This window comes from Mesorhizobium sp. WSM4830 (assembly GCF_055811495.1).
The window spans coordinates 1-56,189 of record NZ_JBVVQI010000014.1 but is presented as its reverse complement, the minus strand read 5'-3'; the positions used below and the strand labels follow the sequence as shown (position 1 = coordinate 56,189).

The 56,189-nt window shown below is 63.4% G+C and carries 50 protein-coding genes and 1 tRNA gene; 24 read left to right on the top strand and 27 right to left on the bottom strand.

Annotated features, from left to right (window positions below):
• Positions 1-56 precede the first annotated feature (56 nt).
• Positions 57-1,109 carry a threonine aldolase family protein gene (locus AC0L2Y_RS18780; protein WP_473558553.1) on the bottom strand — a complete coding sequence of 351 codons (1,053 nt, stop codon included), beginning with the start codon at positions 1,107-1,109 and terminating at the stop codon, positions 57-59.
• A gap of 475 nt (positions 1,110-1,584) precedes the next feature.
• Between AC0L2Y_RS18780 and gltB the strand changes: the two genes are divergently transcribed.
• Both gltB and AC0L2Y_RS18770 read left to right on the top strand, forming a co-directional pair.
• Complete coding sequence (gltB, locus tag AC0L2Y_RS18775) at positions 1,585-6,315, top strand: glutamate synthase large subunit (RefSeq protein ID WP_473558550.1); 4,731 nt, start codon at positions 1,585-1,587, stop codon at positions 6,313-6,315.
• Positions 6,316-6,457: 142 nt separating this feature from the next.
• Positions 6,458-7,912 (top strand): glutamate synthase subunit beta, encoded by a 1,455-nt coding sequence (locus tag AC0L2Y_RS18770; protein WP_473558548.1) that lies wholly within the window; start codon positions 6,458-6,460, stop codon positions 7,910-7,912.
• Positions 7,913-7,934: 22 nt separating this feature from the next.
• Here the strand turns inward: AC0L2Y_RS18770 and AC0L2Y_RS18765 are convergent, their stop codons facing one another.
• Positions 7,935-9,182, bottom strand: a complete 1,248-nt coding sequence (locus AC0L2Y_RS18765; RefSeq protein ID WP_352975093.1) for an SGNH/GDSL hydrolase family protein — start codon at positions 9,180-9,182, stop codon at positions 7,935-7,937.
• Between the two features lie 26 nt (positions 9,183-9,208).
• Positions 9,209-10,435, bottom strand: coding sequence for a lytic murein transglycosylase (locus AC0L2Y_RS18760; RefSeq protein WP_473558545.1), 1,227 nt, complete (start codon positions 10,433-10,435; stop codon positions 9,209-9,211).
• A gap of 207 nt (positions 10,436-10,642) precedes the next feature.
• On the opposite strand from AC0L2Y_RS18760, the gene galU reads away from it, so the two are divergent.
• Positions 10,643-11,548: a UTP--glucose-1-phosphate uridylyltransferase GalU gene (gene galU / locus AC0L2Y_RS18755; protein WP_473558543.1), complete on the top strand. Its 906-nt coding sequence runs from the start codon at positions 10,643-10,645 to the stop codon at positions 11,546-11,548.
• A 12-nt stretch (positions 11,549-11,560) separates the two neighbouring features.
• On the opposite strand, the gene AC0L2Y_RS18750 is transcribed toward galU, so the two are convergent.
• Positions 11,561-13,327 (bottom strand): outer membrane beta-barrel protein, encoded by a 1,767-nt coding sequence (locus AC0L2Y_RS18750; RefSeq protein ID WP_473558540.1) that lies wholly within the window; start codon positions 13,325-13,327, stop codon positions 11,561-11,563.
• A gap of 150 nt (positions 13,328-13,477) precedes the next feature.
• Here AC0L2Y_RS18750 and AC0L2Y_RS18745 point away from each other — a divergent pair, with 150 nt between their 5' ends.
• Positions 13,478-14,479 (top strand): KpsF/GutQ family sugar-phosphate isomerase, encoded by a 1,002-nt coding sequence (locus tag AC0L2Y_RS18745; protein WP_352489108.1) that lies wholly within the window; start codon positions 13,478-13,480, stop codon positions 14,477-14,479.
• A 110-nt stretch (positions 14,480-14,589) separates the two neighbouring features.
• Here AC0L2Y_RS18745 and AC0L2Y_RS18740 read toward each other — a convergent pair whose 3' ends face one another.
• From AC0L2Y_RS18740 to AC0L2Y_RS18705, 8 genes are all read right to left on the bottom strand, one after another.
• A complete protein-coding gene (locus AC0L2Y_RS18740; RefSeq protein ID WP_352488744.1) occupies positions 14,590-15,054 on the bottom strand; it encodes an NfeD family protein in 465 nt (154 codons plus the stop codon).
• Positions 15,055-15,064: 10 nt separating this feature from the next.
• Entirely contained in the window at positions 15,065-16,015 is a 951-nt protein-coding gene (locus tag AC0L2Y_RS18735; RefSeq protein ID WP_473558538.1) for an SPFH domain-containing protein, read from the bottom strand.
• A 130-nt stretch (positions 16,016-16,145) separates the two neighbouring features.
• A complete protein-coding gene (gene hemH / locus AC0L2Y_RS18730) occupies positions 16,146-17,210 on the bottom strand; it encodes a ferrochelatase (protein ID WP_473558535.1) in 1,065 nt (354 codons plus the stop codon).
• Positions 17,211-17,360: 150 nt separating this feature from the next.
• Positions 17,361-19,472, bottom strand: coding sequence for a 5'-nucleotidase C-terminal domain-containing protein (locus AC0L2Y_RS18725; protein WP_473558533.1), 2,112 nt, complete (start codon positions 19,470-19,472; stop codon positions 17,361-17,363).
• Positions 19,473-19,662: 190 nt separating this feature from the next.
• Positions 19,663-20,037: an outer membrane lipoprotein Omp10 gene (gene omp10 / locus AC0L2Y_RS18720; RefSeq protein WP_352489110.1), complete on the bottom strand. Its 375-nt coding sequence runs from the start codon at positions 20,035-20,037 to the stop codon at positions 19,663-19,665.
• Positions 20,038-20,224: 187 nt separating this feature from the next.
• The gene (locus tag AC0L2Y_RS18715) at positions 20,225-21,670 is read right to left on the bottom strand and encodes a homospermidine synthase (protein WP_473558530.1); all 1,446 of its coding nucleotides are present in this window, start codon (positions 21,668-21,670) and stop codon (positions 20,225-20,227) included.
• A 122-nt stretch (positions 21,671-21,792) separates the two neighbouring features.
• Positions 21,793-23,031 (bottom strand): hypothetical protein, encoded by a 1,239-nt coding sequence (locus tag AC0L2Y_RS18710; protein ID WP_473558528.1) that lies wholly within the window; start codon positions 23,029-23,031, stop codon positions 21,793-21,795.
• 157 nt (positions 23,032-23,188) lie between these two features.
• Positions 23,189-24,238, bottom strand: coding sequence for a LacI family DNA-binding transcriptional regulator (locus AC0L2Y_RS18705; protein WP_473558525.1), 1,050 nt, complete (start codon positions 24,236-24,238; stop codon positions 23,189-23,191).
• Positions 24,239-24,428: 190 nt separating this feature from the next.
• On the opposite strand from AC0L2Y_RS18705, the gene AC0L2Y_RS18700 reads away from it, so the two are divergent.
• Together AC0L2Y_RS18700 and AC0L2Y_RS18695 are read left to right on the top strand one after the other, a co-directional pair.
• On the top strand, positions 24,429-24,755 hold the full coding sequence (locus AC0L2Y_RS18700; protein ID WP_473558523.1) for a MoaF-related domain-containing protein: 327 nt from the start codon (positions 24,429-24,431) through the stop codon (positions 24,753-24,755).
• A 14-nt stretch (positions 24,756-24,769) separates the two neighbouring features.
• Positions 24,770-25,213 (top strand): hypothetical protein, encoded by a 444-nt coding sequence (locus AC0L2Y_RS18695; RefSeq protein ID WP_473558520.1) that lies wholly within the window; start codon positions 24,770-24,772, stop codon positions 25,211-25,213.
• A gap of 106 nt (positions 25,214-25,319) precedes the next feature.
• Here AC0L2Y_RS18695 and AC0L2Y_RS18690 read toward each other — a convergent pair whose 3' ends face one another.
• The 6 genes from AC0L2Y_RS18690 to AC0L2Y_RS18665 all read right to left on the bottom strand — a co-directional run bounded on the left by AC0L2Y_RS18690 (position 25,320) and on the right by AC0L2Y_RS18665 (position 31,554).
• Entirely contained in the window at positions 25,320-26,258 is a 939-nt protein-coding gene (locus AC0L2Y_RS18690) for a heme-dependent oxidative N-demethylase family protein (protein ID WP_473558518.1), read from the bottom strand.
• Positions 26,255-26,542 (bottom strand): YciI family protein, encoded by a 288-nt coding sequence (locus AC0L2Y_RS18685; protein ID WP_473558516.1) that lies wholly within the window; start codon positions 26,540-26,542, stop codon positions 26,255-26,257. Before AC0L2Y_RS18685 ends, AC0L2Y_RS18690 begins: the two co-directional genes overlap by 4 nt.
• Before the next feature lie 17 nt (positions 26,543-26,559).
• Positions 26,560-27,222: an aminotransferase class IV family protein gene (locus AC0L2Y_RS18680; RefSeq protein ID WP_473558513.1), complete on the bottom strand. Its 663-nt coding sequence runs from the start codon at positions 27,220-27,222 to the stop codon at positions 26,560-26,562.
• Positions 27,171-28,322, bottom strand: coding sequence for an aminodeoxychorismate synthase component I (locus AC0L2Y_RS18675; RefSeq protein ID WP_473558512.1), 1,152 nt, complete (start codon positions 28,320-28,322; stop codon positions 27,171-27,173). The genes AC0L2Y_RS18680 and AC0L2Y_RS18675 overlap by 52 nt, the downstream gene beginning before the upstream one ends.
• Positions 28,323-28,479: 157 nt before the next feature.
• The gene (locus AC0L2Y_RS18670) at positions 28,480-29,310 is read right to left on the bottom strand and encodes a proton-conducting membrane transporter (protein ID WP_473558510.1); all 831 of its coding nucleotides are present in this window, start codon (positions 29,308-29,310) and stop codon (positions 28,480-28,482) included.
• Between the two features lie 408 nt (positions 29,311-29,718).
• Positions 29,719-31,554, bottom strand: a complete 1,836-nt coding sequence (locus AC0L2Y_RS18665) for a M3 family oligoendopeptidase (protein WP_473558507.1) — start codon at positions 31,552-31,554, stop codon at positions 29,719-29,721.
• 152 nt (positions 31,555-31,706) lie between these two features.
• On the opposite strand from AC0L2Y_RS18665, the gene AC0L2Y_RS18660 reads away from it, so the two are divergent.
• From AC0L2Y_RS18660 to AC0L2Y_RS18650, 3 genes are all read left to right on the top strand, one after another.
• Positions 31,707-33,284, top strand: a complete 1,578-nt coding sequence (locus tag AC0L2Y_RS18660) for a sigma-54-dependent transcriptional regulator (RefSeq protein WP_352488757.1) — start codon at positions 31,707-31,709, stop codon at positions 33,282-33,284.
• Between the two features lie 360 nt (positions 33,285-33,644).
• Positions 33,645-35,513: a peptidoglycan L,D-endopeptidase MepK gene (gene mepK / locus AC0L2Y_RS18655; protein ID WP_473558506.1), complete on the top strand. Its 1,869-nt coding sequence runs from the start codon at positions 33,645-33,647 to the stop codon at positions 35,511-35,513.
• A gap of 75 nt (positions 35,514-35,588) precedes the next feature.
• A tRNA-Gln gene (locus AC0L2Y_RS18650) sits at positions 35,589-35,662 on the top strand.
• A gap of 58 nt (positions 35,663-35,720) precedes the next feature.
• Here AC0L2Y_RS18650 and AC0L2Y_RS18645 read toward each other — a convergent pair.
• Positions 35,721-36,359: a 2-dehydro-3-deoxy-phosphogluconate aldolase gene (locus AC0L2Y_RS18645; protein ID WP_352564904.1), complete on the bottom strand. Its 639-nt coding sequence runs from the start codon at positions 36,357-36,359 to the stop codon at positions 35,721-35,723.
• A gap of 171 nt (positions 36,360-36,530) precedes the next feature.
• Between AC0L2Y_RS18645 and trhO the strand changes: the two genes are divergently transcribed.
• A complete protein-coding gene (trhO, locus tag AC0L2Y_RS18640) occupies positions 36,531-37,451 on the top strand; it encodes an oxygen-dependent tRNA uridine(34) hydroxylase TrhO (protein ID WP_473558503.1) in 921 nt (306 codons plus the stop codon).
• Between the two features lie 22 nt (positions 37,452-37,473).
• Here the strand turns inward: trhO and AC0L2Y_RS18635 are convergent, their stop codons facing one another.
• Positions 37,474-37,833, bottom strand: a complete 360-nt coding sequence (locus tag AC0L2Y_RS18635; protein ID WP_352564908.1) for a YybH family protein — start codon at positions 37,831-37,833, stop codon at positions 37,474-37,476.
• 277 nt (positions 37,834-38,110) lie between these two features.
• Between AC0L2Y_RS18635 and AC0L2Y_RS18630 the strand changes: the two genes are divergently transcribed.
• Together AC0L2Y_RS18630 and AC0L2Y_RS18625 are read left to right on the top strand one after the other, a co-directional pair.
• Positions 38,111-38,863, top strand: coding sequence for a tellurite resistance TerB family protein (locus AC0L2Y_RS18630; RefSeq protein WP_352564910.1), 753 nt, complete (start codon positions 38,111-38,113; stop codon positions 38,861-38,863).
• Positions 38,864-39,075: 212 nt separating this feature from the next.
• Positions 39,076-39,831, top strand: a complete 756-nt coding sequence (locus tag AC0L2Y_RS18625) for an SDR family oxidoreductase (protein ID WP_352665487.1) — start codon at positions 39,076-39,078, stop codon at positions 39,829-39,831.
• Positions 39,832-39,854: 23 nt separating this feature from the next.
• Here AC0L2Y_RS18625 and AC0L2Y_RS18620 read toward each other — a convergent pair whose 3' ends face one another.
• Both AC0L2Y_RS18620 and AC0L2Y_RS18615 read right to left on the bottom strand, forming a co-directional pair.
• On the bottom strand, positions 39,855-40,235 hold the full coding sequence (locus AC0L2Y_RS18620; protein ID WP_352564914.1) for a YciI family protein: 381 nt from the start codon (positions 40,233-40,235) through the stop codon (positions 39,855-39,857).
• A gap of 22 nt (positions 40,236-40,257) precedes the next feature.
• Entirely contained in the window at positions 40,258-41,442 is a 1,185-nt protein-coding gene (locus tag AC0L2Y_RS18615; RefSeq protein WP_473558499.1) for a pyridoxal phosphate-dependent aminotransferase, read from the bottom strand.
• Between the two features lie 83 nt (positions 41,443-41,525).
• Between AC0L2Y_RS18615 and AC0L2Y_RS18610 the strand changes: the two genes are divergently transcribed.
• The 4 genes from AC0L2Y_RS18610 (at position 41,526) to denD (ending at position 44,558) form a co-directional block, all read left to right on the top strand.
• On the top strand, positions 41,526-42,212 hold the full coding sequence (locus AC0L2Y_RS18610; RefSeq protein WP_473558497.1) for a GNAT family N-acetyltransferase: 687 nt from the start codon (positions 41,526-41,528) through the stop codon (positions 42,210-42,212).
• A 114-nt stretch (positions 42,213-42,326) separates the two neighbouring features.
• Complete coding sequence (locus AC0L2Y_RS18605) at positions 42,327-43,310, top strand: cation diffusion facilitator family transporter (protein WP_473558494.1); 984 nt, start codon at positions 42,327-42,329, stop codon at positions 43,308-43,310.
• Between the two features lie 62 nt (positions 43,311-43,372).
• A complete protein-coding gene (locus tag AC0L2Y_RS18600; RefSeq protein WP_473558493.1) occupies positions 43,373-43,579 on the top strand; it encodes a hypothetical protein in 207 nt (68 codons plus the stop codon).
• A 1-nt stretch (position 43,580) separates the two neighbouring features.
• A complete protein-coding gene (gene denD / locus AC0L2Y_RS18595) occupies positions 43,581-44,558 on the top strand; it encodes a D-erythronate dehydrogenase (protein WP_473558490.1) in 978 nt (325 codons plus the stop codon).
• A 25-nt stretch (positions 44,559-44,583) separates the two neighbouring features.
• Here denD and AC0L2Y_RS18590 read toward each other — a convergent pair whose 3' ends face one another.
• From AC0L2Y_RS18590 to AC0L2Y_RS18575, 4 genes are all read right to left on the bottom strand, one after another.
• Entirely contained in the window at positions 44,584-45,753 is a 1,170-nt protein-coding gene (locus AC0L2Y_RS18590) for a nickel/cobalt transporter (RefSeq protein ID WP_352565158.1), read from the bottom strand.
• Entirely contained in the window at positions 45,750-46,418 is a 669-nt protein-coding gene (locus tag AC0L2Y_RS18585; protein WP_352564924.1) for a DUF1007 family protein, read from the bottom strand. The genes AC0L2Y_RS18590 and AC0L2Y_RS18585 overlap by 4 nt, the downstream gene beginning before the upstream one ends.
• Positions 46,419-46,504: 86 nt before the next feature.
• The gene (locus AC0L2Y_RS18580) at positions 46,505-47,404 is read right to left on the bottom strand and encodes a LysR family transcriptional regulator (protein WP_352709214.1); all 900 of its coding nucleotides are present in this window, start codon (positions 47,402-47,404) and stop codon (positions 46,505-46,507) included.
• 1 nt (position 47,405) lies between these two features.
• Positions 47,406-48,605, bottom strand: coding sequence for an amidase (locus AC0L2Y_RS18575; RefSeq protein ID WP_473558487.1), 1,200 nt, complete (start codon positions 48,603-48,605; stop codon positions 47,406-47,408).
• A 564-nt stretch (positions 48,606-49,169) separates the two neighbouring features.
• Between AC0L2Y_RS18575 and odc2 the strand changes: the two genes are divergently transcribed.
• Both odc2 and AC0L2Y_RS18565 read left to right on the top strand, forming a co-directional pair.
• Positions 49,170-50,303 (top strand): ornithine/lysine decarboxylase, encoded by a 1,134-nt coding sequence (odc2, locus tag AC0L2Y_RS18570; protein WP_473558485.1) that lies wholly within the window; start codon positions 49,170-49,172, stop codon positions 50,301-50,303.
• A 94-nt stretch (positions 50,304-50,397) separates the two neighbouring features.
• A complete protein-coding gene (locus AC0L2Y_RS18565; protein ID WP_473558484.1) occupies positions 50,398-51,000 on the top strand; it encodes a GNAT family N-acetyltransferase in 603 nt (200 codons plus the stop codon).
• 53 nt (positions 51,001-51,053) lie between these two features.
• Here the strand turns inward: AC0L2Y_RS18565 and AC0L2Y_RS18560 are convergent, their stop codons facing one another.
• Positions 51,054-51,338, bottom strand: a complete 285-nt coding sequence (locus AC0L2Y_RS18560; protein ID WP_352448193.1) for an SCP2 sterol-binding domain-containing protein — start codon at positions 51,336-51,338, stop codon at positions 51,054-51,056.
• 293 nt (positions 51,339-51,631) lie between these two features.
• On the opposite strand from AC0L2Y_RS18560, the gene AC0L2Y_RS18555 reads away from it, so the two are divergent.
• The 6 genes from AC0L2Y_RS18555 (at position 51,632) to AC0L2Y_RS18530 (ending at position 56,035) form a co-directional block, all read left to right on the top strand.
• Positions 51,632-53,413, top strand: coding sequence for a chloride channel protein (locus tag AC0L2Y_RS18555; RefSeq protein ID WP_473558481.1), 1,782 nt, complete (start codon positions 51,632-51,634; stop codon positions 53,411-53,413).
• A gap of 380 nt (positions 53,414-53,793) precedes the next feature.
• Positions 53,794-54,081, top strand: coding sequence for a hypothetical protein (locus tag AC0L2Y_RS18550; protein ID WP_473558479.1), 288 nt, complete (start codon positions 53,794-53,796; stop codon positions 54,079-54,081).
• A 188-nt stretch (positions 54,082-54,269) separates the two neighbouring features.
• Positions 54,270-54,929, top strand: a complete 660-nt coding sequence (locus tag AC0L2Y_RS18545) for a L,D-transpeptidase (protein WP_352488778.1) — start codon at positions 54,270-54,272, stop codon at positions 54,927-54,929.
• Positions 54,930-54,939: 10 nt separating this feature from the next.
• Positions 54,940-55,452 carry an OmpA family protein gene (locus AC0L2Y_RS18540; RefSeq protein ID WP_473558477.1) on the top strand — a complete coding sequence of 171 codons (513 nt, stop codon included), beginning with the start codon at positions 54,940-54,942 and terminating at the stop codon, positions 55,450-55,452.
• Between the two features lie 36 nt (positions 55,453-55,488).
• A complete protein-coding gene (locus AC0L2Y_RS18535) occupies positions 55,489-55,614 on the top strand; it encodes a TetR family transcriptional regulator (protein ID WP_473558475.1) in 126 nt (41 codons plus the stop codon).
• A 1-nt stretch (position 55,615) separates the two neighbouring features.
• Positions 55,616-56,035, top strand: coding sequence for a DOPA 4,5-dioxygenase family protein (locus tag AC0L2Y_RS18530; RefSeq protein ID WP_473558472.1), 420 nt, complete (start codon positions 55,616-55,618; stop codon positions 56,033-56,035).
• The last annotated feature ends 154 nt before the right edge of the window (positions 56,036-56,189 follow it).

Here is a 56,189-nt window from a genome sequence, read left to right as displayed (position 1 = left end):
GGGAAGAAAGGGCGGTGCAGCAATGCGCCGCTCTTTTTGCTGGTGGGTAAGGCTTGCTATCCGGCGAGCAGGTAGCCGAAACGGTCGACCTCGTCGGGCGTGGTCGCGAAGCTGGTGACGAAGCGATAGAGCGCTTCGTCCTCGCCGATGTGGCCGTCATAGCCGAGCGGCCTGTGCCAGTCATGGAAGGCCGCGCCTGCCGCTTGCATGCTTTCGGCCTCGGCCTTTTTCATGACCGCGAAGACCTCGTTCGCCTGCGGCAGCCAAGCCAGCCGGGCCGAAGGGGAATCTTCGATCGCCGCGGCAAGCCGAGCCGCCATCGCATTGGCGTGCCGTGCCGTGTCGAGCCATAGCCCACCCCTGAAATAAGCATCGAATTGTGCGGCGATGAAGCGCGATTTCGAGAACAGCTGGGCCGCGCGCTTGCGCAAAAACGCCAATTCCTTGGCTCGCTCGAGGTCGAACAGCACGATCGCCTCGGCGCACCAGCAGCCATTCTTGGTGCCGCCGAAGGAGAGGATGTCGACGCCGTGCTTCCAGGTCATTTCGGCCGGCGTCGTTTCCAGCGCGACGAGCGCATTGGCAAAGCGAGCCCCGTCCATGTGCAGCGGCAGTCCATGCTGCTTTGCGATCGCCGAAATCCTGGCGATTTCGTTCAGCGAGTAGACGGTGCCGACTTCGGTCGACTGGGTGATCGAAACGGCAACCGGCCGCCCGGAATGGACGTTTTCGGGTGCGAAACGGTCCACAGCCCGTTCCAGATTGCCGGCATCGATCTTGCCGAGTGCGCCTTCGACTGTATAGAGCCGCGAACCGCCGGTAAAATATTCCGGTGCACCGCATTCATCCTCGATGACGTGCGATTCGCGATGGCAGAAGGAAATGCCGCCTGGCTTGTTATAGGTAGTCAGCGACAGCGAATTGGCGGCGGTGCCGGTGGCCACGAAAAACACCGCGACCTCGCATTCGAAGATTTCATTGAAGCGCTGGTAAACGGCCTTGTCGAGGGCGCCGTCGCCATAGGCGGTGGAGAAGCCGTCGGCATGGGCCGACAGGCCGGCAGCGATACGGGGATGGGCGCCTGCCCAATTGTCGGAAGCGAAAATCATGCGTCTGCCTATGCTGGGGAAATCGGTGCGAGCTTGGCCGCTTTCGCATGCCGGCCGCAAGGGGCAGATACCGAAAATCCGCTAAAGCCAGCGAAAGGCATGAGCGTACATGCAGCGACTGAAGGTTACGCTGGCACCGAATTCCGCGCAATTTTCTGTCGCGAAAGCTTCAAGAATTTTGTGAATCGGTCTTGTGTGCATCCAAAATTTCTGTCATAAAAATTTAGGACAGTAGTGCTGTCTTATTTTGTCGCACAAAACTGGCCGCATTGGCATATGATTGCGCCTCTGCGGCATTGCCGCGAGCGACAGCTAGACAGCCTGGCTCCGGCCTGTACGAATACCATATGCGAACGATGCGGAAAGCCGCACGGTCGGCAAGAATTTCGCAAGACGTGCCGCAAGATTGAAAGGGAAGCCACGCGCTTCCCGACGGAAACCAGCGCCCGAAGGGGACGGAACGGAGGACAGGACGATGACGGATATGACGCCATCTGCGACGAAGGCCGCGCAGACGAAAGCGGCAGCCGTCAAAAATCCGTCCCTGACCAATATTGGGCGAACCAGCACCGGCTATGCCGCGCACGGCCTCTACGATCCGCGCAACGAGCATGATGCCTGCGGCGTCGGCTTCATCGTCAACATGAAGGGCGTGAAGTCGCATCAGATCGTCGAGGACGGCCTTGCCGTGCTCGAAAACCTGACGCATCGCGGCGCCGTCGGCGCGGATCCGCTGATGGGCGACGGCGCCGGCGTGCTGGTGCAATTGCCGGACCGCTTCTTCCGCGAGGAGATGGCCAAGCAAGGGGTCGAACTGCCGAAGCCCGGCCACTATGCCGTCGGCCATGTGTTCATGCCGCGCGACCCGGAGCTGCAGGCGCATATCGAAGGCATCATCGCTGAGGTGGCGCAGCTCGAAGGCCAGCCGCTGCTTGGCTTTCGCGACGTGCCGGTCGATAATTCGTCGCTCTCAAAGGCGCCTGACATCGCCGCTTCCGAGCCAGTGCACCGGCAGGTGTTCCTGGGCCGCGGCGCCGAGATCGAGAACGACGACGATTACGAGCGGCGGCTCTACATCCTGCGCAAGGTCATTTCCGGCCGTATCCACGAGGAGACCAAAGGCGTCGACAACGGCTTCTATGTCGTCTCGATGTCGTCGCGGACCATCGTCTACAAGGGCATGTTCCTGGCCTATCAGGTCGGCGCCTACTACAAGGACCTCACCGACCCGCGTTTCGAGACGGCGCTGATCCTGGTCCACCAGCGCTTCTCGACCAACACGTTCCCGTCGTGGAAGCTGGCGCATCCCTACCGCATGGTCGCCCATAATGGCGAGATCAACACGCTGCGCGGCAACGTCAACTGGATGGCGGCACGGCAGGCCTCGGTCGATTCCGAACTGTTCGGCAACGACATCTCGAAGCTGTGGCCGATCTCCTACGAAGGGCAGTCGGACACCGCCTGCTTCGACAATGCGCTCGAATTCCTGACGCAGGGCGGCTATTCGCTCGCCCACGCCATGATGATGCTGATCCCGGAAGCCTGGGCCGGCAACAAGCTGATGGGTCAGGACCGCAAGGCCTTCTACGAGTATCACGCAGCCCTGATGGAGCCGTGGGACGGGCCGGCGGCGGTTGCCTTCACCGACGGCCGCCAGATCGGTGCCACGCTCGACCGCAACGGGCTGCGGCCGGCGCGCTACATCGTCACCGACGACGACCGCGTCATCATGGCCTCGGAAGCCGGCGTGCTGCCGGTGCCGGAGGAAAGGATCGTCAAGAAGTGGCGGCTGCAGCCCGGCCGCATGCTGCTGATCGACCTGGACAAGGGCCGCATCGTTTCCGACGAGGAGATCAAGTCCGAGATCGCGACCAGGCACCCCTACAAGAGCTGGCTCGCCAACACCCAGCTCATCCTCGAGGACCTGAACCCGGTCGAGCCGCGCGCCCTGCGCAGGGATGTCTCACTGCTCGACCGCCAGCAGGCGTTCGGCTACACCCAGGAGGACACCAAGCTGTTGATGTCGCCGATGGCGACCACCGGCCAGGAAGCGGTCGGCTCGATGGGTACCGATACGCCGATTTCGGCAATGTCGGACAGATCGAAGCTGCTCTACACCTATTTCAAGCAGAACTTCGCACAGGTCACCAACCCGCCGATCGACCCGATTCGCGAGGAACTGGTGATGAGCCTGGTGTCCTTCATCGGGCCGCGGCCCAATATCTTCGATCTTGTCGGCAACTCGCGCCGCAAGCGGCTCGAAGTGCGCCAGCCGATCCTGACCAATGGCGATCTGGAGAAGCTGCGCTCCGTCGGCCACACCGAAGACCGTTTCGACACCAAGACGATCGACATCACCTACGGTTCGAATGAAGGCGCGGCCGGCATGCAGGGCGCCATCGACCGGCTGTGCGAGCGCGCCGAGGCGGCGGTCGCCGGCGGCTACAACATCATCATCCTGTCGGACCGTCAGCTCGGCCCGGATCGCATCGCCATTCCGGCGCTGCTGGCAACGGCGGCCGTGCATCATCATTTGATCCGCAAGGGATTGCGCACCTCGGTTGGGCTCGTCGTCGAATCCGGCGAGCCGCGCGAGGTGCATCATTTCTGCTGTCTCGCCGGCTACGGCGCCGAGGCGATCAATCCCTATCTCGCTTTCGACACGCTGCTCGATATGCATAAGCGCGGCGAATTGCCGGCGGAGGTCGATGCCTACGAAGTCGTCTCCCGCTACATCAAGTCGATCGGCAAGGGCATCCTCAAGGTGATGTCCAAGATGGGCATCTCCACCTACCAGTCCTATTGCGGCGCGCAGATATTCGACGCCATTGGGCTGAAGTCGGACTTCGTGCAGAAGTACTTCACCGGCACAGCGACGCTGATCGAAGGCGTCGGGCTGGACGAGATCGCCGCCGAAACAGTCAGCCGCCACACCGACGGCTTCGGCAACGACCCGGTGCTGCGGAACAGCCTCGAGGTCGGCGGCGAATACATGTTCCGCATGCGCGGCGAGGCCCATATCTGGTCGCCCGACGCAGTGGCGACCTTGCAACACGCCGTGCGCCAGGGCTCGTGGGAGACGTTCAAGGACTATTCCGCCCAGATCGACAGCGAGACGGCGCAGGCGCAGACCATTCGCGGCCTGTTCAAGATCAAGCTGGCGCAAGAGACCGGGCGCAAGAAGGTCAAGCTCGACGATGTGATGCCGGCGGCCGATATCGTCAAGCGCTTCTCGACCGGGGCGATGTCCTTCGGCTCGATCTCAAGGGAAGCGCACACGACGCTGGCGCGCGCCATGAACGCCATCGGCGGCAAGTCGAACACCGGCGAGGGCGGCGAAGAGGCCGATCGCTATCTGCCACTGCCGGGCGGCGGCAAGAACCCCGAACGCTCGGCAATCAAGCAGGTCGCCTCGGGACGCTTTGGCGTCACGGCGGAATATCTGGTCAATTCCGACATGATGCAGATCAAGGTCGCGCAAGGGGCGAAGCCGGGCGAGGGCGGCCAGCTGCCGGGCCACAAGGTCGATGCGACCATAGCCAAGGTCAGGCATTCGACGCCGGGCGTCGGCCTGATCTCGCCGCCGCCGCATCACGACATCTATTCGATCGAGGATCTGGCGCAGCTCATCTACGACCTGAAGAACGTCAATCCGGCGGCCGACGTATCGGTCAAGCTGGTCTCGGAAGTCGGCGTCGGCACGGTTGCGGCCGGCGTCGCCAAAGCGCGTGCCGACCACATCACCATATCAGGTTATGACGGCGGCACTGGCGCTTCGCCGCTGACCTCGCTCAAGCATGCCGGCAGCCCGTGGGAAATGGGCCTTGCCGAGACGCACCAGACGCTGGTGCTCAACGGCCTCAGGTCGCGCGTCGCGCTGCAGGTCGATGGCGGCCTGCGCACCGGGCGTGACGTCATCATCGGCGCACTGCTCGGCGCCGACGAGTTCGGCTTCTCGACCGCGCCGCTGATCGCGGCCGGCTGCATCATGATGCGCAAGTGCCATCTCAACACCTGCCCGGTCGGCGTCGCGACGCAGGACCCGGTGCTGCGCAAGCGCTTCAAGGGCACGCCCGAGCACGTCATCAACTTCTTCTTCTATGTGGCGGAAGAGGTGCGGGCGCTGCTTGCCGAGATGGGCTACACCCATCTCGACCAGATCATCGGCGACACCGACCTTCTGGAAAAGCGCGAGCTGATCCAGCACTGGAAGGCGCGCGGGCTCGACTTCAGCAAGATGTTCTACAAGCCGGATGCGCCGCACGAGGCGGTGCACTGGACCGAGCGGCAGAAGCATCCGATCGACGACGTGCTCGACCGCAAGCTGATCGAACTGGCAAAACCGGCGCTCGAAGCCAGGCAGCCGGTCAGCATCGAACTGCCGATCCGCAACGTCGACCGTTCGACCGGCGCCATGCTGTCGGGCGAGGTGGCAAAGCGCTTCAAGCACAAAGGCCTGCGCGAGGACACGATCTCGGTCAAGCTCACCGGCACGGCCGGCCAGTCCTTTGGCGCCTTCCTGGCGCGCGGCGTCTCGTTCGAACTGGTGGGCGCGGCCAACGACTATGTCGGCAAGGGCCTGTCGGGCGGCCGCATCGTCATCCGTCCGCCGGAGAACACGAAAATCGTTGCTGCCGAGTCCATTATTGTCGGCAACACCGTGCTCTACGGCGCAACCGAGGGCGAGGCCTATTTCTGCGGCGTTGCCGGCGAGCGTTTTGCCGTGCGCAATTCGGGTGTCGCCGCCGTCGTTGAAGGCGTCGGCGACCATGGTTGCGAATACATGACCGGCGGTATCGTCGTCGTCATCGGCCAGACCGGCCGCAACTTCGCCGCCGGCATGTCGGGCGGCGTCGCCTATGTGCTCGACGAGGCGGGCGATTTCGCCGAACGCTGCAACATGGCGATGGTCGAGCTGGAGCCGGTTCCGGAAGAGGACGACCTGATGGAAAAGCTGCTCCACCATGGCGGCGATCTCGACCACAAGGGCCGTGTCGACGTATCCGGCGATATGACCAGCCACGACGAGGAGCGGCTCTACCAACTGATCTCCAACCACGTCCACTACACGGGCTCGGTACGAGGTCGCGAAATCCTCGACGACTGGACAACTTTCCGGCCGAAATTCCGGAAGATCATGCCGGTCGAATACCGCCGCGCGCTGATCGAGATGGAACGGATGCGCATGAACGTGGCGGCGGAATAGATTGGAAATTGCCGGGAGGCCGTGCGTCCCGGCAACCATCCTCATCAGCAATCCTGACCTCGGACTGAAGGTTGCCACGGCTGCCTTATGAGGTTAACGGGTGCGTCGCCAGGCGTGCCTTCCGGACAGCAGGGACTGGACTATGGGCAAGGTAACAGGGTTTCTCGAGATCGACCGGCAGGTGCACAAGTACCAGCCGGCTTCCGACCGCATCCGGCATTTCCGCGAATTCACGCTGCCGATGTCGGACAAGGAGGTCGAGAAACAGGCCGCGCGGTGCATGGATTGCGGCATTCCGTATTGCCATGGACCGACCGGCTGCCCGATCCATAACCAGATCCCGGACTGGAACGACCTCGTCTACAATGGCGACTGGGAAAACGCGATCCGCAACCTGCATTCGACCAACAATTTTCCGGAATTCACCGGCCGCATCTGTCCGGCACCTTGCGAGGAAGCCTGCACGCTGAACCTCGAGGACATTCCGGTCGCCATCAAGACGATCGAGCAAGCGATTGCCGACAAGGCCTATGAAACCGGCCATATCCGGCCCTATCCGCCGGAACGGAAGACCGGCAAGCGCGTCGCGATCATCGGCTCGGGGCCGGCGGGAATGGCCGCTGCCCAGCAACTCGGCCGCGCCGGCCATGACGTTCACGTCTATGAGCGCGAGAGCCGGCCGGGCGGGCTGATGCGCTACGGCATCCCCGACTTCAAGATCGAGAAGCATTATATCGACCGGCGCATCGAGCAGATGCAGGGCGAAGGTGTCAGCTTCCATTGTGGCGTCAATGTCGGCGTCGACAAGCCGGTCGCCGAACTGCTCGCCGAATATGACGCGGTGCTCTATTGCGGCGGTTCCGAAACGCCGCGTCCGGCCAACATCCCGGGCGACGATCTCGACGGCGTGCACGACGCCATGCCGTATCTGGTTCAGCAGAACAAGCGTATCGGCGGCGAGCCGATCCAGTCGGTGGCATGGCCGTCGCGCCCGATCGTCGCCGGCGGCCAGCATGTCGTCGTTGTCGGCGGCGGCGACACTGCCTCCGACTGCGTCGGCACCGCCTTCCGCCAGGGCGCGGTGCGCGTCACCCAGCTCGACATCCGGCCGCAGCCGCCGGAAAAGGAAGACAAGCTGTCGGTCTGGCCCTACTGGGCGACCAAGATGCGCACCTCGTCCTCGCAGGCCGAAGGCGCCGAGCGCGAATTCCAGGTGGCGACGCTTGAATTCATCGGCGAGGACGGCCAGCTGACCGGGGTCAAATGCTGCGAGGTCGACGAAAAGCGCAAGCCGATCGCCGGCACCGAATTCGTCATCCGCGCCGATCTCGCGTTCATCGCCATCGGCTTTGCCGGGCCAGCCGCTCGCGGGCCGGTGTCGGAACTCGACGGGCAGATGAAGATCGTCACCGACAGCCGCCGTTCGAAGAATGTCGAGGCCAATGACCGGGACTACAGGACCACTGTCGAAAAGCTCTATGCGGCGGGCGACGTGCGGCGCGGCCAGTCGCTGGTCGTCTGGGCGATCCGCGAGGGCCGCCAGGCGGCGCGCGCCATCGACGAGGCGCTGATGGGATCGAGCGTGCTGCCGCGCTGAGCCGGTTCCGAAGAGGTTCTGTTTACTGCCGGATCGCCGTCGTCGTATCGGATGCAGCCGCCGTCGCCGGCTGTGTCTTGGGCGGCCACGAGAAATCGTCGGCGCGGCCCGGTGAGGCGTCGGGCGCCTTGCCCTCGACGACAAGCCTTTCGCCCGGCAAATGCTTGTCCGCTTTTGCCGGCGGGGCGGCGCCGAGAAGTTCCGAGCCGCCGTCCAGCGCCGGATCGCTGAGCAGCATCGGCACGGTGCGATCGACGGCTATAGGTGCGGCAGCAGGTGCCGGCGCCTCGACGGGAGCGCCGGCCGGGGCAGAAGCAGTCACCACGCTTCCCGGCGCGGCCAGCCCAAGGATCTTCATCAGCGGCTTTTCGGTATAGAAGGCGAGCTTGCGCTTGCCGGCCTTCGACATATTGATGCCGTCGTCGGAGCGCAGGCGCACCGATTGGCCGTTGATGTCCGGTCCGCTGGTGATGAAGGCGCCGTTCTCGTCGACGAACCCGTCCCAGACGTCGACGAATTCGCCGCCGTGGCTTTCGGCCGACGAGCGGAAGATGTCGTTGAAGGCCAGCATGTCGGAGGTCATTTTCGAGACCCGGATGGCCGGCATGCCAACCCACAGATACGGCACCTTGGTTGCTGCGATGGCCTTGCCGAACGCTTCGGTCCGGCGCTCGTATTCCTTGGTCCAGTTCTCGGATCGCGGCTGCTCGCGCACATCGCCGACGCGCATCTGCTGTCGGTCGTTGGATCCGAGCATGACGACGACGGCTGCCGGTTTTTCGGCAGCGATCAGCGACTTGACCTGTTCTGGCCAGTTGTAGACATCATCACGCACGAAGCCGGACGATCCGTTGGCACGGACGACGATCCTGACGCCGGTGTTCTCGGCAAAGGCGGCGTCGAGCCCCTCAGCCAGCCCAGACGCCATGAAATCGCCGACCACCAGAACGACGCGTGCATCCGGCGCCTTCTCGGCCACCGGGGTTGTCGGCTCGGCCGGCGGCGGCCGGCGAACTGACCGGGGCTTTCTCAGCTTGGCCCTGGGCTTTGTTCTCTGGAATTCTCTCTGGAATTCGGGCGGCGGCTGCTCAAACCGCTCGCTTCTGCGCGGAAACAACAGGTCGCGCAGCGACCAGCCACGACTTTCCGGCTCCTGCGCCATGGCCGAGGTATGAAAGGCACTGGCGGCGCCGACTGCCAGAACGGCGATCGCCAGAACCAGGATCGGCACGCGACGAACGATTAACCGGATGCGCGCAGCCGAAACCAATCACCCTCTCCATCCCGTAACCGGCTCTAGTTCTGCCTGAGCCATTTGAGCACTTCCTTGCTCGGATACCCGTCCTGGGTCAAGCCGGCCTTTGCCTGGAAGGCCATGATGGCGGTTTTCGATCCGTCACCGATCTTGCCGTCGAACTTGCCGTCGTAATAGCCGTGCTCGGAAAGTCGCTTCTGAAGCTCCTGCCTCTCCTCGAAGGAGAGCTTGGTAAACGGTCGTTTCCAGTCCTGCACAAGCCCGCCATAGCCGGCGATTTCGTCGGCAAGAAGGCCCACGGCGAGCGCATATTTGTCGGCATTGTTGTAACGCTTGATGACCGAGAAATTCTTGATCATCAGGAAGGCTGGCCCGCCGCGGCCGCCGGGCAGCTTCAACGTCGCCTTGTCCGCACCGTTCTTGAACGGCTTGCCGTTGGCACGGGTGACGCCCAGCGCCTGCCATTGCGACAGCGACTTCGAGCCCCCAGGCAGCTTCTTGCCGTCCGGAATGCTGACCTCATAACCCCAGGTCTTGCCTGCCTGCCAGCCGTTCTTCCGCAGCAAATTGGCGGCTGTCGCCAGTGCGTCGGGAATCGAATTCCAGATGTCGCGCTTGCCGTTGCCGTCCATATCGACCGCATAGGACTGGTAGCTGGTGGGGATGAACTGGGTATGGCCCATCGCGCCGGCCCATGAGCCGCTGAGATGGCTTTCGTCGATGTCGCCGGTCTGCAGGATCTTCAGCGCCGCGATCAACTGGGTGCGGGCAAATTTCGCGCGCTTCGGGTCGGCATAACCAAGGGTCGCCAGCGAGCGCACGACACTGCGCATGATATCATCGCGCTTGAGGGTTTCGCCGTAGTTCGATTCCATAGACCAGATGGCCAGCAGGATATAGCGGTCGACGCCGTATCTTGCCTCGATCCTGTCCAGCCAAGGCTTCCATTTCCTTGCCATCTGCTGGCCGACGGCGACCGACTGGTCATGGACGCGGTTGTCGAAATAATCCCAGGCGGGCGCGGTGAATTCGGGTTGGGTACGGGCCTTTTCCAGCACCACCGGGTCAGCATCGTTGATGCCCTTGAATGCCTGGTCGTAGACGGAGCCGGAAACGCCGCTCGCCACGGCGGTAGCACGGAAGCTGGCGACCCATTGGCGGAAGCCGGCATCGGCAAAAGCCGGTCCGCTGGGCATGAGCAAAGCAAGCGAGAGGCTGGCGGCCGTCAGGACGCTGGTGAAGCGCCTTGCGGCGTTGCGAACGGACATCTTTTCCTCCTTCTTCATCTCAGGAAGACTATTCATCGCCGAACCCGGTTAGCATTTGGTTTACCATAGGTGCCGTCCGGGGTGAAAAGATGCGTCAATGCTTTACCAGCTGAGATTTCTGACCCGCCGTTCAGTAATCCTCGATTTCGGCATGAAAATGTCTCGAATCGGGATTGCCGAAGAGGCATGCAAATGGATAATTGGCACATGAAGAGAGTTCGCAAGGCAGTGTTCCCGGTTGCCGGTCTCGGCACGCGCTTTCTCCCCGCCACCAAGGCCATTCCCAAGGAAATGCTGACGGTCGTCGACAGGCCGGTCATCCAGTATGTGGTCGATGAGGCGCGCGAAGCCGGGATCGAGCATTTCATCTTCGTGACCGGCCGCAACAAGGCGGTCATCGAGGATCACTTCGACGTCCAGTTCGAGCTCTACGACACGCTTGCGCAGCGCGGCAAGGACGACCAGCTCGCCCGCCTGCAGCGGCTGCAGCCGGCACCGGGGCAGACCAGCTTCACCCGCCAGCAGGTACCGCTCGGCCTTGGTCACGCCGTCTGGTGCGCGCGCGAGCTCGTCGGCGACGAGCCCTTTGCGTTGCTGTTGCCCGACATGATCATGCAGTCGGAAAAAAGCTGCATGAAGGACATGGTCGAGCTTTACGCCGAGACTGGCAACAACATCGTCGCCGTGCAGGAATGCGATCCGGCCGAGGCGCACAAATACGGCATTGTCGGCCGCGGCGAGGACGCACATCACGGTTTCCGCATCACCGGCATGGTGGAAAAGCCGAAGACCGGCACGGCGCCGTCGAACCTCTACATCAACGGGCGCTATATCCTGCAGCCGGAGATATTCAAGATACTCGAAGGTCAGGAAAAAGGCGCCGGCAACGAGATCCAGCTCACCGATGCAATGCTGAAGTTGCAGAAGCAGCAGCCCTTCTACGGCTACCACTACCGCGGGCGGACGTTCGACTGCGGCTCGCCCGAAGGCTTCGTCGAGGCCAACGTTGCCTTCGCACTGTGGCGCAGAGACATGAATGCCGGCATGGCCGGCGTCATTCGCACGCTTCTGGACGAACTCGCGCCGTCAGAACGCCGCGGCGTAGCCTCATAGTTTCAACACCGGCTAGCGCTGCAACTTCAAGCCGACGAAGATGCTGTTGGCCGTGTAGTCGCGCCCAACCAGGTTGCTGGTCAGTTTTTCAGTCCTGGCGCGGGTGGTGAGCCCGGTGTAGCGGTTCAGCCACCACGTCAGCCCAGCCTCGGCGCTCAGCGTCAAATCATGATCGTCGGAGCCGGTATAGTCGCGCCATTCAAGGCCGAGAGCGGCATTTCCGGTCAGGTTGGCGCGGATCTGCCGCTCGCCGGTGAGGCTGCCGGAATAGAGCATGGAGCCGCTTTCGCCCGCATTCGTCGTGTTCTCGGCGGTCGTCTGTGCGGTGAGCCCGATCGTGGTTTCGCGTTCCGGCGACCATTTGAGATCGGCATTGACCGTCGCGCCCGAAATCGCCGGCAGGCGGTCGTCGTCGATGGCCTCGCGCAGCCAGCCGACCGAGAACTCGCCGCTAAGCTTCTCGCGGAGATCGAACTCGACGCCGGCCCGTGCGCCAAGCCTGCTGGAGGAGCGCTGGAAGCCGTTTGGATCGACGCGCAAATCATAAGCGCGCCGGCCGATCTCGATTTCGGTGAACGGGGTGATGGCAGGCGAGATCTCGTAACCGGTGCGCAAAATGGCCGTGTAGAGCGTCGAGTCGCGGCCCTTCTGCGACAGCGATCCGCCTGACGAAAGCTTGGCGTCGCCAAAGATGTCGTGCTCGACCGCGCCGGTCAGCGCGAAGCGCATCTTGCCGGCATCCTTCTCGACGGCGAGACTTCCGTTCACTGTCTGCCGCACTGGCTGGCCAACGGCGCCGACGACTGCGTCCGGCGCCGAGGCCGATTCGGGCACGGCCTCATAGCCCAGCTTGGCGATGGCGCGCAGATCATTGTCGAGATCGATGTTGAGTGTGCCGTCGACGCGGCCTTGCGCCTCGTGAATGTCATAGCCGGACAAGGTTTCGCGGAAGATGCCATAGCCCTCAACCGTCGCCGAATTCTCCCGCCAATCGGAGACGGCGTTGAAGCGCAGCGTCGTTTCCGACAGCAATGCCGGCTTGCCGAGGCTGCTCGAATCGGCGTTTGTCGAAGACGTCAGGCCTTGCTCGAGCGTCGGCCGGATCACGAGGGAGCCGAGCTTGATGCCGGTGGCGGCGAACGGGTCGTCCTCGTTCTTTTTGTTCTGGCCTTCGATGGCTTCGATGCGCTCGGCGCCGGGGTCGAGCCTGAGCCTTTCGGCGGAATCGACGGTGACGGCACGGCGGTTGACCGTATCCTGCTCGTCTATGGTGGCGGTGTCGGTGTCATCGGTCGTCGCCGTCGCTGCAGTCGCGGTCCTCTTGCGCTTCTGGCTGTCCGCGGTCTCGTCTTCGGCATTGGCCGCGTTGGCGGCGCGTTGCGTTACGCTTGGCCGCCGTCGTGGGGGCGGAGCAGGGTTGTCGGGAAATGGGTCGCCGCTGGCCGCTGGTGGATCGAAAGTGCCGCCGGTTGTGGCCGCCTCGCCCGTGCCGTTGTCAGGCAACGCCCCTTGGCTGGCCGGACGATAGGTAGGCAGCGGCGTATTGTCGTTGGCGGTTGCAGCAGCCTGCGCGGCTTGGGTTCCGGCTATGCTCGATTGCCTGATCTTGTACTGCTGGTCGTCCAGGATTGTCGATTCCGCAACCTCGCCGCGCAGTTCGCTTTCCTGGGCGCAAAGCAGTGCCGGCCGCGACAACGCAAAGACACTGGTTGCCAGCAGCAAAGCGCAAACCGCCTTGCCCTTTCGTCCCATTTTGTTTTGAGGCTGAAACCCGGACATCGGCACCACTGCTTGCGCGGCGCACGCGCGCCATACTTACGAAACCGTAAATGGGGATGGTTAACGGAGCGTTGAGGGATGGCCCGTCAGGAGGTTCGGGACGGCAATTCCGTTGGACAGGCGCGCGCCGAAGCGCTAATCGCATCGTCCATGGACGTGAAATCCCCAGACAGGAAGCGGCACGATGGGCAGGCCGCGATTGCCTCGGCGCTGAGAACGGTGGCGACGGAGCAGGCCGGCGTCGCGGCACTGGCAGACGCTCTCGAAAACGGGCTGGCCGAGCCGTTCGCACGGGCCGTCGGCATGGTGTCGCAGATCGATGGCCGTGTCATCGTCACCGGGGTCGGCAAAAGCGGCCATATCGGCTCGAAGATCGCCGCGACGCTCGCCTCGACCGGCACGCCGGCCTTCTTCGTCCACCCTGCCGAAGCCAATCACGGCGACCTCGGCATGATCGCCAGGAATGACGCCATCGTCGCCCTTTCGTGGTCGGGCGAAAGCCTCGAGCTCAAGGGCATCATCGCCTATTCGAGGCGCTTCTCGATTCCGCTGGTCGCGGTCACTGCGGGTGAAAAATCGGCTCTGGCGCGCGCGGCCGACGTCGTGCTTCTGCTGCCGCGAGCACCGGAAGCCTGCCCGCACGGCCTTGCGCCGACGACCTCGACACTATTGCAAATGGTGATGGGCGATGCGCTGGCCATCGCGCTGCTCGAGGCACGCGGCTTCACCCCGGACCATTTCCGGACGTTCCATCCCGGCGGCCAGCTCGGGGCCAACCTGACCCAGATCCGCGAGATCATGCATGTCGGCGACAGGCTGCCGCTGGTGTCGTCCGGCACCGGCATGCGCGAAGCGATCCTCGAATTGTCGCGCAAGGGGTTTGGCTGCGTGGCGGTGACTGCCGCGGACGGCAAGCTGATCGGCATCATCACCGATGGCGACATCAGGCGCCATATCGGCAGCGATCTCCTGGCCATGAGCGTCGATCAGGTGATGACCAGAGAGCCGAAAATGGCCGCGCCCGACACGCTTGTTGCGACGGCGCTGCAGACGATCAACGACTCGGCCATCACCAGCCTGATGGTGGTCGAAGGCAGGCGGCCGATCGGGCTCGTCCATCTGCACGACCTGCTGCGCATCGGTGCTGCTTAGAGCGGTTCATCGTTTCACGGAAGCGCCGAACCGTTCTATCTCTTTGATTCTGCGCAATTCCGGACGGAAAACCGTTTCACACTTTTCCTGGAATTGCTCTAGCGGGTTTTCTAGACCGCCTCGACCGTCAACTCCAGATCGGTGTCGGCGGCGCCCGTCACCCGCACCTGCGTGCCAGCCGGCAGGTCAGGGCCGGAGACGCGCCACAATGTGTCGCCCAGCTTGATGCGGCCGCGGCCGTCCTTGATCGGCTCGGCAAGAGTCGCCGTCCGGCCGACCATCTGCGCGCCGCGCCGGTTGAGCAGAGGCTGGTCGGTCTCATCGTGGCGTCCGCCCACCAGCCGCTTGCCGACATAAGCCGAGACCAGCGACAGCGCGAGGAAGGCGAGGACCTGGACCTGCCAGGTCCAGAAACCGGCGTCCCAGATGAGAAGCGAAACGGCGCCGATCAACAGCGCGGCAATGCCGATCCACAGCATGAAAATACCCGGCGCGATGACCTCCATCACCAGCAGGACGAAGCCGAGGACCATCCAGCTCCACGGGCCGAGTTCGGAAACAATGCGGTCGAGCATGGCTGCGGCCTCAGGTTTCGCTCGGGCGAACCACCGGCGGGCGGGCGGCCTGTCGTGCGGCGCCGGCGGTGCCTTCGCTCCGGAAAACCTCCTTGGCGATTTCGCCAATGCCGCCGAGCGTGCCGATCAGCGATGAGGCCTCCACCGGCATCAGCACGAGCTTGCTGTTTGTCGCCGAGCCGATCTTGGTCAGCGCTTCGGTGTATTTCAGCGCGACGAAGTAGTTGAGCGCCTGCACGTCGCCCTTGGAGATCGCCTCCGACACCACCTGCGTGGCGCGTGCTTCAGCCTCGGCCGAGCGCTCGCGCGCCTCGGCGTCGCGGAAGGCGGCTTCCTTGCGGCCCTCGGCCTCCAGGATCTGCGATTGCTTGAGGCCTTCGGCGGCGAGGATCTGGGCGCGCTTATTGCGCTCGGCCATCATCTGGCGGCCCATCGATTCGACGAGATTGGCCGGCGGGTTGATGTCCTTGATCTCGACACGAGTGATCTTGAGGCCCCAGGGATGTGCCGCCTCGTCAACGACGCGCAGCAGGCGCTCGTTGATGGCGTCGCGGTTCGACAAAAGTTCGTCGAGGTCCATCGAGCCCATCACGGTGCGGATGTTTGTCATCGTGAGATTGAGAATAGCATTCTGCAGGCCGGAGACCTGGTAGGCGGCCTGCGCCGCGTTGAGCACCTGATAGAAGGCGATGCCATCGACGGCAACGGTGGCATTGTCGCGGGTGATGATCTCCTGCGTCGGAACGTCGAGCACCTGCTCCATCATGTTCATCTTGGCGCCGACACGGTCGACGAAAGGCACGATCAGGTTTAGGCCTGGGTTCAATGTCTTGGTGTAACGGCCAAAGCGCTCGACGGTATAATTATAGCCTTGCGGAATTGTCCGGATGCCCTTGAAAAGCACGAGCATGACAAGGGCGACAAGAACAAGAAGCGCGATATCAAAACCACTGAAACCCATTTGGCTCTCCCCTCAAAGGCCGGCCATGTTGGACATTCCACTCGGCCGACTTGACCAAACACTTAAGTGTGTTTCAGCAACGTGACAATCAGGTGATCACGGATTGCCGGTGCATGGACGGGTGATCTGTTCAGGCCCAGCCGGACAACTCGCGCCGCACCATCGCCTCGATCACCGCCATGCCCTCGGCACTGTCGTTGAGGCAAGGGATGTGTGCGAACTTTTGACCGCCGGCATGGTGGAAGGTCTCGGCCGCTTCCCTGCCGATCTCGTCCAGCGTCTCGATGCAGTCGACGGAAAATCCCGGATTGACGATGGCGATCGATTTCACGCCTTCGCGCCCTAGTCTTTCGACCGTCTTGTCGGTGTAGGGCTGCAGCCATTCCTGCGCGCCGAAGCGCGACTGGAAGGTGGCAATTAGCTTCTTTTCATCCCAACCGAGCTTTTCGCGCAGCAGCCGCGTCGTCTCGAGGCAATGGGCTTGGTAGGGGTCGCCCTTGTCGGAATAGGGTTTCGGAATGCCGTGATAGGAAGCGATGACAATTTCCGGTTCGAAGTCGAGGCTCGCCAGATGCTTTTCGATCGAACGGGCGAGCGCCTCGATATAGCCCGGCTCGTTATAATAGGGCGGCACGCTGCGAATGGCCGGGGCGCGGCGCATCTTCATCAGCGCGCGAAACACCTGGTCGTTGGCAGTCGCAGTCGTCGTCGCCGAATATTGCGGATAGAGCGGGAAAGACAGGATGCGGTCGCAGCCTTGCTCGACCAGTCTCCCGGCCACGCTCTCGGTCGAAGGATTGCCGTAGCGCATCGCCCAGTCGACAACGACATTGGGTAGGTCGCCGAGCGCGAGCCCGAGCTTCTCGGCCTGGGCGCGGGTGTAGGTGCGCAGCGGCGACTCGTTGCGCTCCCGGTTCCATATCCTGGCATAGTTGGCGCCCGACTTCTTCGGCCGGGTTGTGAGGACCACGCCGTAGAGGATCGGATACCAGATCGCCTTGTTGAGCTCGATGACGCGTGGATCGGACAGGAACTCCCGGAGGTAGCGCCACATCGGCTTGAAGCCGGTGCCGTCCGGGGTGCCGAGATTGATCAGCATGACACCGACCTTGCCGGTCCTGACCGGAGGGCGCCCCGCCGATGGCGAGGCGGTGGTCCTCTCGGCTTTGATTTCAGCAGGGCTGGCACGGGTCATGAGGTTCTCCAACACCGCGAACCAACGGTGCCGCGGCGAAAGTACCGATGCTGCGCTGGTTTTAAAATGCTGCTTCTGGCCGCAGCTAATCCCAGAAACGCAACACCCGCCCGGTTTGCCGGGCGGGTGCATTGCGTTCCTGCGGCCGGATTACTTCGAGGCCGCCGGGATAGTCAAGGTTGCGCCGACCGGCAGCCGGCGTGGCTCGTAGGCTTTGTTGGCATCGTAGATCATTTTCCATTTGGTGCCGTCGCCATAGGCCTTCACCGCGAGATCCCAATAGGTGTCGCCGGCGACGATTACATGGCTGCTTTCGGCTGGTGCCGGCGCAGCCGGCTCGGCAGGTTTTGCTGGTTCACTTGGGGTTGGCTGACTCGGGGCAGGCGCCGTCTCGGCCGGTTTGGCCGGTTCAGCCGGAGCAGGGGTCGCCGGAGCCGGTGTGGCCGGAGCCGCAGGTGCCGCCGGCTGGGCCGGCTCGGCGGGTGCGGGTGTTGCCGGCGCGGTTTCAGCCGGGACGGCCGGCGGCGTCTTGGAAATGTCGCCGGAGCCGGCCGGCATTTCGGGCATTGCCGGCTCAGCAGGCTTTGCCGGCGCGGCCTCAGCAGGTTTTGGCGGTTCGGCAGGCTTGGCAGGTTCTGCGGCTGGGGCTACGGTCGCGGCGATCTCGGTGATGCGGCCGTCGAGCTTCGGCGTATAGGGCCGGTGCGCACCGAGGTAATCGGCAACGACCTGTTCCAGCCCCGGGCCGTAATCATAGGCGTTCTTGGCTTTCTCTGCGAACACTTTGTAGCCGTCGCCGCCCTGGCGGACATAGTTGTTGGTGGCGACCAGGTAATCCTTGTCCGGCTTGATCGGCGTCCAGGCGCCGCCTTCCATGACCTCGACCGATTTGACGCGTCCATTAGGCGGCGCCGATTTGTCGAACGCATATTTCAGGCCGGCAACCTGCGGGAAGCGCCCGGCGCCGTCCTCGACCTGGCTGAGGCCGCTTTCGAGGCCGGCAACCAGATCCTTGCCGGAGATCTGGAAGGTCGCCAGCGTGTTCTGAAACGGCAGCACGGTGAGAACCTCGCCCATGGTGACGGTGCCCTGGTCGATCGAGGCGCGCAAGCCGCCACCATTCGAGATGACGATCTCGACACCCTGGCTCTTGACCCGGTCGAGGACGGCGTCGGAGACCAGATTGCCCATCTCGCATTCGCGGGCGCGGCAGTTTTCGCGACTGCCGTCGATCGCCTTGGTGGTCTCGGCGACTTCCTTGTTCTTCAATGCCTCGATCGGCGCGCCGAGTTCCTTGATGCGGGCAAGCACGGCGGGGTCGGGCGTGATCGATTTGTCGAGATGGATGGGATCGCCGCTTGCCTCCTTGACGACGCCGTTGTCGTCGAACACGACCTTGAACTCGCCGAGATATTTCGAATAGGACGCCGCCTGCACGACCGGCACTTTGTAGCCGTCCGGATTGTCGACCATCGTCGGATATGGGCCTTCCGCCTTGGGATCGGTGTTGGACAGCAGCGAATGGCTGTGGCCGCCGACCACCACGTCGACTCCCGGGATCTTGGCGATCACGTCGCGCTCGCGCTTGTAGCCGATATGGGTGACCGCAATGATTTTGTTGACGCCCTCTCCCTTCAGTTTCTCGACCTCCGCGGTGATCGACTTGACGTCGTCTTCAATGGCGATGTTCGGGCCGGGTGAGGCAAGCTCCGGCGTGTCGTTGGTGACCGCGCCGACGATGCCGATCTTCTGGCCGCCGACCTCGACCACGATCGACGGCTTGACGCGGTCGCCGAGCTTGGATTGCGCATTGGCCTTCACGTTGGCGCCGAGCACCGGAAACTGGATCATGTCGAGAAACGGCGCCAGCGCCGACTCGCCATCGTCGAACTCATGGTTGCCGAGAGCCTCGGCATCGAATTTCATCTGGTTGAGGAATTCGCCTTCGGTCTTGCCCTTGTAGGTCGTGTAAAAGAGCGAGCCCTGGAAATTGTCGCCGGCGCTGAGCAGCAGCACGTTCTGGCCTTCCAGCTTTTTGCGCTCCTGCGCGATCGCTGTGACCAGGCGGGCGGCGCCGCCGACGCATTCGCCCTTGGTCTCCTCCTCGGCTGAGCAGGTCGATTCGTACTTGTTGTTGCTCTCGATGCGGCTGTGCCAGTCATTGATGTGCAGGATGTTCAGCGTGTAGTCGGCAAAGGATGCTCCTGCCGACAGGCCAAGCGCCGATGCCGACAGCGCGGCGATGGCAGCGATCTTCTTCATTCTCGTCTCCCGGATAACTGGACCAGACGCGTTTAACGCTCTTGCTTGACTGGGATGTAACAGCCCTCTCGGGCCATGTTCACATCGCGTTTCAGTCGATGCAAGCGGAATTCGGCATCAGCTTTGCCGGCGCAAGAAGACGGCGGCTTGAAGCCGCCGCCCTTGTGCAAAGTCAATTCGGAATCGGACTTCAGGTGCGCCTGGTCAGCACAAAATTCTGCCCGCTCGCGCTGGTGCAATTGAGCTGGCTGGTGGAGACCATCAAGCAGTTGAAGCTGATCGGCGTCTGGCGGATCAGCGAAGTGCCATGGATCTCGACCGAGGTGCCGCCGGTCATGGTGTAGCTGCCATCGGCAAGCTTCTGGCCGGTGTCGGTTGCCACGGTCGCGAAGCTGCCGCCCTTGAAGGTCGACAAGCCTGTGCCCTGCGCGTCGATCCAGGAGCCTTCGACCCCTTTGGCGGTGATCACCGGCGGCTCGCCCGGGCCGGTGGTGGTGCAGGCCGCCAACGCGACCGTAGCGGCCGCTGCAATGCCAGCCGAAAACAGTCTTTGCGCAATCGTCATCATCAAGATCCTCTCCTCTCGCATCGGCCCGAAAATCGATCCGATTTTCGGAAAGCACGATGCGCGCATTCAAAGTGCTAGAGCGTACCTTGTGCGTCCAAATGGACGCACGTCGCTCTAGGCCGCCCCTCTTCAATCGCCCGATTTCCGGGCGATTGCAAGCTGGCGGAGTGTTGAGGTAACGCTGCTATCGAACGAGGATGTTGCGGAATTGCCACGGGTCTTTGGTGTCGAGGTCCTCGGGAAACAGACCAGGCCGATTGTCGAGCGGTGTCCAGTCCGTATAATAGCTCCTGACCGGCCCCAGATAGGGGTTCTGCACGTCGAGGCAGCGCTTGTAATCCATCTCGTCGGCTTCGACGATGCCGGCCTCCGGATTTTCCAGCGCCCAGACCATGCCGGCCAGCACCGCCGACGTGACCTGCATGCCGGTGGCGTTCTGATAGGGCGCCAGCTTGCGCGCCTCGGCCAGCGACAGCTGCGAGCCATACCAGTAGGCGTTCTTGGCGTGGCCGTAGAGCAGCACGCCGAGTTCGTCGATGCCATCGACCAGTTCGTTTTCGTCGAGCACGTGATGCACGGGCTGGGCGTTGCCGGCGGCACCGAACATCTCGTGCAGCGACAGCACGGCGTCGTTGCAGGGATGATAGGCGTAATGGCAGGTCGGCCGGTACTGCACCTTGCCCTTCTTGCTGTGCAACGTGAAGAAATCGGCAATCGAAATCGCCTCATTATGCGTCACCAGGAAGCCGTATTGCGGACCGGACGTCGGGCACCATGTGCGCACGCGCGTGTTGGCGCCGGGCTGCTCCAGAAAGATCGCGGCCTTCGAGCCGTTCTTGTGCTTTTTGGCGTTCTTCGGCATCCACGTCTCATGCGTGCCCCAACCGAGCTCGGCCGGCTGCAGGCCTTCCGAAATGAAGCCTTCGACCGACCAGGTGTTCCAAAACACGTTCATCGGCTTGGGTTTCTTGGTGCGCTGGGTGTCGCGCTCGGCGATATGGATGCCCTTGACGCCGGCCTTCTTCATCAGCCTGGCCCAGCCTTCGCGATCGTGCTGCGCGGGTTCCGCGAAGTCGAGGCCAAGATCTGTGGCGAGGTTGACCAGTGCCTGCTTGACGAACCACGAGACCATGCCGGGATTGGCGCCGCAGCATGAGATCGCCGTAGTGCCGCCCGGGTTCTTCGCGATTTCAGTACGCACGGTCTCGCGCAGCGCATAATTGGTGCGTGAGGCGTTGTCGGCCTTTTCGTCGAAATAAAAGCCGAGCCAGGGCTCGACCACCGTGTCGATATAGAGGACGCCAAGCTTGCGGCAGAGCTTCATCAACTCGAGCGAGGAAGTGTCGACCGACAGGTTGACGCAAAAGCCCTGGCCGCTGCCATTGGTCAAAAGCGGTGTCAGCAGCTTCTTGTAATTCTTTTTGGTCACCGCATCCTGCATGAAGGTGATGCCGCGCTCGTCGAGCAATTTGCGGTCGGTGTCGCGCGGGTCGATGACCGTCATGCGCGACTTGTCGAATTTGAAATGGCGCTCGATCAGCGGCAGCGTTCCCCGTCCGATCGAGCCGAAGCCGATCATCACCACAGGGCCGGTGATCTCACCGTAAACGGGCCAGTTTTCATTCGCCATTTATCGATTACTCCCTCAAAAAACGCTTCGGAACAGCGGCTTGGCCGCGGCGCGACAAACCATAGATCATTGTCACAATAAAGCGAAAAGCGGCCGGCCGGCCTCACGCCGCGCCATCCCGGCTACGGCTCGACCAGTCTCGCGAATTCAGGCTTGAAGAGGTCACGTGCCTCGGCGACTGGCAGTTCCAGCAGATCGTCGGCGCAGGCCTGGATGGCATGCGGCAGGGTCTGGAGCCCGAACACCAGAACCTGCTTGTCGCCCTCACGCCAGAGGCTGACCGCCAGATATTCGCCGATGAGATCGTCCATGCCGCATTCGGCTTCGTGATCGATGTCGGTCTGATCGGTCGGTTTCTTGCGCCGCTGCTTGACGAAGGAGGCCAGGGAAGGACCGGGCTTGCCATCCACCGTATCCGAGAAAATGTCCTGAAGGCCAAGCAGGACCCCGCGCCGCACATCCATGATGTAGGCGTCCGAATAGTTGGTCGGATGCGCTCCGCCGCAGAAGATGCTGCCGGACTCCCGCCAGCTCATCAGCCGCGGCGTCAGCGAGCTCACTTCGAATGTGCTGTCCTCATAGCCGCCGAGCGTGCCGTCGTTCACACCGTCAATCGGCCCGCCTTCGTTGAAACCGGCGTATTGCGCAGCCACGCAGCCGAGTGCGCCGATGTTTGCGCGCCAGTGCCTGTCCTGCAGCAGAGCATTCGCGGCCTCGATCGGAACGTTGCCGGACAATTCGACGATGCGCGGCGTGGCGAATTTGGTGCGGGGGTCGACGACATAGCGGTAGGTTGCGTCCGGCCAACCAGTGGTCTTGCCGATATCAAGCTGAGTGTCCATCCGCAGATAGTCATAGGGAGACGTTTCCATGGTGAGCGGCGTGTCATTGCCGAAGAACTTCATGAAGCTGAAATCGTAGAGATCGAGCGGGGTGCTGGGCTCATTCTCGCTCACTTGCCGACTTGCGACCCGTTCCAATCTGAGCGGCAGCGCCTTCTTTCCGTTCCAGCTGCCTTCAAGGGTCTTGCCGTTACTGGATAAGGCCAGGCGCCACACAGCGGCGATCGGCGCGGCCTTTCCGTCATCGCAATTATCGGCGCCGCATGCCTCCTCCTCGGCCAGTTCGAACTTGCTGCTCTTCCGCGACCTGGCTTGCAGCGGGATGTCGACGCCCTTCGAGCGGTAGAAGTAGCGGCCGGCCAGCGGGCCGTCGGCGGCCGCGGGGTCGCCGGTGAATTCGACGACGATATCGCTTTTTCCAAGCTTGCCGGCATAAGTCACCGGCTCCGCCTCGGCTGCTGTCGACAGTACCAGGATCGCGGCCATGAACGTGACCGGCCTGCCAAGATGCTGGATCATTGTTCCCCAAGCCACAAGTTACAGTTGTCTACCGCCGGCAATCACGGTCGGCTGTCAGGCGCTTATAGTCAAGTTGTGCCTCGTTCAGTGCCAGACGCTGCTCAGCGAAAAAAACGCTGCGAGCGCCGCCTCTGGCGCGGATGGCACGTCCGCCGTTTCAGCGGATTTGTGCCCTCGGCGCGGCTGTGGAGGCTCGAACCACCAGTTCTACCGGCAGAACGACCTGGCGGGGGGCTTCATTGTCAAGAACCATTCGGGCGGCAAGCCTGCCTTTTCCGATCACGTCTTGCGCGACAGTGGTCATTGGAGGCGTGGTGCGTGCGGATTCAGCGGTGCCGTCGAAGCCGACGACCGATACGTGGCCAGGCACGTCTATGCCGCGGCGAACCGCCTCGTCCAATATCGTGATTGCCTGCCAATCCGACATGGTCAGGATCGCGGTTGCTTCAGGCGCCCTGTCGAACACCACTGCTCCGGCAGATGGCTCGCCTGGGATCGTCTCGATGATCGGGACATCGTCGATCGACAAATTCGCCTCCGCCAAACCCTGTTTGAAACCGTCGAGCCTTTCGTCGTCGAGCGGGAAGCCGGCCAGAAGCGGGCGCGTTGCCTGTCCGGGCATGTGGACAATCGGCGGGCCGGGAGTCCGGCGCACCGAAAGGATAGCAAAATGCCGGTGCCCCAGCCCGGTCAAATGCCGGACGGCAGCTACCGCGCCGCTCCGGCCGTCGATCTTTATCGAATTGATGTCGGGACCTGCGTCGCTTTCGAGAATGACGAAGGGCAGACGCCGTCTCTGGACCGAAATTATGAGACCAATGTCGGCGCTGTGACCAAGGATAAAGCCGTCAACCAGCGCATCGCGGATGCTGGCGAAGCGAGTGTTGTCGGTGCCGTTTACAAGGCTGAGCGTCGTTCCAGCCTCGTCGCAGGCGAGCGAAACGCCGAGCACCAGCTCGCGGCCGTATGGGCTTCTAATCACTTCGGAGATGGCGTAGGCGCCAGGCGGCATGAACCCGATGGCATTGAACTTGCCGTCCCGCAGCAATCGTCCTTTCGGATCGGGGCCGCCAAACCCGAGCGCTCGCGCGGCCGCTTCGACGCGCTCGCGCAATTCAGGCCTGACCAGCTCCGGCCGGTTGAAGACGTTGGAGACAGTTCCCCGGGAAACTCCGGCAGCCTTGCCGACATCGGCTAGGGTGGGCATGGCGATTCACTCGTTTTCCCTGAGGTAGACCATTTCTTGGAGCGCTCCAAGATTTTATTGACTCAAAACCGAAATAGGCGGATCGTGTCTCTTGGAGCGCTCCAAGGACATCTATTCTGAGGTTTTTTGCGACTAGACATTGAGATCGTCGAATGGCGTGGCCGCAGCGGCCATGCCCAAGGAGAGGATGATGGCAGAAACCGATGTTTTTCCAGCCTCGCTCGTAGGCAGGACATTCGACTGCGTTTTCGGCCCCTTCGTGCCGCGGCTGACGTTTCTCTCGCCGCAGGAATTGCATATCCAGGCGTCGATCGGGACCACCGAAATCGATGAGGTGGTCAACGTCGGCCTGACCAGCGTGCGCCCGAATCTCGTGCTCGCGAGCTGGACGGAGCAGAGCGGCAACTTCATTGTGCAGTTGCAGGACCACGAGAAGGGGATCGTTCATAATTGTGCGCGGCTGGCCGATGGGCAGCTCTTCTGTGCCCAGGGCGCCATTCAAGTCGTTCCAGCATAAGGGAGGAAAATGCGATGGAACTCGCTTACGACAGTCATCTGCTTGCCCGAATTCTGCTGAGCATCGCGACCGTGGGCTACGGTGTGGTGACGATCAAAGCCGACTTGAACGCCACCCACGCCACCAATCCGCTCTGGACTCCCCACGCCCGGTTTCACGTCGTCTGGCAGGTGTTGAGCTACACCGGAGTGGCGCTGATTGCGCTCGGACTTATCTGGATCAAGGGGCAACTCGAAGCCGAGCGGCTCTATCTCGCCGGGGGATTGGCTGCGGCCATGTATGGGGCGTTCTTCGCGGCCATGCTCTCGCGGCCGATGTATGGCGGCGTGCTGTATGATGAGAACGGCTATCTGCCGTTCCGGCCGCCGTTTGGACCGGCGGGCTGGCGGTGGGATGTCAACGTCACCGTCTTTACCGCGATGTCCGCGATCCTGCTGCTGGGCCTGGCCGCGATTTAGGGCAGTTCCAGGAAAAGTGTGAAACGGTTTTCCGTCCGGAATTGCGCAAGAACAAAAAGAACAAAAAGATAGAGCGGTTCGGCGTTCCGTGAAACGATGAACTGCTCTAGGAGAGCGCCAGCGCCCTGAGCCACGCGACCAGCCGGTCACGGTCGGCGGTCATCCCCTTGTAGTCGAGCTGTGCCTCGTCCAGCGCCAGAAGTTGTTCGGCCAAGGACGCTGCGAGCGCCGCGTGGTCGGGGTGGCGCTCCAGCACGGCGAGCGGGTCGAGATGGATGCGGATGGTGAAGAGTATGTCGCCCGAAACGGGGAGCTTTCTCAGCGTCTGCCGCTCGACGCGGATAAAGGCATGGGCGTCGATGTCGCCGTCCGGGAATCTCGACGGGCGACTGCTGGCACGGTCGATGCGCTCGAGGTTAGAGAGCGGATGGTAGAGCGCATCGCCCGCCTGGATCGACCAGTTGTAGCGCTCGACGGCTTGGCCCTGGAGGCCATCGAACATGCGGTTGATGAGATCGGCCGGTCGTGTGCCTGGGCCGAAACCCGGTACCGGCGCGTGGATCTGCTGCAGCGGCTTGCCGAATTTTTCGATCAGCGACCATGACGAGGGGAAGCAGAGCGAGCCGGCCGCCAGGCGCCAGCCGCTCTCGTCGCGGCGCATCAGGATCAAATCCTCCTGGACGAGTAACGAGGCCGCCACAAGCGGCGCATCGTTGAAAGAAGCTGAGGTGCCTGAGCCTTCGAGATTGTCGGTGCCGCCGATCACCTCGATCGCGTCGGCGGTACGCCTGTGCGTATCAGGAAAGTTCGCCGCCAGATGCGCACCGAGCAGATCGAGCACTTCGCGCTGGGCCTCGCGCGTTGCTTGCTCCTCGACAAAAACCCTGTCGGGAATTTCCGTGTAAAGCCGGCGTTTCTCGGCAAGATAGGGCAGCAGATATTGGTCGACCTCGATCCAGCTATCGAGATTGAGCGGTTTCAGCCCGATGGTGAACAGTTTCGACGAGCCGTCATAGGGTGTGTGGGTCGGTGGGCGGAAACTCATGCTTCTTTGTAGGCTTCCAGTGCGGCAGCGGCCATTCTCGCCGTGAATTCGGTGATTTCGTAATCGGCGGCACCTGCCTTGGCGAAGGGATCGTCCGCCAGTCTGGCATCGAGCACTTCGCGTGGACCGTGCGCGATGATGATGCCGCCGGTCCTCGGCCGCTTCGGCCCGGAGGCGACAAAGATGCCTTGCGCATAGCAGGCCTTCAGCCACTCGACATGCGCTTGCTGCAGGCGGTCGATCTCGGTCAGCGGCACCTTGTAGTTCAGCGAAACCACGAACATTGTTGTCTCCCGATGCTTCAGCCCAGCCGCGCCGGGATCAATCCGCGCAGCGAGTTGCCGACGAACAGCGCCTTGGCCGATTTCAGTTCGTTCCACGTGTAGACCGCTTCACCGGCACGGCCTTGATCCAGCAGTTCACCGCGCAGGACGCCAGGCAGCAGGCCGCAATCGAGCCGCGGCGTGGCCAACACGCCGTCGCCGAAATCGGCAAAGACGTTGGTGATCGTGCCCTCGCAGATTTCACCGCGCTCATTGGCGAGCAGCACCTCGTCGGCCCGGCCGGCAAGATATTCGGCGCGGGCGCGCGTAAAGGTTTGTCGGCGGCTGGTCTTGTGACGCAGCAGCGTGTCGCTCGAGTCAAGCCGCACCCGTGCCAGCTGCAGTGTCCAGACCTTGTCGGCGGCAAGCGGCTCGTAGGGCTGCACCGAAACCGCAACTTCGCCATTGCGCGACAGGACGAGGCGTGTGCGCAACGCGATCTGTTGGTGACCAACCGCATTCATCAGCGCTTCGCCGATCCTTTGCGGATCGCAGGCGAAGCCGAGTTCGTTTGCCGAGCCGTAAAGCCGCGCGAGATGGCGGTCGAAACGGAGGAAACCCGAGCCGGGTTCCCAGCGCATTGTTTCGATCAGTTCGAAATCGGCAGTGTTCCCGTCGCGAAACGGGCTTTCAGCAGACACTCCTGGTACTCCTCTTCGGCCGTCGAATCGAAGACGACGCCACCGCCGACATTGTAGACCGCGTCGCCATTGGCAAAGAGCGAGATGGTGCGGATCGCCACCGAAAAGCGCATCCGGCCGCCGGGCGCGATCCAGCCTATGGCGCCGCAATAGACATCGCGCGGGCCACTTTCCAGCTCACGCAGGATCTCCATGGCGCGGATCTTCGGCGCGCCTGTGATCGAACCGCAGGGGAACAGCGCGGCGAAAATCTGGCGGATGGCGAGGCCGGGCAAAAGTTTTGCCCGCACGCGGCTCACCATCTGGTGGACGGTCGGGTAGCTCTCGATGCGGAAAAGCTCCGGCACATCGAGCGTGCCAACCTCGCTGATCAGTGAGATGTCGTTGCGCAGGAGATCGACAATCATCCGGTTCTCGGCCTGGTTCTTCTCGTCGTTGCGCAAGAACGCTTTCAGGCGGTCGTCCTCCGCCTTGGTGGCGCCGCGCGGCGCAGTGCCTTTCATCGGATGTGTCTCGATCATGCCTTCCGCGTCGACGTCGAAGAACAGTTCGGGCGAACGCGACAAGACGATCGGATCGCCGAACGCGATCAGCGCCCCGTACTTCACCGGCTGGCGTTCGGTCAGCGCGTTGAAGGCGACCAGCGGATCGCCCGACCATTGCGCATGGACCGGAAAGGTCAGGTTGCCCTGATAGCAGTCGCCCTTGCGGATGTGGTCATGCAGCCTGGCAAAGCGTTTGGCGTAGTCGTCCGAAGACCAGGCCGCCTTGGCGTCGAAGATCGGGCCGTTGCTAGCCGGCGGATCGCCTGGCGCGACCGTCTCCTCGACCGGCGCATCGAACACGCCGAGGCAGAAAAGCGGGGCGCGGCGGCCCGCCGGCAGCAGCGGAACGAGCTTGGGTTCGAGCAGGTAACCGGCCTCGTAGGAGAAATAGCCGGCTAGCCATTTGCCGCCGTCATGTGCAGCCTGCGCGGCTTCCAGCGCCGGCAAAAAATCCGCCTCGCCATGCGCTGCGATTATCTCGGCCGGCCGGTCGAAAACGAGCTGACGCGCGGTCTCGTCATTCCTGAAAATTGCAAAGGGCAGGGGCAGGGACATAAGGCTCGGATGCTGCGGTCACCAGCGATCGATCTATATGGGGGCTCGACCGTTCGCAATCGAGGGAACGGCGTCTCAAGACGCAAAGGCGCGGGAGGCAAAAACAAAAGCGGCGCCAGAGGGCGCCGCCTTGTTCCAGATGCCGCCTTGCAATGGCTCAGGTATTGCTGGCTTCTCCCGCGGTCGGGAAGCGGCGCGCAAATTCCTTCTCGTCACCGGCGGAAAGCAGTTTCGCCTGCTCGATCCAGCGTTCACGTTCGATGCGGCCGTCGAAATTCAACGTCGCCTCGATCCGCTTGACATCGTCGGGTGTCCAGGCGGCGATCTGGGCATAGGTCGTGACCCCAAGCCCTTTGAGCAGCCGCTCGTTGGTCGGGCCGATGCCGATCAGGCGACGCAGATCGTTGGCTTTGCCTGGGGCAGTGGCTGTTGCCTTGCCGCTCGCGGCTTTCTTTGCAGCTGGCGGGGCCTTGCTCGCCGCCGACGCGGTCTTGCTTGCCGCTGGCGCAGCCTTGCTTGCCGCCGGCGCGCTCCGGGGCGCGGCGCTCGCTTTCGATGCAGGCGGTTTCGGCGTTGCCGTTTTCGCGGCACTTGCGCGTGGCGCGGTCACGGCCTTTGCCGTCGGAGATTTCTTCGGCGCCGGTTTGGCTGGTGCGGATGTCGACATCAGGGTTGACGGCGCCTGCATCGCCGCCTTGGTCGCGCCGGCCTTGGCGGCTGGCGCCTTGGCTGTTGCCGCCTTCGCGGTTGGCGCCTGGGTGGGTTTCGCCTCGCCCAGCCGGCGTTCGAGATCGGCGCGGGCGCGGCCGCATGCATCCAACTCACCGGTCAGACGGTCGCTATCGGCCCGCAATCTGTCACGTTCGCTGCGCGTGCGATCGAGATCGCCGCGCAAACTGTCGAGTTCGCCACGCAGGCGTCCCCAAATGAACCAGCCAACCAACACACCTACCAAGAACGCCAGGAGCATGTAGAAAAAAGTGCCCATTGTCTTTCTCTCTCCAGTCCGATCCGTCCGCCCTGGCCTGTGGAGCCATGACCTCGGCGAAGGACCATTCGATGGTGATTCCGCAATTTGCAGAACAGCCGGCTTCGATCGAGCTGTCGGCGACCGGTTTGCCCCTGGCCAACAACCGTTGTCGCATCCGCCGACACGCCATGACCGGTCGGGAGTTTCCGACGGGATCCATTCGTGCCCGGCCGAGCTTGAGGGCGGACGCTATCATACAGCTTACGGGAATCTAACGGAAAACTTCCATGGAAAGTTATTTAAGAACAAATATCCAAGACAAGAATAGAATCGTCGCCAATATGCATTGCAGCTAAACTGTTCTGGAAAACCCGGTCACCCGGTGTTGCGCATCACCCAGTGTTGCGCATCACCCAATGTTGCGCATCAATTGTCCAGTGCTTCCAGCTCGTCGATCAGTCCGCTGATCACGCCAAGCCCGATCTGCCAGAAGGCAGGGTCGGCCGCGTCGAGGCCGAACGGCGCCAGAAGCTCGGAATGATGCTTGGTGCCGCCGGCGCGCAGCATGGCAAAATATTTCTCCTGAAAGCCGCGCTCGGCGTTCTGGTAGACCGCGTAGAGCGAGTTCACCAGGCAATCGCCGAATGCATAGGCATAGACGTAGAAAGGCGAGTGGATGAAGTGCGGGATATAGGTCCAGAAAACCTCGTACCCGTCGCGCAGCTTGATCGCCGGCCCGAGGCTTTCGGCCTGCACTTCCAGCCAGAACTGGCCGAGTTTGTCGGAGGTCAATTCGCCGCTCTTGCGCTCGGCATGCACCTTGCGCTCGAACTCGTAGAAGGCGATCTGGCGCACGACCGTGTTGATCATGTCCTCGACCTTCTGGGCGAGCATGGCCTTGCGTTCGCGCTTGTCGGTGGTCTGCTCGAGCAGCGAGCGGAAGGTCAGCATCTCACCGAACACCGATGCGGTTTCGGCCAGCGTCAGCGGCGTCGACGCCATCAAGGCGCCCTGGCCGCCGGCCAGCACTTGGTGCACGCCGTGGCCGAGCTCGTGCGCCAGCGTCATTACGTCGCGCGGCTTGCCCATATAGTTGAGCAGCACATAGGGATGCGCCGAAGGCACGGTCGGATGGGCGAAGGCACCAGGCGACTTGCCGGGTCTCACCGGTGCATCGATCCAGTTGCGGTCGAAGAAAGTTCTGGCGATCTCCGCCATGTCGGGTGAAAATTGCTGGTAGGCGGAAAGGACGGTGTTCTTGGCCTCGTCCCAGCCGATGACCGCCTGCGGGGTCTCCGGCAGGGGCGCATTGCGGTCCCAATGGTTCATCACCTCCATGCCGAGCCAGCGCGCCTTCATCGCATAATAGCGATGCGACAGGCGCGGATAGGCGTCGCGAACCGCGGCGGCGAGTGCATCCACCACGCTGCGTTCGACGCGGTTGGCGAGATGGCGGGAATCGGCAATGTCCTCGAAGCCGCGCCAGCGGTCGGAGATCTCCTTGTCCTTGGCCAGCGTGTTGGTGACCAGCGTAAAGACGCGCAAATTCTTGCGGAAGGTCGTGGCCAGCGCCTCGGACGCCCGGCGGCGCACCTCGCCATCGGCGTCCTGCAGACGATTGAGTGCCGGCTCCAGCGTCAGCTCCTCGCCGTCGACGTCGAAGCGCAAATCGGTCATCGTCTCGTCGAACAGGCGGTTCCAGGCCCCGCGCCCGGTGATCGACTTTTCGTGGAAGAGCTGCTCGATGCGGTCTTCGAGCTGATAGGGCTTGTCCTTGCGCAAATCGAGCACCCAGGGCCGGTAATGGGCGAAGGCCGGATCGGCGGCGAGTGAGGTTTCGATCGCGCCATCGTCGATGAGGTTCAGCTCGAGCGCGAAAAACAGCAGGTGCGCGCTGGCATCGGTCATCTTTTCCTGGATGTCGCCATAGAGCTTGGCGCGCTGCGGATCCGACGTGTTGCCGGCATAGACAAGGCCTGCATAGGAGACGATGCGGCCGATCAACTCCTCCAGCGCTTCATAGGCCTGAAGCGCCTCGCCCAGCCTGCCGGCGCTGCCACGCCCTGCCTCAGCGGCGAGCGTGCCTTTCCAACGGCTTTCGAAGGCGATGACATCGGCGGCGGCCTTGGCGATGTCGCGCTTCAACTCGGGCGCTTCCATGCCCGAATAGAGATCGGCCAGATTCCATTCCGGCAGATCGCCAAGCTCCGCTACGCCCTGACCGGGCGCCGCCGCCAGCTTTCGAGCAAAAACCATGCGCATTGCCGATCCTTCCAGACACAAAAATTCGAGGAAACGAGAAGCCGGTCAAATCCTAAGGAATTCATTCACCGGGTTTTTTGAAAGCTTATTTAGAACCCTGTGCCAAGATGATCCATAGGGCGCATTCTCGGGCGGGCACGGTCGGATCAGTCATGGCAGCTTCCATACTCATAGTCGATGACGATCCCGTGCAGCGCAGGCTGCTCGAGGCGGCGGTGACGAAATTCGGCCACACCGCGATCGTCGCCGATGGCGGTGAGGCCGGTCTCGATCTTGTCGACGGACCCAATGCGCGCGACGTGTCGGTGGTCATCCTCGACCTGATGATGCCCGGGCTCGACGGCATCGGCGTGCTGAAGGCGATGCGCGAGCGCGGCATCCACATTCCGGTCATCGTGCAGACCGCGCAGGGCGGCATCGAAACCGTCGTTTCGGCAATGCGTCACGGCGCCTTCGACTTCGTCGTCAAGCCGGCCTCTCCCGACAGGCTGCAGGCGTCGATCGGCAACGCCCTCAAGGTCGAGGCGCTCGAAGGCGAAGTGAAGCGCTCGTCACGGCAGCGCGGCGGCCATCTGACGTTCAAGGACATGATCACTCAAAGTCCGGCGATGGATCGGGTGATCCGGCTCGGCCGCAAGGCGGCGGGCTCCAACATTCCGATCCTGATCGAAGGTGAATCCGGCGTCGGCAAGGAACTGGTGGCGCGCGCCATCCAGGGCAGCGGCGACCGCCGCTCGAAACCCTTCGTCACCGTCAATTGCGGCGCCATCCCCGACAATCTGGTCGAATCGATCCTGTTCGGACACGAGAAGGGCTCGTTCACCGGCGCCACCGAAAAACATACCGGCAAGTTCGTCGAAGCGCACACCGGCACGCTGTTCCTTGACGAAATCGGCGACCTGCCGCTCGATGTGCAGGTCAAGCTGCTCCGCGCCGTGCAGGACGGCGAAGTCGATCCGGTTGGCGGGCGCTCGACCGTCAGGGTCGACATCAGGCTGATATCGGCAACCCATCGCAACCTGCTGCAGCAGGTCAAGGACGGCAAGTTCCGCGAGGACCTGTTCTACCGGCTGAACGTCTATCCGATCTTCGTGCCGCCACTGCGCGACCGTCGCGACGACATCCCCTATCTGGTCGAGCACTTCATGGAGAAGGTGGCGCCCACCGATCCGCGCCACCGTCTGCGAGGCATCTCGGCTGCGGCGCTTGCCATGCTGCAGGCCTATGACTGGCCGGGCAACATAAGGCAGCTCGAAAACGCCATCTTCCGGGCTTCGGTGCTTGCCGACGGCGACATGCTGACCGAAGAAGAATTCCCGCAGATCCGGGCGCAGGTCGAGGGCACGGTCAATCTCGATTCGGGTATCGCCTTGGCAGATTCAGGGGGGCCAGCTTCAAGGGGGCCAGCTCCAGGGTGGCCAGCTTCCGGCTTGGCTTCCGGCAGCCAGCCGCGCGACAACTTGCCGGCCGCCGGCGGCATAGCAACCGCCGATCCCGACGCGCCGGCCAGGCCTCGCTTCGGCACGCTGCGGGCGCTCGACGAGCGCGGCAATGTGCGTGCTCTGGCCGACGTCGAACTCGAAATGATCAAGCTCGCCATCGACCACTACAACGGCCAGATGAGCGAAGTCGCCCGCCGCCTCGGCATCGGCCGGTCGACGCTCTACCGCAAGCTCAAGGAATATGGCATCGACCCGGAAACCGGCCGCGTCGAACGGCTCGCTTCCTGAGTCACAGGGCCAAGCCGGTTCTCATCCGGGCATCCATTCGAAGCAAGCACGCCTCGAAACGAGGTATCCGCCGCAGTGTTCACGTATTAAGGCGGGCGGTAACAGATCGTGTTTCGGTCTGGCGCCAAAACATGATCTAAACCAGCGGTTTACCAAGATATCCTGCGCAATATTTTTGGCGGGATATCGCCACCGTGTTACCGCATTTCGGCTTCAATAAGCGATGATTAACCATTAGGATCGATATTCGGATGCATACACCACGCATCCGTTTGGTCAAATCCGGGGACAAAACGGCAGCCTGCAAGGCCTTTTGATTTGAACAGAATCGAACGACACAAAAACGGGCGGCATTATCACATGAGCGTCTGGCCGAGATGGCTGGCAGCGGTGATTGTTGCCGCCGGGTTCCTTGCAGCGGCGGCAACCGGCGCCAGTGCCGAGACACGTTCGCTGAAGCTCTATCATCTCCACACGCATGAAAAGGCGGAGATCGTCTACAAGCGCAATGGCCGCTACGACCAGGCGGGCTTGCGAAAGATCAACATCATCCTGCGCGACTGGCGTCGCAACGAGCCGACCAAGATGGATCCGCGCCTGCTGGACTTGGTCTGGGAGGCGTATCGGGAGAGCGGCGCCACCGATTACATTCAGGTCGTCTGCGGCTATCGTTCGCCGGCCACGAATTCGATGCTGCGCAGCCGCAGCAGGGGGGTCGCCGAGAAGAGCCAGCACATGCTCGGCAGGGCGATGGATTTCTACATTCCCGGCGTCCCGCTGAAGAAGCTGCGCGACATCGGCCTCAGGATGCAGGGCGGCGGCGTCGGCTACTATCCCAGCTCCGGCTCGCCCTTCGTGCATATGGATGTCGGCAATGTGCGCCACTGGCCCGGCATCAGCCGCCAGGAACTGGCGCGCGTATTCCCCAACGGCAAGACGCTGCATGTACCGAGCGACGGCAAGCCGCTGCCTGGTTATCAACAGGCGCTCGCCTCCTATAAGGCCCGCAAGGGCGCCGGCGCGCCGGCCATCGAACTGGCCAGCGCAAGCGGCGGTGCAAAAAAATCCCGCGGGTTCCTGGCAGCCTTCTTCGGCGGCGGCGACGACGAGGCGGACGACAGCGCCGATGTGGCGATGGCCGAGCCAGCGCCAAAGCCCCGTAACGTGAAGCCGGCGCCGTCCGCCAAGAGCGGCAACCTGCCTGGCATTGCCATCGTGGCGCCTCAGGATGCCAAGCGCGCCGAGATTCCGGAAGTCGCCGATGCTCCGGCGCCTGCGCCAGAACCGGAGAATGACACACCGGAGACGATCATCGCGGCATTGCCGGCGCGCAGCATTCCGCTGCCGGATTTTGCTCCGCGCCCGAAGACGGACGTCGGCGCCCGGCCGCCTGAAAACGTTCCGTTCGGCGTGGCGGATGCGGCTGGATCGACCGAACAGGCGGTGGCGACCGCGCAAGCGTCGGCAAGCGTGGCGCCGGCAAGCGTGGCACCTGAAAACGTTCCGTTCGGCGTGGCAGACCCGTCTGCCGCGGCCGGCCCGGTGCAGGTCGCGGCCAACACCATTCCGGTGCCGAGCTGGCGGCCCGATCATTCGCTGCCGGCCGATCTTTCGCAGGCGGGTCTTGCGCCGCAGGACAAGCAAGTGTTGCTGGCGCTGGCGAGTGCGGCCGAGCGGAGCAACACCGCCACCGACGCATTCTCCGTATTGCCGTCGGCGCGGCCAGACAGTTCGCAGCCCGACGAGGTCAAGGCCGTTCTGGAACGGGTCAGCGCGACCGACGAATACAAGGTCGCGTCGCTTTCCGAGCAAGCATCGGTGTTTGAGGAACCGGCGAACGACGACGGCGCATCGAGCGACGGGGCATCGCCGCGCGAGGCCATCGTTGCCCGCCCGGCAGGCTCCGATCCGGCTGCCGTCATCGGTGCAGGCGTGAAGACCACACGCAAGGAACCCAGGGCCACCGCCCGCGACCTGAAGCCCGGCCCCAAGCCGGTGGTGGTCGCCGCCGCGCCGCAGGCCGCCCGGTGGGCGCTGCACAGCGGTGAGTATGTCGCAACCGTTTCAGATGCGACAACGGCGCCGCGCTACGCCTACGACTTCGTCCGTACGGCACCGAGCGAGGTCTATACGGTAGGCTTCCAGCCGGGGAACGAAATGGCCGACGCCAACCGGTTCACCGGCAAGGCCGTCAAGTTCATGTCGGTGGCCCGCTTCAAGACCGAGTAGGCTGGTACCCCGCGCGGCCTCCACCGCCGGCACTGGCTTCCTTCATCCCGGGATGCTAACCACTGGTCGGCATTCTCCCGCTTCGTCTAATGGTAGGACAGCGCCCTTTGAAGGCGTGAATCGTGGTTCGAGCCCATGAGCGGGAACCAGCCGGCGAACCAGATCGGCAGCAGGCCAGATCGGCAGCGGCTTTTCATGTGGAAGGTGTTAGCGCCCGAGCTTGCTTGCGGCGCGCGCCAAGGCTTCGATCTCGTCCCATTTGCCGGCCTTGACCAGATCGTCCGGCGCCACCCAGGAACCTCCGACGCAGATGACGTTGGGCAGGCTGAGGTAGTCGGCGGCGTTCTTGCCGGTGATACCGCCGGTCGGGCAGAATTTCACGTCGGCAAGCGGCGAGGCGAACGCCTTGAGCGAGGCAATGCCGCCCGACTGTTCGGCCGGGAAGAATTTCAGAAAGCGCAGGCCGGCTTCGCGAGCGGCCATGACCTCTCCCGGCGTGATGGCGCCAGGCAGCAACGGCACATCGCTGTCCTTGGCTGCCGCGAGAAGCTCGCGCGTGATGCCGGGGCTGACGATGAACTTCGAACCGGCGGCCGCCGCCTCGCCAAACTGGCGGGCGTCCAGGATGGTGCCGGCGCCGACGACCGCGTCTTCGATCTCGCCCGCCACCCGGCGGATCGCCTCCAGCGCGTCGGCGGTGCGCAGCGTGATTTCGATCGCCGGCAGGCCGCCGCGGGCCAGCGCGCGGGCCAGCGGCACCGCGTCGGCAACATTGTTGATCTTCAGCACCGGTATGACCGGCTGGCCGTTGAGGAGCGACAGGAGCTTTTCGGTCGTGCTGGGCATTCGTCGTCTCTCCTCTGTTGATCAAGTCGACCCGGTTAGCAGAAGGCGGTTTTTCTGTCCACGAAACGCGGCGTGTCGCGATGTCACGCGTGGTGTTCGAAACGCACCCGCGGTCAGACCGCTCCCGGCTCTGCCTTGATCCGGCTGTCGTGAGCGTTTAGTGGCTTGGTGATGACACTGCCCAGCCAAGCCTTCCGCGTTGCCGCGCTTTACCGCTTCGCCCGGCTCGACACCTTCGAGGCGCTGCGCGCGCCGCTCGCCGCCTTCTGCTGCGCACGCGGCATCAAGGGCACGCTGCTGTTGGCGCGTGAGGGCATCAACGGCACGGTCGCCGGCAGTGAAGCGGCAATCGCCGCGCTCGTCGATCATCTCGAATCCATCGACGGTCTCGCCAGCCTCGAGATCAAATACAGCAACGCCGCAACGATGCCGTTCCACCGCATGAAGGTGCGGTTGAAGCGCGAGATCGTCACCATGGGCGTGGACAATATCGATCCGGCGGCAGGTGCAGGCACCTATGTTGCGCCGGCCGACTGGAACGCACTGATCTCGGATACAGACACCATCGTCATCGACACGCGCAACGCCTACGAGGTGTCACTCGGCACCTTCAAGGGCGCTGTCGATCCCGCCACCACCAGCTTCCGCGAATTCCCGGCCTGGGTCGAGCAGCATCGGCATGAGCTCGAGGGGCGCAAGGTCGCGATGTTCTGCACCGGCGGCATACGCTGCGAGAAGGCGACGGCCTATGTGAAGTCGCTCGGCTTCGAGGATGTGTTCCACCTCAAGGGCGGCATTCTGAAATATCTCGAGGACGTGCCCGCCGAACAGAGCCTGTGGCAAGGCGAATGCTTCGTCTTCGACGAGCGCGTTTCGGTGTCGCAGGGGCTGCTCGAAGGCGAGGCCGAACTCTGCCGCGCCTGCCGGCATCCGCTGGCGGCAGAAGACCGGCTGTCGCCGAAATATGCTACTGGCGTTTCATGCCCGCATTGCTTCGAAGCCCGCTCGGATGAAGATCGCGCCCGCTATGCCGAGCGCCAGCGACAGGTCGAGCTGGCGCAAGCACGCGGCGATCGCCACATCGGAAGTTAGCTTCACGTCAAGCGACTTCACGTTAAGCAACAGAGAAGCGATCGATGACCCACAGCCATGTCCCGTCGTTCTGCAGGCGTGCGACCTCGGTGGTGATCGTGCCGTCGGGAAGCTGGGTCGAGGTGAGCGCCAGGTCGCCATTGATGACGGCCGGACGCTGATCTCCGGACAGAAATTTTCGGCCGGTTGCGGTGATCTCCGCGAACAGCGCCCGGATGGCTTCGCGGCCGAACGTCAGCTGTCCGCCACCGCTGTCGATGACTGCGTGCGGCTCAAAAAGCGCGGCCATGCCGTCAATGTCTCCGACCCATTGCCGTGAAATCAGCAGGCGCTCCAGCTCCTGGGGATCGCGTGCCGGCTGGCGGTCTGTCTCATCGCTCATGCCAGGCTCCTCTCAAACGACATGCCGCGACATTAGTCGAAGTCGAGGGCGGTTTCGACCCATCCAATGTCCACAGCGTCGCGTGTTTTTTGGGCGCGGAAGGAGGCTGCAGCACTTTGATTTCCGGGTGAAATCCCAGCAGATGTCGGTGCGAGGTCATGCCTGGCAGCGGGCAAAAGGATGCACCCCGTCATTGTAATGTCAAACTGCGGGACCTAGGTCTTCGACGTGCAAACCTGCCCGGGCACCTTCGGCCGGGCCAATTCTGGAGGCATAGATGTTCGATCCCAAGAAGCTCCTCGACGATCTGCTCGGCTCGCAAGTTCCCGGCACCGGATCGACCGTCCGCGACAAGGCCGGACAGGCGGTGCAGATGGCCAAGGACAATCCGCTTGCCGCCGGTGCGCTGGCCGCGGTGCTGCTCGGAACCGGCCCAGGCCGCCAGGTCACTGGTGCTGCGGTGAAGCTTGGCGGGTTGGCTGCGATCGGCGGCCTCGCCTACAAGGCTTACCAGAACTACAAGAACGGCAACGCGCCGGCCGAGACGCAAGCTGCCGGCGAACCGGAATTGCTGCCGCCGCCGGCCGATACCGCCTTCCATCCGTCACAAGCGCCGCAAGGCGAAGACGAATTCACGCTGACGCTGGTCAGGGCGATGATCTCGGCGGCGAAGGCCGACGGTCACGTCGATGACGAAGAGCGGCAGAAGATCGCCGGCAAGCTCAGCCTCGCCGGCGTCGGCGCCGAAGCGGAGAAATTCCTGATGGCGGAACTGGAGGCGCCGCTCGATCTGGACGTGCTGATCGCCGGGGCCAAGACCGATGCGCAAAAGCTGGAACTCTACACCGCCTCGCGTCTTGCCATCGATCCGGACACGCGGGCCGAACGCGGCTATCTCGACCTGCTTGCCGGCCGTCTCGGCCTGCCGGATGCGCTGGTCGACCATGTCGAGGCGACGGTGACGGCGGCGAAGGTGCCGGCAGCAGCCACGGGCGAGGCAGCCAAGCCGGCCGTCAATTCGCGCTGGTAGAAGCGGACTGCGACATAGCCGTCCGACGTTAGCTTCTCGTTAATCGAGAAAGCGCATGATTTTAGACAGTCGGATCGGCGTTTCTCCTCCCAAGCCCGGTTCGGATCAGGGGCGGTCGCCAATGGCCGCCCTTTTTGTGAGCACAGGCTTTGGGCCGGCTTGCCATGGTTCCCGTCATTTGCGATGGCTCATTCCTTTCAGGGAGTACAGCCATGACCGACTATAAAACCGCCATCGTCACCGGCGCCGGCACGGGCATCGGCAAAAGTGTCGCCACGGCGCTGCTCAAGGCCGGCTGGAACACGGTCTTCTGCGGCCGCCGCAAGCCGGTGCTGGACGAGGCGATCGCCGCGGCCGGGCCGACGCAGGCCAAGGCATTGGCTTTCGCTTGCGACATCAGCAAGGCCGATCAGGTCGACGATCTGTTCGAGACGGTGGCTGCGGCTTTCGGGCGCGTCGACCTGCTCTTCAACAATGCCGGCACGAGCTACAAATCGACATTGATCGACGACATCCCGGTCGAGGTGTGGAACGACATCGTCGGGGTCAATCTCACCGGCTCGTTCCTGTGTGCTCGCGCCGCCTTCGGCGCCATGCGCAGGCAGCAGCCGATGGGCGGCCGCATCATCAACAACGGCTCGGTATCGGCCTATGCGCCACGGCCGGGTTCGGTGCCCTATACCGCGACCAAGCACGCCATCACCGGGCTGACCAAGACGCTGGCGCTGGACGGCAGGCCCTTCGACATTGCTTGCGGCCAGATCGACATCGGCAACGCGCTGACCGACATGGCGCAAGCGATGACGGTCGGCGTGCCGCAGGCCAACGGCACCATTGCCGCCGAAGCGGTGATGGATGTCGAGCGCGTCGCCGATGCCGTCCTCCATATGGCCAGTCTGCCGCTCGACGCCAACGTGCTGTTCATGACCGTGATGGCGACGAAGATGCCGTTTGTCGGGCGAGGCTAAGTTAGTCTCAACCGGGTCCTAAATCAGGGCCGCGTGACCGGAAGCGGCACGCCGGGAAGATAGAGCGAAATCGGACGGATTTCGTAGACCGCGGTCGGATTGACGCGGCGAAGATCGCGCGCAATGTCGATGGCGGCGTCACGGTTGGCGCAGTCGACGACATAGAGCCCCAGCAATTGTTCCTTGGTCTCGGCGAAGGGGCCGTCGATAACCATTCCGGTGCCTGGCCCGCGCAAGGTACAGGCGTCTTGTGTCCCGCCGAGCCGGGCCGCCGGCCCAAGGGTGCCTTGCCGGTAGAGCCGATCGTTGATCTGGAGAAGATCGGTCATCAGCGCCGCATCCTGCTCAGGCGTCAGTGCCGTAATCGCTTCTTCTTCGTGATAGGCAAGAATGGCATAGAACATATGGCGTCTCCTTTCGTCGTCCTCACTTGGCCAGGAACGCCTCGATCCGCTCCAGCGCGCGCAGGATGTTCTCCTCGGAATTGGCGTAGGACAGCCTGACATAGCCTTCGCCGAGAATGCCGAAATCGGGGCCGCCGATCAGCGCCACGCCGGCATCCTCGAGCAGCGCCGAGGCGAGCTTCTTGGCCTTCCAGCCGGTTTTGGAAACATTGGGGAAAGCATAGAAAGCGCCTTTCGGCGTGATGCAGGAAACGCCAGGCAAGGCATTCAGCCCTTCGACCACGACCTTTCTGCGGCGGTCGAAGGCGCGCATCATCCTGTCGACGTCGTCCTGCGGGCCGTCGATGGCAGCTATGCCGGCATACTGGCTCGGTGCGTTGACGCAGGACCAGCAATTGACCGCCAGCTTGCGCACCTTGTCGTAGAGATGCGCGCCCTTGTCGCCGTTCGGCCAGATCGACCAGCCCATGCGCCAGCCGGTCATCGCCCAGGTCTTCGACCAGCCGTTGAGGACGATCAGCCGGTCACGGATTTCGGGGAAGGCGAGCAGCGAGCAATGCGTCTCGCCATCATAGGTCATCACATCGTAGATCTCGTCGGAGAGGATGGCGACGTCCGGGTGCGCTTGCAGCCCCCTGACCAGCTTTTCGATCTCGTCGCGGGGGGTGACGCCGCCGGTCGGATTGGCGGGCGAGTTGAGGATCAGCAGCCTGGTCTTCGGGGTGATCAGCGCCAGTGTCTCCTCGGCGGAAAAGGCGAAGCCGTTCTCCTCGCGCATCGGCACCGGGATGGGGGCAGCACCGGTGAACTCGATCATCGAGCGGTAGATCGGAAAGCCGGGGTCGGGATAGAGAATTTCGGCACCCGGCTCGCCGAACATCAGGATGGCCGCGAACATGGTCGGCTTGCCGCCGGGCAGGATCATCACCGCTTCCGGCGAGACTTCGACGCCGGTGGTGGCCAGCGTGCGGCGGACCACCGCTTCGCGCGTCGCCAGTAGGCCGTTGGCCGGCGTATAACCATGATGGCCGTCGCGCAGCGCCTTGATCGCGGCCTCGACGATATGCTGCGGCGTCTTGAAGTCGGGCTGGCCGATGCCGAGATTGACGATGTCGCGGCCTTGATGGGCCAATGATGTCGCCCGCGCGAGCACCGCGAACGCATTTTCCTCGCCGAGGCGGTCGAAGGCCGAAATCGTGTGGAGCATTTTTCCCGTCCGTGTGGTTCTTTCAGCGAGCGTGCGTTTTTGTGAGCGTCCGCCCGCAAAAGTCAAACGGATTGGAGTTTTCGGTGCCGGAAAATCTCAAGAATTGGCAACCGCGCCCGCGGCCAGAACGCAAGGTGCTGGAAGGGCGCACTGTCAGGCTGGAGCCGCTCAACGCCGAAAAGCACGGCGACGGCCTGTTCGAGGCCTCGTCGGTGGCCGATGCCGGCGACCGCTTCGCCTGGCTACCAGACTACCCGCCCCAGACCCGCGCCGACTTCCAGCCATGGCTGGACAAGGCCGAAGCCAGCGATGACCCGCTGTTCTTCACGGTCATCGACAAGGCCAGCGGCAAGATCGCCGGGCGCCAGACGCTGATGCGCATCGACGCCGCCTACGGCGTCATCGAGATCGGCAACATCTATTGGGGCCCGCTGATCTCGCGCAAGCCGGCCGCGACCGAAGCGCAGTTCCTGTTCATGAAGTATGTCTTCGACGAGCTTGGCTACCGCCGCTACGAATGGAAATGCAATAACCGCAACGAGCCGTCGAAGCGCGCCGCGGAACGTTTCGGCTTCAAGTTCGAGGGCATTTTCCGTCAGCATCTTGTGGTCAAGGGCGAAAACCGCGATACCGCGTGGTATTCGATCATCGACAAGGAATGGCCTGATCTGCGCAGAGCCTACGAGGCGTGGCTGGATCCGGCTAATTTCGACAGCGATGGCCAGCAGAGGCGGCGGCTCGAGGATTTTCGCGCCGAGTTCGGCGCCTGACCATGATCCCGAAAAGTGGACGCCGGTTTTCGGATAAGATCATGGTCAAACAAGAAGATAGAGCTTCCATCCCGGTTCCGCCGGGATGGATCAGGCTCTAGCAGGGGCTCATAGATGGCGCATACCCACGACCACGCTTCGCAAGGCCACGGCCACAGCCACGGCGCCGGGCATGTGCATGGCTCGACCGACAAGAAGCGCGTGCTGATCGCTGCCTGCCTGACCGCCGGCTTCATGGTTGCGGAGACGCTGGGCGCCATCTTCACCGGCTCGCTGGCGCTGCTGGCGGATGCCGGCCATATGCTTGCCGACTGCGTCGCGCTCGGCCTTGCCTGGTATGCCTTTCATCTTGCAAGCCGGCCGGCCACCGTGCGCCTCACCTATGGCTTCGGCCGGGTCAAGACGCTGGTCGCCTACACCAACGGCATCGCCATCTTCGTCATCGCGCTGTGGATCGTCTACGAGGCTTTGGGCCGCTTGCAAGCGCCGGTTCCGGTGCTCGGCGGGCCGATGCTGGTCGTGGCGATCGCCGGCCTGCTGGTCAATCTCGGCTCGTTCTACGTGCTGCATGGCGGCGACCGCGGCAGCCTGAACATGCGCGGTGCCATCCTGCACGTGCTCGGCGACCTGCTCGGCTCGGCGGCGGCGATCATTGCTGCGCTGGTGATCCTGGCGACGGGCTGGACGCCCATCGACCCGATCCTGTCGATCCTGGTCTCGCTGCTGATCCTGTCCACGGCCTGGTCGCTGATGCGCGAGGCAGCGCACGTCCTGCTCGAGGGCGTGCCGGCAAGCCTCGACCGCGACCTGATCGCGAGGGACATCGAAAGCTCGGTGAAGGGCGTGCGCGAGGTGCATCACATGCATGTCTGGTCGCTCGACGGCTCCAGCAACATGGCGACATTGCATGCCTGCCTCGATGACGGCGTCGATGCGCATATGGCGGTCAGCGCGATCAAGAAGCGGCTTGCGGCGGAGCATGGCATAGCCCATGCCACGGTCGAACCGGAATTCGGCCGATGTGCCGACAGCCATGAGCATGATGACGAGCACGGGCACGCGCATGACACGGCACCGCACCGCGGCCATTATCACTGACTTCGGGAGTTCCTGGCATTGGCAACGATCGACATGAACTCCTGCCACCTTCGGGTCACGTGATGGACCGCGACACCCGCAATGCGGCGATCGGCGCCGCCTGGGTTTTGCTGCTGTTCGGCATCGCAGCCTATTATCTTCCAACCGTGATGCTGGTTGTCGGCAAGGTCTCGACGGTGCTTGCCGGCGTCGTCGCCGCGATCTTCATGGTGGCAATCTTCGTCGTGTTCTGGCTGCGTAGCCGCAGCCAGCGCAAAAAGGGAAAGTGACATGCGCATTCTGATTACCGGCGCAGCAGGCATGGTCGGCCGCAAGCTCATCGCCAGGCTGGCCAAGGACGGGACGCTCGGCGGCCGCAAGATTGCCGCGCTCGACCTTCACGACATCGTGCCGCCGCAGGCGCCCGCCCTCGAAGGCGTCGACATCAGCGTCCACACCGGCGACCTTGCGGCACCGGGGGGGACGGCAAATCTGGTCGCGCCGCGGCCCGACGTGATCTTCCATCTCGCCGGGGTGGTGTCAGGTGAGGCGGAGGCCAATTTCGATCTCGGCTACCGCGTCAATCTCGACGGCACGAGGGCGCTGTTCGATGCCGTCCGGCTGGCCGCCTATACGCCACGCGTCGTCTTCACCTCGTCGATCGCCGTGTTCGGCGCGCCGTTTCCCGAAATCATTCCGGACGAGTTCCACCCGACGCCGCTGACCTCCTACGGCACGCAGAAGCTGATCGGCGAGGCGCTGCTTGCCGACTATACCAGGCGTGGCTTCTTCGACGGCATCGGCATAAGGCTGCCGACCATCTGCGTCAGGCCGGGAAAGCCGAACAAGGCGGCCTCAGGTTTCTTCTCCGGTATCATCCGCGAGCCGCTGAGCGGCCATGAAGCGATCCTGCCGGTGCCGCGCTCGGTCGTCCACACACACGCCAGCCCGCGTTCGGCGGTGAATTTCCTGATCCATGCGGCTCAGATCGACGGCAGCGCCGTTGGCCCGCGCCGCAACCTGACGATGCCGGGCGTCGCCGTCAGCGTCGGCGAGCAGATCGAAGCGCTGGAACGCGTTGGCGGCGCCAAGGCGGTGAAACTGATCCGCGAGGAGCCCGACGAGACGATCTGGGCGATCGTCAAGGGCTGGCCGACACGCTTCGAGGCGCGGCGCTCGAGGAAGCTTGGCTTCGCCGCCGAAACGAGCTTCGACGAAATCATCCGCGTCCATATCGAGGACGAGTTGGGGGGCAATATCCCTAGTTAAAGCGCCCCGATCGGACGCAACGAGGTCAGGCGCCAGTCAGGCTGGCCGAGAGCAGCAGCAGGCCGAACAGGAAGACGAAGGCGGCGCCGCCGATCTCGACGAAGGAATGGATGCGGTTGCCCATGCGGCCATCGCCGGCGAAATACACCGCCCAGTTCTTCGCCGTTACTGCAAGCGTCGCCAGAGCCGAGACGGTGATTGCGGTGCCGAGCGCCATGGCCAGCACCGACAGGATGCCGCCGAACCATAGCCCATTCAACAACGCAAAGCTCAGCACGATCAGCGCGCCGGAACAGGGGCGGATACCGACCGCAGCCACCGCCGACCAGGCCGTGCGCCAATCGAAGCGATCGCCGGAAAGCAGCGCCGGGTCGGGCGCATGCGAGTGCCCGCAGGTCTCGCAGACCTCGCCCGCGGCATGGCTGTGGTGATCGTGCGCGGCATGGGCGTGGTCGTGGGCGCCGTGATCGTGATGGTCATGCGCATGGTCATGATGATCGTGGGCCTGAAGCGTGTGGGAATGTGCCGCATGGGCATGCGCGGAATGGGTATGCGCGGAATGTGAATGGCCGGCATGTGAATGGCCGGCATGGGCAGCCGAGAGGCTGTAGCCGGGGCTTGCCCCGAACAGGCGAAGGATGGCCGGGCCGGCCTTGCGCCACAGCAGCCAGGCGCCGAACAGAGTGACGAAGACATAGCTCATGATTTCGAGGAACCATGCGGCGTCTGTCATCGACACAGCAGTGCCGCGCAGCACGAAATAGGCCACCAGCATCACCACGATCGCGGTCAGCGCCTGCAGCAGGGCCGAGACGAAGGACAACATGATGCCGCGCCGGAGCGCCACTTCATTGGCCACCATGTAGGACGAGATCACCGCCTTGCCGTGACCGGGGCCGGCGGCGTGGAAAATGCCGTAGGCAAAGGACAGGCCGATGAGCAGCCACAACTTGCTGCCGTCCTGGCGCATCGCCTTCATAGCGCCGGCAAGCGCATGATAGAATTCCTGCTGGCGCAGATTGATCCACATCAGGATGTGGGCGAACGGGCCGGTGGCGGTTGGAGCCATGCCGTCATTGGTGCCGATGCCGAGTGAGCTCTGGGCGTGGGCGGAGCCGAGAAAGTGCGTCATCACAAGGGCGACGGCCAGAAGACCGAATGCCAAACGCAGGGACGGTTTGGTCACTGGATCTATCCTTCCGGCTGACAGGTCAGTTCAAGTTTGGTGGCAAAGATCTTGCTCATGTCGGTGCCTGTCGGATCGTTGAAGAAGGCCTCGGTCAGGGTCTTCTGGTTCTGGGCGATCGCCTCGTCCGGGTTCGGGCGGACAACCTTGCTGGTGCAGGTCGGCGGCAAGCCATCGACCTGCAGATTGGCATCCTCGGTGAAATCGATCGCGGTGTAGAAGGTCGGGTCGTAGACGCCGATATCTATCTTGCCGCTCAGTTTGATCGGCACCTTCGGTTCGGACTCAAACAGGATGATCAACTGGTCATTGTCGAAATTGGCCATCAGATGCGGCGGCGGGGTCATTGCCACGTCCTTGCCGTCGACGGTGACGAGCTGGAAATAGTTGAATTCGGCAAGCGAGGCATGGACCGTGTCGGCGACATCCTTCAGCTCCTTGTCGTCGAGTTTCAGGTCGGAATTCTTGTCGAACTCCATCATCACCGTGCTCGAAAACAAATCATCGAAGCGCCAGACATGGCGCAATGCCTTCACAGTTTGGTGATCCGGGCCGAGGACCACTTCGAGGCGGGCCTCGGCGAAGACGTGGGGATGCACCTCAGCCGGTCCGACGGCGGCAAACGTCGCGGTCAAGGCCGAAGCCAGCATCATTGCTTGCCGTTTCAGGTGCATTCTCGGTCGCGATTCAATCGGCTTCGGTGAATTGTCGACAGTTACCAGAAAGCGGGCGAAAATGGGACCGCAACGCGGCTGAACGCTCATGCGTTGTCCAGCGTCTTGAACCACTGCACCAGGAAGTCGACGAAAACGCGAACTTTTGCAGGCAGATAGCGCCGGTGCGGATAGACGGCAAAAATGCCGCCGCCGGGCAGGATGCGGTCATCCAGCACAGTCACCAGCTTGCCGCTTTCGATGTCGGGCGCGGCGATGAAATCCGGCAGGACGGAAAACCCCAATCCCGCGACGGCGGCGGCCCTTGCCGCCATCGGGCTGTTGACCTCGATCGGGCCGGAAACCGAAACGCTCACCGTATCGCCGCCGTCGCCCTTGAACGGCCAGTTGGTGAGCCAGCGGCCATTGGTGTCGATGATGCAAGGCACGCGGGCAAGGTCTTGCGGCCTGACCGGCATGCCATGCTTGGCGATCAGTTCGGGAGACGCGCAAAGCCGTACCGAAAACGGCGCCAGGCGTCTGGCAATCAGCGAGGAACTTTCCAGCCGCGAAATGCGCACCGCGAGATCGAAACCCTCCTCGACCAGATCGACGAAACGGTCATCGAGATGGATGTCGAGGACGATGTCGGGATGCTGCTTGGCGAAATCGATCAGCGACTGGCCGATCGGCGCGTCGGCAAAGGTGCGCGGCGCCGACAGCTTGATCCTGCCGCGCACGTCGCCGGAGGATTCGCGCACCGCATCGGCAAGGCTGTCGACCTCGCGCACGATCTCCGAGGCGCGCCGGTAATAGGTGTGGCCGGCCTCGGTGAGGGAGAACTGCCTGGTGGTGCGGTTGAGCAGCAGCGCGCCGAGTTCGTCCTCCAGCTCGCGCACATATTTCGACAACAGCGCCTTCGAGCGGCCGATCTTGCGCGCCGCCGCCGAAAAGCCTTCGGCCTCGACCACGTCGATGAAGGCACGCATGCGGGTCAGCGTATCCATGTCATGCGCCTCCTTGGTGGGCCGAAAGGATGCGGGCGGCGAGTGTAATCAACTGCCGGTCGCTGTTCTTCGGGCCGAGCAGCGAAAGACCGAACGGCGCCCCGCCGGTCTTGCCGAGCGGCAGCGTGATTTGCGGAAAACCGGACAGGCCGGAAAGGCATAGCAGTCTCAGCGCGCGCTCGCGATAGGTCTGCAAATCGTCGAATGACGCCGCCTTGAGCGGCGCGGCACCCGGAACGGTCGGAAGCACAAGAACGCCGTCCTCGCCAAGCAGGCCGGCAAGCTCGCGGCGAAACGAAACGCGACGTTCCGTTTCACGTTGCGCGGTTGCCGCGTGGATAGTCGCGCCGTGCTCGAAACGCTCCTTGACTCCGGGTCCCAGCATGCGGTCGCCGCCGGCGATCCAGGCGCCGTGATTTTGCCAGGCTTCATAGCCCTGCAGCTTGCGGAAGCACCAATAGAGATCGTCGGTGGAATGAGACAGCGGGCCGACGCTGCGCGGCGCGCCCAGCACCGAAGCGGCGCTGCGGAGCATGGCGCGATATTCGTCGGCCTCGTGCGGGCCAAGCACGAGGCCGTCCAGCGCAGCGAGGGCGACGGGGCGTCTCAGTTCGTGGGAATGCGGATCGTCGCCGAGCAGCACCGTGCCGACCTTTTCGTAGGTGACGATATCCTTGGCGAACCAGCCGAACGTGTCCAGTGAAGGCGCCAGCGGCATGGTGCCGTCGAGCGGGATGCGGCCATGCGTCGTCCTGAGGCCGACCAGGCCGCAGAAGCTTGCCGGCGCACGGATCGAGCCGCCGGTGTCGGAGCCGGTGGCGATATCGGCGAGCCCGCCGGCAACCGCCGCGGCAGAACCCGAGGATGAACCGCCGGTGACGCGATCGGGTGCCGCCGGATTGACCGGCGACGGGAAATGCGCGTTCAATCCCAGCAGGGAAAACGCCAGCTCGTCGGTCTGCGTCTTACCGACGAAACGCGCACCCGAATCAAGCAGCGCCTGGACGGCCGGCGCGGTCGCCATGGCCGGCGAAGCCTCCCGGTATTTCTGCGGATTGCCGCAGCCGGTGCGGTAGCCGGCGACGTCGAAGATGTCCTTGACGGCAAGCCGCAAGCCGGCAAGCGGGCCGGATTTCGTATTGGCTACAGGGGTTTGATCAAGGTCGAGAAAAGCGTTCAGCGGGCCGCGAGTGCCTGTCATGCGTTCGATATCCGGATGTGCTTGCCGCAGCATTGTTCTTCTGGTTGCCGCAGCATTGTTCGATGCCACAAATTTTACAACCTGCCATACGATTTTTATTGATTGTGAAATCTTTCGATCTTATATCGCGCTTGCCCAAAGTCGCACGTGCCTGTGGGTGTCCGCCGATCCTCGAATGGTGAGGGCAATCGGTAAGGTAACTGGAGCCAACCCCTCCAGTCGGTTTAGCGGCCAACCGCCAACCGAGGACACCTTGAAGCAACGACGGTGCGGGCCTTTCTGGTGTTCTGCCGGTCGTCCAAAGACCGGGGTTACTGAAGAGGCACACCTTCATTGCCGGCAGTGCGGACGGGTCTCCCATCCAAGCCAAGGCAGACAAAGCGAACCGAGGCCGGGCAAGGCCAAGGTTCACCGCCGCGAGACGGCGCTTCATGGTTCCGGGGTCTCCACCGGCTGGTTCCATGGATTTGACGTCCCGCCTTTGTCCACCGCGTGTTCGCGAGGCCGAGAGCCCGCGTCCGCAAGCCTTTGTGCGCGCCGAAAGGCGCTGATGGAGAGACCCCGATGGCTACCCAGCGCATCCTTGACTTTCTCGCCACCCGACGTCCGAACGGCCCGTGCCTTGTCGTCGACCTCGATGTCGTGCGCGACAATTTCCGCGCCTTCGAGAAGGCACTTCCCGATTCCAAGATCTACTATGCGGTGAAAGCAAATCCGGCGCCGGAAATCCTGCGCCTGCTTGCTGCGATGGGCTCGTCCTTCGACACCGCTTCCGTTGCCGAAGTCGAGATGGCGATGGACGCCGGTGCGCCGGCGGACCGCATCTCCTTCGGCAACACCATCAAGAAGGAGCGCGACATCCAGCGCGCCTACCAGCTCGGCATCAAGCTGTTTGCGGTGGACTGCGTCGAGGAGGTCGAGAAGATCGCCCGCGTCGCTCCCGGCGCCCGCGTGTTCTGCCGCGTCCTGACCGACGGCGAGGGCGCCGAATGGCCGCTGTCGCGCAAGTTCGGCTGTGTGCCGGCGATGGCGGTCGACGTGCTGCGCCATGCCAGGGCGCTCGGCCTCGACGCCTATGGCGTGTCGTTCCATGTCGGCTCGCAGCAGACCGACCTGACGGCCTGGGACCGCGCGCTCGCCGACGCCAAGAAGGTGTTCGCGACGCTGGCCGACGAAGGCATCGTGCTGAAGATGGTCAATATGGGCGGCGGCTTCCCGACCCGCTATCTCAGGGATGTGCCGGTGGCGCAGGCCTATGGCCAGGCGATCTTCTCGGCGCTCAGGAAGCATTTCGGCAACGCCATCCCCGAGACGATCATCGAGCCGGGCCGCGGCATGGTTGGCAATGCCGGCGTCATCAAGTCGGAGGTCGTGCTGATCTCGAAGAAGGCCGACAACGACAATGTGCGCTGGGTGTTCCTCGACATCGGCAAGTTCGGCGGTCTCGCCGAGACGATGGACGAGGCGATCCGCTATCCGATCGTCACGGCGCATGACGGCACCGAGACCGCGCCGTGCGTACTCGCCGGCCCGACCTGCGATTCGGCCGACGTGATGTACGAAAAGACGCCGTACCCGCTGCCCCTTTCGCTGACCATCGGCGACGAGGTGCTGATCGAGGGCACCGGCGCCTACACGACGACCTACGCCTCGGTCGCCTTCAACGGCTTCGAGCCTCTCCGATCCTACGTGATCTGACGGTTCGAAAGAACCGATCAGATCATCCCAGGTGGGCGCCTGTCGCCCGCCCAGGCTCGCCTGTGGAACAATCCGCTCGTGAAGGATCGCGGAAATGGACGTTGTAGATCTCATTGTTGAAGGCGCCGCAGGAATCTCCCCCTCGAGGGAGGAGATTGCCGGCGCTTTTGTCATCACTGCCGAAACCGCCGCCGACGTTGGCGCTCGCGAAGCTTTGCTCGATCGCGCCATGGGGCCGAAGCGCCGGAAGAAGTCGTCGGAAAAGCTGCGGCGCGGCCGCCGGCCTTCGGAGGGTCTGGCCTTTGTCGCGCGCGATGCGTCGGGCACTGTTGCCGGCACCGTGCGGCTGTGGGACGTGGTGCTGGGAGAGGGCGGCAAGGCAGCGCTGCTGCTCGGCCCGCTTGCGGTCGACCCGGCGCTCAAGAATGCCGGCATCGGCTCGGCGCTGATGCGCCATGCGGTCACTGAGGCCGAGAGGCTTGGCCATGCGGCGATTCTGCTGGTCGGCGACGCGCCCTATTACGAGCGCTTCGGGTTTTCGGCCGCAAAGACCGGCTCGCTGGCCATGCCGGGGCCTTACGAGCGGCACCGCCTGCTGGCGCGGGAACTGGTTGTCGGCGCGCTCGACGGCGCGCAAGGCACGCTGAAGGCGGCCGGGCGCAAGCTGAAGGCGCAGAGACTGCCGCTCGCCGCCTGACGCTTTGAATCAAGCCGCCGCCGTCGCGCGGCGGCTTGTCTCGCCTTAAGCGATCAGCCGATCAGCTGGCTGAGCGCCATGGCGACACTCATGTCGCCTTCGACCTTTATCTTGCCGGACATGAAGGCCATGGTCGGGTTGAGATCGCCTGATATCAGCGAGTCCAAATCGTCGAGTGACAGCTTTATGGTGCAATCGGCCGGCGCATCGGTGGTCGAGACATCGGCACCGTCGATGACGATAACGCCGTCGCTGCCGGTGTCGAATTTCACCGAGCGATCGAACCCGGCGCTCGCCACGCGCGACCTGATGTTGTCGGCAATCTCCTGAACGCTCATGGCGGTTCTCCTCGTCTGGTTGCGTTTGTCGCGCCTCGACGCTTCGACCTGGGGCGCTTCGATCTGGGGCGCTTCGACCTGGCCGAAGCCGCTTGCCTGGTTTTTACAGCCACGGCCGCCGGCGCATATAGCTTCGGGTTGACGTTTACGTCAACGCAGTTCCCCTAGCTGAAGATGGGCTTTATCGCCGCAGCATCACGCAGGCATGACAGCTTGGCGGCCGCCATTGTTGCCATGCGATGTTACCCGGCGTATCAGGCTCCACTCCGCACGAATATCGGCGAGCCGCCCTGGTGCTTTCCAGAAACGAACCGCAAGTTTACGCCCGCCGGCTGCGCGCGGTGCTGATCAGATCGATCCCGCTGCTCGAGGCGCGCGGCATTGCCGTCGTCATTCTGGCCGGCGTGGTCGGGGTGATGGCGGGTGCGCTGGTCACCGGCATGAGCGGACTGGTGCAGGTCCTGCATGGGCTTATGTTCGGCGTTCAGCCCGGCGGTCGGCTTTCGGCGATGTTTTCGCTGCAAAGGCCGGAGCAGGCGCTGATACCGGCGATCGGCGGCATCCTGCTCGGGCTATCGGTGATCTGGCTGAGAAAGCGGAAGTTCCGCACGCCGGTCGATCCGATCGAAGCCAACGCGCTTTATGGCGGCCGCATGTCGCTGACCGATACCTTCATCATCGCCGGGCAGACGATGATCTCGAGCGGCTTCGGCGCTTCGGTCGGGCTCGAGGCCGGCTATACGCAGGTGGGTTCGGGCCTGGCGTCGCGGCTGGCGCGCTTGTTCAGGCTGCGCCGCAACGATGTCCGCATCCTCGTCGGCTGCGGTGCCGCCGGCGCGATCGCCGCCGCCTTCGACGCGCCGCTGACCGGCGCCTTCTACGGTTTCGAGCTGGTCATCGGCATCTACTCGGTCGCCAATGTCGCGCCGGTTATGGCCGCCGCGATCTCGGCCTCGCTGACCGCCGAGGTGTTCGGCGGCGTGCCGTTTCCGCTGGAGCTCGCCGGCCTCCCGGCGCTGACGGTCAGCCAGTATTTGCCGTTCATGCTGCTCGGGCTTCTGGGCGGCAGTGCTTCCATCGCCATCATGCATCTGGTGAGCCTGATCGAGCGCGTCTTTGCCCGGCTGTCGATCGACGCCTCGCTGCGCCCAGCCATCGGCGGTGTGATGGTCGGGCTGCTGGGGCTGGTCACGCCGCAGGTCCTGTCCAGCGGCCATGGTGCGCTGCACCGCGAATTCGCGATGAATTACGGGCTGGCCGTGGTGGCCAGCGTGTTCGTGCTGAAGCTGGCGGCTTCGGCGATCTCGCTCGGCTCCGGCTTCCGCGGCGGCCTGTTCTTTGCCTCGCTGTTCCTCGGCGCGCTGCTCGGCAAGATGTTTGCCGGCGCGATGGCGTTCGTCTCGCCGGCGACCGGCATCGACCCGGCCGTCGCCGCCGTCGTCGGCATGACCTCGCTCGCCGTCGGCGTCGTCGGCGGCCCGCTGACGATGACCTTCCTGGCGCTGGAATCGACCCGCGACCTGACGCTGACCGGCGTAGTGCTGGCCGCCTCGCTGATGGCGGCGATCCTGGTGCGCGAAACGTTCGGCTATTCCTTCTCGACATGGCGCTTCCACCTGCGCGGCGAAACCATCCGCAGCGCCCATGATGTCGGCTGGATGCGCAGCCTGACGGTCGGCTCGATGATGCGAAAGGATGTCCGCACCATCGACGCCTCGACGACGCTTGCGGAATTCCGCAAGCAGGTGCCGCTCGGTGCCTCGCAGCGCGTCATCGCGGTCGACGCCGACCTGCATTATGCCGGCGTGCTGATCGTCGCCGAATTGCACAGCCATTTGTCGGATGACGAGATGCCGGTTAAGTCCTTCGCCAAATTTAGGGATGCTGTGCTGGTGCCGAGCATGAACGTGGAGTCGGCGGCCGAGACCTTCCAGCGCGCCGGCGCCGAGGAATTGGCAGTGGTCGAGGATTTCACCGACCGCAAGGTCGTCGGGCTGCTGACCGAAGGCCATCTGATGCGGCGTTATGCCGAAGAACTCGACAAGGCGCGGCGCGATCTGTCGGGCGAGGGGTAGGACAGGGGGGAGCCAACGTCTGGAGAGACCGACATTGACCTTCGCAGACCGAAACCTGAGTGGCTGCTTGGCGCCTATCTCGGATATTGAGACCAGCGTCGCTCTGTGGTCGGAACGGACCCTCGCGATCCAGAAAGGGAACTCGATGGACCACCAAGCCGACGAGCAAGCGCGCCGAGCCGCAGACGCGCTCGGCCGAAGAGTCTAGCACCTGGTCTGAGATCGGTTGCGTTCTAGCCAATTTCCGCCTGCCGCGCTTCAGGTGTTGCAAGACGTTCAAATTTGAGCTTCCGCACTCATCCTTTGTCGAGAGTATCTCCGTAAGTTTTAGCCGTTCTGAACAGCCGTCGGCGACGATGACGAGGAAATAGGAGAACGCAATGGCTCGCAATCACGTTGAACGTCTTGGAGAGTTCAGGGAAATCTTGGTCGCGACTCGACGCGAAGGAGTCCGTAACGTGCACCATACTCGTGATGCAATGCGGGCAAGTGGCTTTCAGATCGGGGACAGCGACGGCTCCAGCTACGGAGCCGAGCTGAAGGTGCTCCAAGAGGAAATTGAGGCAGTCGATCGCGCCATCGAAGACGAGAAGCGGTTGGCCTTGGGCCTCGAGAGCGCGGCTCAATCCCGCCGACCGACTAAACCGAGAATCGTGAAGGGAACATAGGGTCAGGTACGGCTCTTGGCGCCCGTCGTCGATCGCCTTCGGTGTCGGCTCGCCGCCGCCGTGGTGCAGCGCCTTAAAAGCAGACGATCCGCTTCCGGCGGACCGAAGCAACGCAGCATTTTCCACTTTGAGGCGAAATAATTCTCAACTATGGTCCGTCAGGCTTTAGGCATGGGGGAATATTGCCGATGGTTTTATCACGCAGGGGTGTCGTGCTCGGCGGCCTGGCGCTGGTCGCGGTGGGTGCAACCAGCAATACTGCTCAAGCCGCGGCGGCAAAATCCTTTTTCGCCGGTACCGCCAGCGACAACAATTTTGTCTATCGCAAGACCAACTTCGCCAAGATCGACAAGCGATGGCATCGCCAGATCGTCAAGTATTTCAGCAGCGAGCCGGTCGGCACCGTCGTGGTCGATACCCGTCACCACTTCCTCTACGTCATCATGGAAAACAAGACCGCCATCCGTTACGGCGTCGGCGTCGGCAAGGAAGGCTTCAAATGGTACGGCCGCGCGACGATCGACCGCCGCGCGCTGTGGCCGGACTGGGTCCCGCCCCCCGAAATGCGTAAGCGCAGGCCGGAGCTACCGGACATGATCGCAGGCGGCGCGTTCAACAATCCGCTCGGGCCGCGCGCGCTCTATCTGCACCGCGACGGCGCCGACACCGGCTACCGCCTGCATGGCACGCTGGAGCCATGGAGCATCGGCACCGACGCTTCCAGCGGCTGCATCCGCATGTTCCCGGAAGACATCATCGACCTCTACCAGCGCTGTCCGATCGGCACCGCGGTGCAGGTCCTGCCGCACATCGCCGACCAGGCGCCCGCTTCCACCACTGTCGAATGATTGGCGCCTCATGAACCGCATGATTGAAAACACGCGCCGGCTGCTCGCCGCCGGCCTGCTGCTGCTGGCCGCATCCTGCTCGACCAACAACACGCTGGCCCCTCCCACGCCCGACGTCACCAACACCGAGGTTGCCGGCTTCCAGAACGTGCAGCCGGGCAGCGAGGAGGATTTTATCCTCAATGTCGGCCGCCGCACCTATTTCACGCAAGGTTCGGCCGCGCTCGATTCCGTCGCCAAGGCCACCCTCGACACCCAGATCGCCTGGCTGGCAAAGCATCCGCGCTGGCTGCTCAAGCTGCAGGGTTTCGCCGACGATCCCGGCGCAAGTGAAACGGCGCTGTCGCAGAAGCGCGCCGATGCGGTGATGGACTACCTCGCCGCCGGCGGCATAGACCGCAATCGCATGTGGGCCAAGGGCTACGGCAAGGACAGGCTCGTCCGCGAGTGCCCCGACACCGCCTGCAGGTCGCAGAACCGCCGCGTTGTGTCTAATTTGCGCGATGTGAGGGACGAGTCGTAGGGGACTGGATGTCCGCTTCCCGTCCGTCGACGCCGGATGCAGACGGTCCGCTTTCGCGAGGCCGGCAAAAGGGCCGGGGTGTCGTCGGGAGCGCCGTTCCGGCATTTTCCGACCAAGACCGCCCTGATCACCGCCGCGATAGGCATCGAAGGAGAGCACTAAGGTGAACGAAGACGCCGCCAGTCCAAGGCCGCTTTCGGAAATTGCCAGTTATCACGCGCATATCTACTACGACCGGCAGGCAGAGCGGCAGCATGCCGAATGGCTGCGCCTGCGCATCGGCGAGCGTTTCCGCGTGCGCCTGGGCAATTGGCGCGACGAGCCGGTCGGTCCGCACGAGCAGGCCATGTACCAGGTCTCCTTCGCCACCGAGATTTTCGCTTCGCTGGTTCCATGGCTGATGCTGAACCATGGCGGCCTGAGCATCCTCATCCACCCCAACACCACCAACCCCAAGCGCGACCATCTGGTCGACCCGATCTGGATAGGCCGCCCGCTGGGAGTGAAAGGCGGGGTGCTTGGCGAGGAGGACGAGGCGGAGGAGGCGCTGGAGGTGAATACGGAGCCGACGCTGGAGCCGTAACAGGGCAATCGCGTGGGACTGCGCCGACCCCCACTCCGTCTCGGCTTCGCCGAGCCACCTCTCCCCCATTTCATGAGCTATCGCATTCACACATCTGGGTTGCGCTTTGCGGCGAAGCTCGATTCTATTTCGGCGGGAAAGCCGAAGGAGGATT

What these genes read in the sequence shown, in the direction of transcription:
- AC0L2Y_RS18575 (WP_473558487.1), bottom strand. Translation starts at nt 48,605, where the DNA reads ATGACAGGCACTCGCGGCCCGCTGAACGCTTTTCTCGACCTTGATCAA.
- AC0L2Y_RS18625 (WP_352665487.1), top strand. Translation starts at nt 39,076, where the DNA reads ATGACCGACTATAAAACCGCCATCGTCACCGGCGCCGGCACGGGCATC.
- denD (WP_473558490.1), top strand. Translation starts at nt 43,581, where the DNA reads ATGCGCATTCTGATTACCGGCGCAGCAGGCATGGTCGGCCGCAAGCTC.
- AC0L2Y_RS18685 (WP_473558516.1), bottom strand. Translation starts at nt 26,542, where the DNA reads ATGTTCGTGGTTTCGCTGAACTACAAGGTGCCGCTGACCGAGATCGAC.
- hemH (WP_473558535.1), bottom strand. Translation starts at nt 17,210, where the DNA reads ATGACCCGTGCCAGCCCTGCTGAAATCAAAGCCGAGAGGACCACCGCC.
- AC0L2Y_RS18715 (WP_473558530.1), bottom strand. Translation starts at nt 21,670, where the DNA reads ATGGCGAATGAAAACTGGCCCGTTTACGGTGAGATCACCGGCCCTGTG.
- AC0L2Y_RS18560 (WP_352448193.1), bottom strand. Translation starts at nt 51,338, where the DNA reads ATGAGCGTTCAGGAGATTGCCGACAACATCAGGTCGCGCGTGGCGAGC.
- galU (WP_473558543.1), top strand. Translation starts at nt 10,643, where the DNA reads ATGAAGAGAGTTCGCAAGGCAGTGTTCCCGGTTGCCGGTCTCGGCACG.
- odc2 (WP_473558485.1), top strand. Translation starts at nt 49,170, where the DNA reads ATGGCTACCCAGCGCATCCTTGACTTTCTCGCCACCCGACGTCCGAAC.
- AC0L2Y_RS18675 (WP_473558512.1), bottom strand. Translation starts at nt 28,322, where the DNA reads ATGTCCCTGCCCCTGCCCTTTGCAATTTTCAGGAATGACGAGACCGCG.
- AC0L2Y_RS18535 (WP_473558475.1), top strand. Translation starts at nt 55,489, where the DNA reads ATGCAGACGGTCCGCTTTCGCGAGGCCGGCAAAAGGGCCGGGGTGTCG.
- AC0L2Y_RS18770 (WP_473558548.1), top strand. Translation starts at nt 6,458, where the DNA reads ATGGGCAAGGTAACAGGGTTTCTCGAGATCGACCGGCAGGTGCACAAG.
- AC0L2Y_RS18690 (WP_473558518.1), bottom strand. Translation starts at nt 26,258, where the DNA reads ATGAGTTTCCGCCCACCGACCCACACACCCTATGACGGCTCGTCGAAA.
- AC0L2Y_RS18565 (WP_473558484.1), top strand. Translation starts at nt 50,398, where the DNA reads ATGGACGTTGTAGATCTCATTGTTGAAGGCGCCGCAGGAATCTCCCCC.
- AC0L2Y_RS18760 (WP_473558545.1), bottom strand. Translation starts at nt 10,435, where the DNA reads ATGTCCGTTCGCAACGCCGCAAGGCGCTTCACCAGCGTCCTGACGGCC.
- AC0L2Y_RS18635 (WP_352564908.1), bottom strand. Translation starts at nt 37,833, where the DNA reads ATGAGCGATGAGACAGACCGCCAGCCGGCACGCGATCCCCAGGAGCTG.
- AC0L2Y_RS18695 (WP_473558520.1), top strand. Translation starts at nt 24,770, where the DNA reads ATGGAACTCGCTTACGACAGTCATCTGCTTGCCCGAATTCTGCTGAGC.
- AC0L2Y_RS18540 (WP_473558477.1), top strand. Translation starts at nt 54,940, where the DNA reads ATGAACCGCATGATTGAAAACACGCGCCGGCTGCTCGCCGCCGGCCTG.
- AC0L2Y_RS18585 (WP_352564924.1), bottom strand. Translation starts at nt 46,418, where the DNA reads ATGCACCTGAAACGGCAAGCAATGATGCTGGCTTCGGCCTTGACCGCG.
- AC0L2Y_RS18605 (WP_473558494.1), top strand. Translation starts at nt 42,327, where the DNA reads ATGGCGCATACCCACGACCACGCTTCGCAAGGCCACGGCCACAGCCAC.
- AC0L2Y_RS18710 (WP_473558528.1), bottom strand. Translation starts at nt 23,031, where the DNA reads ATGATCCAGCATCTTGGCAGGCCGGTCACGTTCATGGCCGCGATCCTG.
- AC0L2Y_RS18735 (WP_473558538.1), bottom strand. Translation starts at nt 16,015, where the DNA reads ATGGGTTTCAGTGGTTTTGATATCGCGCTTCTTGTTCTTGTCGCCCTT.
- AC0L2Y_RS18660 (WP_352488757.1), top strand. Translation starts at nt 31,707, where the DNA reads ATGGCAGCTTCCATACTCATAGTCGATGACGATCCCGTGCAGCGCAGG.
- AC0L2Y_RS18745 (WP_352489108.1), top strand. Translation starts at nt 13,478, where the DNA reads ATGGACGTGAAATCCCCAGACAGGAAGCGGCACGATGGGCAGGCCGCG.
- AC0L2Y_RS18780 (WP_473558553.1), bottom strand. Translation starts at nt 1,109, where the DNA reads ATGATTTTCGCTTCCGACAATTGGGCAGGCGCCCATCCCCGTATCGCT.
- AC0L2Y_RS18750 (WP_473558540.1), bottom strand. Translation starts at nt 13,327, where the DNA reads ATGTCCGGGTTTCAGCCTCAAAACAAAATGGGACGAAAGGGCAAGGCG.
- gltB (WP_473558550.1), top strand. Translation starts at nt 1,585, where the DNA reads ATGACGGATATGACGCCATCTGCGACGAAGGCCGCGCAGACGAAAGCG.
- AC0L2Y_RS18665 (WP_473558507.1), bottom strand. Translation starts at nt 31,554, where the DNA reads ATGCGCATGGTTTTTGCTCGAAAGCTGGCGGCGGCGCCCGGTCAGGGC.
- AC0L2Y_RS18630 (WP_352564910.1), top strand. Translation starts at nt 38,111, where the DNA reads ATGTTCGATCCCAAGAAGCTCCTCGACGATCTGCTCGGCTCGCAAGTT.
- AC0L2Y_RS18550 (WP_473558479.1), top strand. Translation starts at nt 53,794, where the DNA reads ATGGCTCGCAATCACGTTGAACGTCTTGGAGAGTTCAGGGAAATCTTG.
- AC0L2Y_RS18670 (WP_473558510.1), bottom strand. Translation starts at nt 29,310, where the DNA reads ATGGGCACTTTTTTCTACATGCTCCTGGCGTTCTTGGTAGGTGTGTTG.
- trhO (WP_473558503.1), top strand. Translation starts at nt 36,531, where the DNA reads ATGACACTGCCCAGCCAAGCCTTCCGCGTTGCCGCGCTTTACCGCTTC.
- AC0L2Y_RS18705 (WP_473558525.1), bottom strand. Translation starts at nt 24,238, where the DNA reads ATGCCCACCCTAGCCGATGTCGGCAAGGCTGCCGGAGTTTCCCGGGGA.
- AC0L2Y_RS18545 (WP_352488778.1), top strand. Translation starts at nt 54,270, where the DNA reads ATGGTTTTATCACGCAGGGGTGTCGTGCTCGGCGGCCTGGCGCTGGTC.
- AC0L2Y_RS18725 (WP_473558533.1), bottom strand. Translation starts at nt 19,472, where the DNA reads ATGAAGAAGATCGCTGCCATCGCCGCGCTGTCGGCATCGGCGCTTGGC.
- AC0L2Y_RS18615 (WP_473558499.1), bottom strand. Translation starts at nt 41,442, where the DNA reads ATGCTCCACACGATTTCGGCCTTCGACCGCCTCGGCGAGGAAAATGCG.
- AC0L2Y_RS18600 (WP_473558493.1), top strand. Translation starts at nt 43,373, where the DNA reads ATGGACCGCGACACCCGCAATGCGGCGATCGGCGCCGCCTGGGTTTTG.
- omp10 (WP_352489110.1), bottom strand. Translation starts at nt 20,037, where the DNA reads ATGACGATTGCGCAAAGACTGTTTTCGGCTGGCATTGCAGCGGCCGCT.
- AC0L2Y_RS18645 (WP_352564904.1), bottom strand. Translation starts at nt 36,359, where the DNA reads ATGCCCAGCACGACCGAAAAGCTCCTGTCGCTCCTCAACGGCCAGCCG.
- mepK (WP_473558506.1), top strand. Translation starts at nt 33,645, where the DNA reads ATGAGCGTCTGGCCGAGATGGCTGGCAGCGGTGATTGTTGCCGCCGGG.
- AC0L2Y_RS18580 (WP_352709214.1), bottom strand. Translation starts at nt 47,404, where the DNA reads ATGGATACGCTGACCCGCATGCGTGCCTTCATCGACGTGGTCGAGGCC.
- AC0L2Y_RS18740 (WP_352488744.1), bottom strand. Translation starts at nt 15,054, where the DNA reads ATGCTCGACCGCATTGTTTCCGAACTCGGCCCGTGGAGCTGGATGGTC.
- AC0L2Y_RS18700 (WP_473558523.1), top strand. Translation starts at nt 24,429, where the DNA reads ATGGCAGAAACCGATGTTTTTCCAGCCTCGCTCGTAGGCAGGACATTC.
- AC0L2Y_RS18620 (WP_352564914.1), bottom strand. Translation starts at nt 40,235, where the DNA reads ATGTTCTATGCCATTCTTGCCTATCACGAAGAAGAAGCGATTACGGCA.